This is a genomic window from Planktothricoides sp. SR001 (assembly GCF_001276715.1).
GTDB classification, from domain to species: domain Bacteria; phylum Cyanobacteriota; class Cyanobacteriia; order Cyanobacteriales; family Laspinemataceae; genus Planktothricoides; species Planktothricoides raciborskii.
The window spans coordinates 1-44,051 of record NZ_LIUQ01000053.1 but is presented as its reverse complement, the minus strand read 5'-3'; the positions used below and the strand labels follow the sequence as shown (position 1 = coordinate 44,051).

At 43.7% G+C, this 44,051-nt stretch carries 35 protein-coding genes and 2 pseudogenes; 19 read left to right on the top strand and 18 right to left on the bottom strand.

From position 1 onward, the window contains the following. A pseudogene (locus AM228_RS34495) lies at nucleotides 1-269 on the top strand (Uma2 family endonuclease); the annotation flags it as partial. A 115-nt stretch (nucleotides 270-384) separates the two neighbouring features. Then, nucleotides 385-1,185, top strand: a complete 801-nt coding sequence (locus AM228_RS23315; RefSeq protein ID WP_082349028.1) for a Uma2 family endonuclease — start codon at nucleotides 385-387, stop codon at nucleotides 1,183-1,185. 113 nt (nucleotides 1,186-1,298) lie between these two features. Here the strand turns inward: AM228_RS23315 and AM228_RS23310 are convergent, their stop codons facing one another. The 4 genes from AM228_RS23310 to gpmI form a co-directional block, all read right to left on the bottom strand. Further along, nucleotides 1,299-7,040 (bottom strand): hypothetical protein, encoded by a 5,742-nt coding sequence (locus AM228_RS23310; RefSeq protein ID WP_054469329.1) that lies wholly within the window; start codon nucleotides 7,038-7,040, stop codon nucleotides 1,299-1,301. Nucleotides 7,041-7,567: 527 nt separating this feature from the next. Continuing rightward, nucleotides 7,568-8,434 (bottom strand): matrixin family metalloprotease, encoded by an 867-nt coding sequence (locus AM228_RS23305; protein WP_054469328.1) that lies wholly within the window; start codon nucleotides 8,432-8,434, stop codon nucleotides 7,568-7,570. A 321-nt stretch (nucleotides 8,435-8,755) separates the two neighbouring features. Next, nucleotides 8,756-8,986: a preprotein translocase subunit SecG gene (gene secG / locus AM228_RS23300; protein ID WP_054469327.1), complete on the bottom strand. Its 231-nt coding sequence runs from the start codon at nucleotides 8,984-8,986 to the stop codon at nucleotides 8,756-8,758. 111 nt (nucleotides 8,987-9,097) lie between these two features. After that, nucleotides 9,098-10,696 carry a 2,3-bisphosphoglycerate-independent phosphoglycerate mutase gene (gene gpmI, locus AM228_RS23295; RefSeq protein ID WP_054469326.1) on the bottom strand — a complete coding sequence of 533 codons (1,599 nt, stop codon included), beginning with the start codon at nucleotides 10,694-10,696 and terminating at the stop codon, nucleotides 9,098-9,100. Between the two features lie 339 nt (nucleotides 10,697-11,035). Here gpmI and AM228_RS23290 point away from each other — a divergent pair, with 339 nt between their 5' ends. Further along, nucleotides 11,036-11,281 (top strand): hypothetical protein, encoded by a 246-nt coding sequence (locus AM228_RS23290; RefSeq protein WP_054469325.1) that lies wholly within the window; start codon nucleotides 11,036-11,038, stop codon nucleotides 11,279-11,281. A gap of 48 nt (nucleotides 11,282-11,329) precedes the next feature. On the opposite strand, the gene AM228_RS23285 is transcribed toward AM228_RS23290, so the two are convergent. After that, nucleotides 11,330-12,835: a DUF1802 family protein gene (locus AM228_RS23285; protein ID WP_054469334.1), complete on the bottom strand. Its 1,506-nt coding sequence runs from the start codon at nucleotides 12,833-12,835 to the stop codon at nucleotides 11,330-11,332. 506 nt (nucleotides 12,836-13,341) lie between these two features. Beyond that, nucleotides 13,342-13,806: a hypothetical protein gene (locus tag AM228_RS33380; RefSeq protein WP_054469324.1), complete on the bottom strand. Its 465-nt coding sequence runs from the start codon at nucleotides 13,804-13,806 to the stop codon at nucleotides 13,342-13,344. Between the two features lie 563 nt (nucleotides 13,807-14,369). Between AM228_RS33380 and AM228_RS23275 the strand changes: the two genes are divergently transcribed. Both AM228_RS23275 and AM228_RS33375 read left to right on the top strand, forming a co-directional pair. Then, nucleotides 14,370-14,690, top strand: a complete 321-nt coding sequence (locus tag AM228_RS23275) for a Mo-dependent nitrogenase C-terminal domain-containing protein (protein WP_054469323.1) — start codon at nucleotides 14,370-14,372, stop codon at nucleotides 14,688-14,690. A 293-nt stretch (nucleotides 14,691-14,983) separates the two neighbouring features. Beyond that, nucleotides 14,984-15,124: a hypothetical protein gene (locus AM228_RS33375; RefSeq protein ID WP_156331993.1), complete on the top strand. Its 141-nt coding sequence runs from the start codon at nucleotides 14,984-14,986 to the stop codon at nucleotides 15,122-15,124. 86 nt (nucleotides 15,125-15,210) lie between these two features. Here the strand turns inward: AM228_RS33375 and AM228_RS23270 are convergent, their stop codons facing one another. After that, complete coding sequence (locus AM228_RS23270) at nucleotides 15,211-16,572, bottom strand: ATP-binding protein (protein ID WP_054469322.1); 1,362 nt, start codon at nucleotides 16,570-16,572, stop codon at nucleotides 15,211-15,213. Between the two features lie 308 nt (nucleotides 16,573-16,880). Here AM228_RS23270 and AM228_RS23265 point away from each other — a divergent pair, with 308 nt between their 5' ends. Both AM228_RS23265 and AM228_RS23260 read left to right on the top strand, forming a co-directional pair. Continuing rightward, nucleotides 16,881-17,384, top strand: a complete 504-nt coding sequence (locus AM228_RS23265) for a hypothetical protein (protein WP_156331992.1) — start codon at nucleotides 16,881-16,883, stop codon at nucleotides 17,382-17,384. A 6-nt stretch (nucleotides 17,385-17,390) separates the two neighbouring features. Next, a complete protein-coding gene (locus AM228_RS23260; RefSeq protein ID WP_054469320.1) occupies nucleotides 17,391-18,167 on the top strand; it encodes a hypothetical protein in 777 nt (258 codons plus the stop codon). Nucleotides 18,168-18,400: 233 nt separating this feature from the next. Here the strand turns inward: AM228_RS23260 and AM228_RS33370 are convergent, their stop codons facing one another. Next, the gene (locus AM228_RS33370) at nucleotides 18,401-18,544 is read right to left on the bottom strand and encodes a hypothetical protein (protein WP_156331991.1); all 144 of its coding nucleotides are present in this window, start codon (nucleotides 18,542-18,544) and stop codon (nucleotides 18,401-18,403) included. Between the two features lie 396 nt (nucleotides 18,545-18,940). On the opposite strand from AM228_RS33370, the gene AM228_RS23255 reads away from it, so the two are divergent. Then, a complete protein-coding gene (locus AM228_RS23255; protein ID WP_054469319.1) occupies nucleotides 18,941-19,282 on the top strand; it encodes a XisI protein in 342 nt (113 codons plus the stop codon). 309 nt (nucleotides 19,283-19,591) lie between these two features. Here AM228_RS23255 and AM228_RS23250 read toward each other — a convergent pair whose 3' ends face one another. The 3 genes from AM228_RS23250 to AM228_RS23245 all read right to left on the bottom strand — a co-directional run bounded on the left by AM228_RS23250 (nucleotide 19,592) and on the right by AM228_RS23245 (nucleotide 22,160). Then, nucleotides 19,592-21,100: a tetratricopeptide repeat-containing serine protease family protein gene (locus tag AM228_RS23250; RefSeq protein ID WP_054469318.1), complete on the bottom strand. Its 1,509-nt coding sequence runs from the start codon at nucleotides 21,098-21,100 to the stop codon at nucleotides 19,592-19,594. Between the two features lie 243 nt (nucleotides 21,101-21,343). Beyond that, complete coding sequence (locus AM228_RS36405) at nucleotides 21,344-21,478, bottom strand: hypothetical protein (RefSeq protein WP_255353257.1); 135 nt, start codon at nucleotides 21,476-21,478, stop codon at nucleotides 21,344-21,346. A gap of 55 nt (nucleotides 21,479-21,533) precedes the next feature. Then, complete coding sequence (locus AM228_RS23245; protein ID WP_054469317.1) at nucleotides 21,534-22,160, bottom strand: class I SAM-dependent methyltransferase; 627 nt, start codon at nucleotides 22,158-22,160, stop codon at nucleotides 21,534-21,536. A 126-nt stretch (nucleotides 22,161-22,286) separates the two neighbouring features. On the opposite strand from AM228_RS23245, the gene hemH reads away from it, so the two are divergent. Then, complete coding sequence (gene hemH / locus AM228_RS23240; protein WP_054469316.1) at nucleotides 22,287-23,450, top strand: ferrochelatase; 1,164 nt, start codon at nucleotides 22,287-22,289, stop codon at nucleotides 23,448-23,450. 191 nt (nucleotides 23,451-23,641) lie between these two features. Here the strand turns inward: hemH and AM228_RS23235 are convergent, their stop codons facing one another. Next, nucleotides 23,642-24,247 (bottom strand): DUF4126 domain-containing protein, encoded by a 606-nt coding sequence (locus tag AM228_RS23235; RefSeq protein ID WP_054469315.1) that lies wholly within the window; start codon nucleotides 24,245-24,247, stop codon nucleotides 23,642-23,644. A 471-nt stretch (nucleotides 24,248-24,718) separates the two neighbouring features. Between AM228_RS23235 and AM228_RS23230 the strand changes: the two genes are divergently transcribed. Both AM228_RS23230 and AM228_RS23225 read left to right on the top strand, forming a co-directional pair. Beyond that, entirely contained in the window at nucleotides 24,719-25,975 is a 1,257-nt protein-coding gene (locus AM228_RS23230) for a family 10 glycosylhydrolase (protein ID WP_054469314.1), read from the top strand. Nucleotides 25,976-26,221: 246 nt separating this feature from the next. Further along, nucleotides 26,222-26,815 carry a TerD family protein gene (locus AM228_RS23225; protein WP_054469313.1) on the top strand — a complete coding sequence of 198 codons (594 nt, stop codon included), beginning with the start codon at nucleotides 26,222-26,224 and terminating at the stop codon, nucleotides 26,813-26,815. A 135-nt stretch (nucleotides 26,816-26,950) separates the two neighbouring features. On the opposite strand, the gene purB is transcribed toward AM228_RS23225, so the two are convergent. After that, entirely contained in the window at nucleotides 26,951-28,246 is a 1,296-nt protein-coding gene (gene purB / locus AM228_RS23220) for an adenylosuccinate lyase (protein WP_054469333.1), read from the bottom strand. Between the two features lie 410 nt (nucleotides 28,247-28,656). Here purB and AM228_RS23215 point away from each other — a divergent pair, with 410 nt between their 5' ends. From AM228_RS23215 to AM228_RS23200, 5 genes are all read left to right on the top strand, one after another. Further along, nucleotides 28,657-30,288 carry a serine/threonine-protein kinase gene (locus tag AM228_RS23215; protein WP_197285384.1) on the top strand — a complete coding sequence of 544 codons (1,632 nt, stop codon included), beginning with the start codon at nucleotides 28,657-28,659 and terminating at the stop codon, nucleotides 30,286-30,288. Nucleotides 30,289-30,747: 459 nt separating this feature from the next. Beyond that, the gene (locus AM228_RS36400; RefSeq protein ID WP_255353256.1) at nucleotides 30,748-30,876 is read left to right on the top strand and encodes a hypothetical protein; all 129 of its coding nucleotides are present in this window, start codon (nucleotides 30,748-30,750) and stop codon (nucleotides 30,874-30,876) included. A gap of 28 nt (nucleotides 30,877-30,904) precedes the next feature. After that, nucleotides 30,905-33,013 (top strand): serine/threonine-protein kinase, encoded by a 2,109-nt coding sequence (locus AM228_RS23210; RefSeq protein WP_054469332.1) that lies wholly within the window; start codon nucleotides 30,905-30,907, stop codon nucleotides 33,011-33,013. Nucleotides 33,014-33,338: 325 nt separating this feature from the next. Beyond that, nucleotides 33,339-34,628 (top strand): AAA family ATPase, encoded by a 1,290-nt coding sequence (locus AM228_RS23205; RefSeq protein ID WP_054469311.1) that lies wholly within the window; start codon nucleotides 33,339-33,341, stop codon nucleotides 34,626-34,628. Next, nucleotides 34,622-35,347 carry a DUF4276 family protein gene (locus AM228_RS23200; RefSeq protein ID WP_231636921.1) on the top strand — a complete coding sequence of 242 codons (726 nt, stop codon included), beginning with the start codon at nucleotides 34,622-34,624 and terminating at the stop codon, nucleotides 35,345-35,347. The genes AM228_RS23205 and AM228_RS23200 overlap by 7 nt, the downstream gene beginning before the upstream one ends. A 107-nt stretch (nucleotides 35,348-35,454) precedes the next feature. Here AM228_RS23200 and AM228_RS23195 read toward each other — a convergent pair whose 3' ends face one another. Beyond that, complete coding sequence (locus AM228_RS23195) at nucleotides 35,455-36,351, bottom strand: HNH endonuclease family protein (protein ID WP_369817799.1); 897 nt, start codon at nucleotides 36,349-36,351, stop codon at nucleotides 35,455-35,457. Between the two features lie 84 nt (nucleotides 36,352-36,435). Next, nucleotides 36,436-37,155, bottom strand: a pseudogene (locus AM228_RS34490) (DUF262 domain-containing protein); the annotation flags it as partial. Between the two features lie 140 nt (nucleotides 37,156-37,295). Between AM228_RS34490 and AM228_RS23190 the strand changes: the two are divergent. The 3 genes from AM228_RS23190 to AM228_RS23180 all read left to right on the top strand — a co-directional run bounded on the left by AM228_RS23190 (nucleotide 37,296) and on the right by AM228_RS23180 (nucleotide 41,837). Continuing rightward, on the top strand, nucleotides 37,296-38,204 hold the full coding sequence (locus AM228_RS23190) for a substrate-binding domain-containing protein (protein WP_072160899.1): 909 nt from the start codon (nucleotides 37,296-37,298) through the stop codon (nucleotides 38,202-38,204). A 3-nt stretch (nucleotides 38,205-38,207) separates the two neighbouring features. Continuing rightward, nucleotides 38,208-40,148, top strand: coding sequence for an ATP-binding protein (locus AM228_RS35655; protein WP_054469310.1), 1,941 nt, complete (start codon nucleotides 38,208-38,210; stop codon nucleotides 40,146-40,148). 468 nt (nucleotides 40,149-40,616) lie between these two features. Beyond that, a complete protein-coding gene (locus AM228_RS23180; RefSeq protein WP_054469309.1) occupies nucleotides 40,617-41,837 on the top strand; it encodes a glutathione S-transferase family protein in 1,221 nt (406 codons plus the stop codon). Nucleotides 41,838-42,128: 291 nt separating this feature from the next. Here the strand turns inward: AM228_RS23180 and AM228_RS23175 are convergent, their stop codons facing one another. The 3 genes from AM228_RS23175 to AM228_RS23165 all read right to left on the bottom strand — a co-directional run bounded on the left by AM228_RS23175 (nucleotide 42,129) and on the right by AM228_RS23165 (nucleotide 43,831). Then, on the bottom strand, nucleotides 42,129-42,578 hold the full coding sequence (locus tag AM228_RS23175; protein WP_054469308.1) for a DUF29 domain-containing protein: 450 nt from the start codon (nucleotides 42,576-42,578) through the stop codon (nucleotides 42,129-42,131). Between the two features lie 86 nt (nucleotides 42,579-42,664). After that, nucleotides 42,665-43,045 carry a nucleotidyltransferase family protein gene (locus AM228_RS23170; protein ID WP_054469307.1) on the bottom strand — a complete coding sequence of 127 codons (381 nt, stop codon included), beginning with the start codon at nucleotides 43,043-43,045 and terminating at the stop codon, nucleotides 42,665-42,667. A gap of 132 nt (nucleotides 43,046-43,177) precedes the next feature. Continuing rightward, nucleotides 43,178-43,831, bottom strand: coding sequence for a Uma2 family endonuclease (locus AM228_RS23165; RefSeq protein ID WP_054469306.1), 654 nt, complete (start codon nucleotides 43,829-43,831; stop codon nucleotides 43,178-43,180). Between the last annotated feature and the right edge of the window lie 220 nt (nucleotides 43,832-44,051).

The following is a 44,051-nucleotide window of genomic DNA, read 5'->3' as shown; positions in this document are numbered from 1 at the left end:
AAAAATTACAGGGCTATCGGCTCCGGGGAGAAACTTATGAACTCATTACCGATAATCTGAGTGAACCATTACAACTACGGTTAGCGGTAGAAGATAAATTGATTGGTTTCTATCGCCTTGATACCGGAGAAAAATTGTTAATTCCCTCGGAATTAGCCACTGCCCTTGAGCAAGCCCAAGCCCAAGCAGAACAAGAACGCCAACGTCGCGAAGAACTCGAAGCGCAATTAGCTCGTTATCGGCAACAATTTGGCGAATTACCTGAGTAAAAAAATCTGGTGGGCTTTTTTTGCCCACCCACCCTAGGGTTTCTAGCGCATTCACCCTCACCCCAACCCCAACTAATACCCCCAACTAACACCAATATAAGGATCGGCCAAAATTATGACAGCAATTTTAGCAACCCAACCCAGTACCAAACCCAGTACCCAACCAACCACCGAATCAACCAGCAAATCAACCCCGGAAATCCCGGAAATAATTTATCCTAGTTCAGATGGTAAACCCGTGGCAGAAACTTACGACCATTTATATGCAATTCTGATCACCTTAGAAGTATTAAGACAATACCTCACAGGTCAACAAGCCACCGTATTAGGCAACCAATTTCTTTACTACTCCCAAGGATTTCCCAAACTACGCATCGCCCCAGATGTGATGGTAATTTTTAACGTACAACCCGGAGGCAGAGATAACTATAAAATCTGGGAAGAAGGACAAGTTCCGGCGGTAATTTTTGAAATTACTTCTCCGGGGACAAAAGATCAGGATCTAATTTCCAAAAAAGACTTGTATGCCCAATTAGAGGTGAAAGAATATTGGTTATTTGACCCCAAAGGACAATGGATTACCGAAAAATTACAGGGCTATCGGCTTCGGGGAGAAACTTATGAACTCATTACCGATAATCTGAGTGAACCATTACAACTACGGTTAGCGGTAGAAGATAAATTGATTGGTTTCTATCGCCTTGATACCGGAGAAAAATTGTTAATTCCCTCGGAATTAGCCACTGCTTTGGAAGAGGAAACCCTTGCCCGTCAGTCTGCGGAAGCCCAAGCAGAACAAGAACGCAAACGAGCGGAAGCCGAACATCAACGAGCAGAAACTGAACGCCAACGGCGGGAAGAAATTGAAGCCGAATTAGCTCGCTATCGGCAACAATTTGGCGAGTTGCCGGAATGAAAATCCTGAATTAAAAATTGGCAGAGTGGGTTATTTCCACTCTGCCATTACATCTACAACTTAATCATGGATTTAGCCGATCGCCTCCAGCACCCTGCGCGATCGCGTAAATGCTAGATTGCCATTTCAAAACCAGATCCGAACATATAGTTGAAAGCATCAACCTTTGAGACCCGATCGATCGCCGCAACGCCGTAATGCTGAATCAGTTGATTGGAGTTAGTCGCGATATAGCCTTCCAGGTCAACCCGATCGGAAGGCAGATGGCCAGCTTCCAACCCGGCACTCAACATATACTCCAGGGTTTCGGTATAGCTGACTTCTTCCAAAGAGGTGGCTTCATAGAAAGTCAGCAGGTCTTGGGCAGAAGGGGAGCCTTCGGCACGAAAAGCCTCAAAATCAATCAGATCGGATGGGTTGAGACCTTTCTCTAAGCCGACGCCCGTCACATAATCGTAGAGTTCGCCATTATCCATCTCGCCGTTGCCATCAATGTCAATGATGGCCTTATCGGTTTCCAGTTCTGCCGCGTAGTTAGTGCTATACCACTCCAGGTCGATCGCGGGGGAGGCATCCAACCGGGCATCGATACCACCTGTAACCATATAGCTGAAAGTGCTTTCTGCGGTGAGGTTATACACCTGTTCTAAGCGGTAGTTGAAGGCGATATCTGCCGCGAGGTTTTGGCGGAAGGCATCCACGTCGGCGAAGGCTGCCAAGTCCAGACCGAGTTTCAAGCCTTTGCCCTTGGCGAATTCCAGAATCTTGGCAACGTCTAGTTCGGCCACTTTATCAACTTCGACGCCAAATTCGGCTGCCACTTGGTCGCCGTATTCACCGAGGTAGCCTTCCACATCCACCAAGTCGGCTTCAGAGAGGGGCACCCCTTCGGTCAAACCGTCGGTGTAGGCGAATTCGAGGACTTCCACCTCGGTAATTTGTTCGATCGCCTTGCCAAATTTAGCAGTCAGCTTGTCTTTGTGGGCTTTGCGGCAGAAGTCGATATCGATTTCATCGCCAAGACCGCCAAAGATACCGCCTACGATTAGCTCGTCGCTGAGTTCGGCGACAGCTTCACGCGAAATCTTGTAATGTTTGGCGATTTGACCGGCGAATTCGTCGCGCAGGTAATCCACAGAGACAAACTCCAAGGGGTTCAGCCCCATTTTCCATCCCTTGCCAAACATGAACTTGGTAAGGTCTTTGTCCTTGATTTTGGCTACGTCGAAGTCTTCAGCGCCTGGGGTAATATCTTCGCCGTCGATAATATCTTCCCCTGGGGTAATATCTTCCCCTGGGGTAAAACCTTCGCCGTCGGTAATATCTTCCCCTGGGGTAATATCTTCCCCTGGGGTAATTGCTTCATCTTTCTTGCCAAAGAAGTCGGTGAGTTCGGCGGCATATTTCTCGCGATAACCATCGAGGTCGATCGCCCCTAATTGGAGTTTTTCACCCCCCAGCAAATCCTTGAATTCAGCGCTGTAGGCAATAGAAATCACCTGCTTGGTGTCGAGCATTTCCACATCGGCGACTTCGATGTTCAGGTCGCCCAGCAAGCCAGTGAGTTGGTCTGGCTGTAGCTGTTTGATTTCATAGCGCAGGAACTCAACATCGATTTTATCCCCGCCCTTGGCCAACCAGTCGAATACTGCTTGGTCGCTGCCAACAATGGCAGAGAAATAGGTTGACTGTAGATACTCGAACTTAACGAACCCTTCCAGGCTAAACCCTTGCTCCATAGCGGCGCTAAACATGAATTCGCGCACTTGGGCTTGGGTCAGATCGGCTACATCTTCCACCTCAAAAAATGCCTTTAAAGCGGTGGCGTTTTCTTCTACTGCGGCAAAGCCAGCAGTGTCAACCGCTCCCGGCATCACCCCTTCGCCTTCTGGCAACCCACCGATGAATTCGCTGTTGAAGGCTAATTCAACGATTTGGGCATCGGTGAGGTCGGCGATGCTTTCAATTTGCACCCCGCCGAGGTAGGTTTTTACCTGGTCGAGAGTGACATACTGCTTATCGATCGCCTGCATCACTTGGTAGCGAATGAAGCCCACATCAGCGCCACTATCGTTGGCCCAGGCGAGGATTTCTTCGTCAGAGATGTTGGCAACCGCTTGCGCTTCAATGTTCAGAGTGTAGGCGATCGCGGCGGCGTAGGTCTCGCGCAGGTACTCGATATTCTCCGACAGAGACAACTTGATGGAAACACCATCACCCAATAGCGCTTGGAAATCAGTCTTTTGAGTCAAGCCACAGAGGTCAGCATCGTTCAGGTCGGCGATATCCGCCACTTCATCCCCTACCAGGGAGGCTGCCTTGAGACCGTCGATAGTTAGGGTGCCCTCTGCGATCGCTTGGTTAATTTGATAGCGGACGTAACCGATATCAACGGTGTTGGTGCTAGACCATTCGGCAACGGCTTCTGGGGTAGCGATCGCAGCCGCGAATGTTTCGCGGATATATTCCACATCCACAAAGCCTTCCACACTGAAGCCCTGTTCCACGCCCACCGTGAGCATAAACTCCTGAATAGCCTTCTGGTCTACAGACTTGAGGTCTTCCACTTGGAAGTAGTCTTTCAGAGCCTGCTCCAGTTCGGCACCGCCAGCTTCCAAGTAGCCTTGCACATCGACGGCGGACAGCATCCCGATACTGAACTCTTCGGAGACAAATAGCTGGCTGTAGGTGTACTCCAGGATTTGCAGATTCGTCAGGTCTGCCACATCAGTCAAACCGGCATCAGCATAGAAAGCCAGCAGTTCTTCTGACATCGAGAACCGCAGATAATCGTAATCAATATACTGAGATAGACCGCCAAACTGGTAATCCAGAACCACTTCAGCGCTCAAAGAAGCCACATCATCCACGCCGTAGAGTTCGGTCAGCGCTTGGGCATTCAGGTCGCGATAGAATTGCACATCCGCCTCAGCCACAAACCCCACCAGACTAATGCCCAGTTTCCAGCTTTCGCCCACCATGAACTTATACACCTGGTCTTTGCTCAACTTGGTCGGATCTTCTACTTGATAAAAAGCAACCAGTTCGGGGGTATGGGCGGTGATATAACCAGTGATATTTAGGGGTGACAGCTTCGCCGAACCATCAAAGCCTTCCGTGAGAGCGTAGGTGATAATCTCTTCATCGGTCAGGGCAGTGACTTCCTTACCCAAAGACGCCGCCAGAGTCGCCACCGCGTCGGCGTTGGCTTGAATGTAGTATTTCACATCGACAAAAGGCTTGGCATTGCCGAAGACGAAATCGACTACTTGCTCGTCGGTATAACCAGCGCCAAAAGTAGCCGTTAAAGCCGCTGCATAAGTGACGCTGTAGTATTCAATATTGAGGAAAGTCGCAACAGACAAGCCCTTTTTCAGACCTTCACCCAGCGCAAACTCATAAATCTGCCGTTCGCTTAGGTCGGCCACATCCTCAACGCCATATAACTCGATGAGTGCTTGGGTGTTTTCTTCTACTGCCAAATAAGCTTCGGCATCAAATGGGGCCAGACTCAACCCCATATCTTGACCTTCACCGCAAGCAAAGGAGATAATTTGCTCTTCGCTCAGGTCGGCCACTTCTGCCACGGTTGCCAGTCCGTAGAAGGTTTTCAACTCTTCCCCATACTGCCAGCGATAGAACTTCACATCGACCATTGGGGCATCGTCAACCACTAGAGATTCTAGTACCTGTGCATCGCTGAGTTTGGCCACACCAGCGTTGAGTTCTTCGTCGCTCAAGTCTTTGATTTCCTGGAGTGTGTTGCTGCCCTCTGCCTTGCCAAAGATATCTTTGGCAGCGCGAATATCTTCCCGGTAGCGTTTCTCGGAATAAGCCAAGTTGACGAACGGCGACGGATTTAAGCCCATCTCCAGACCTTCGGTGCTGATGAAGTTCAGGATTGCCTGGAAGCTGGGGTTTTCACCTAATGCGGCGGTTATTTCTTCGCCATACACAGCTTTAATGTAGTTGAAGCCGATCGCCGGTGAAGGATTCAGACCTTGCTCAATGCCAGTGGTAGCGATAAAACCAATCAGTTGAATGTTGCTGATTTCATCAAGAGATTCCACACCAAAGAACTCTTTAAGCTGTTCGGCATAAACGGCTTTGTAGAAGTTCAGGCGGACGAATTGGGAAGGATTAAGACCTTCTTCTAACCCTTCACCGTTGGCAAACTGGAAGATTTGCTGATTGGTGACTTCTTCAATAGAAGACACGCCGAAGAATTCGATGATTTCGGCTGAGAAGGTTTCGCGATAGGTTTTGAGGTTAAAAAAGGCTGAAGTGTTTAACCCCAGGTTGAGACCTTCACCGCCGATGAACTTGAATAACTCTTGGTTGCTGATTTGCTCGATCGACTCAACCTTGAAAAATTTCAACAGTTGAGCGGCGTAGCTGTTGCGGTAGAAACTGAGGTCAATGGTCGGGCAGGGGCTAATCCCTTCTTCGAGTCCTTTCTCGATAATCTCCTGTGTACTCAACCCAGTAATATTAATCCCCAGGCTTTGCAGGCGCACCGACACCACCGAACTGACGAACCGGGCATCCACAAACGGCGATGGGTTCAGTTGTTCGGCTTCCGCATACTGCTGAATTTGCAGTGCTTGGGCGACGGTGAGGTTCTCAAAGTCAAAACCGGGGAATTGTGCTTGTAGTTGTTCCCGGTAAGTTTCGACGATAAAACTGATATCGAGGGTAGCGGAAGGCGCCGGTATGGTCGGTTCCGGGCCGCCGTCAGGAGTGCCGCCGTTGCTGGATTCCCCGCCGCCGTCGGGGGTGCTGCCTCCTGATTCCGTGTCTGGAAAGTTCGGGATTTGAACGATGAGCGGATCTTCTGTGGTGGTATTAGCAGTATTAGCAGTATTAGCAGTATTAGTTTCACCGCTGGTTTCTGCTGTAGTAGTTTCACCGCTGGTTTCTGCTGTAGTAGTTTCACCGCTGGTTTCTGCTGTGGTTTCGCTGCCGGTCAGGTCGTCTTCCCCCCCACCGAGGAGCAACGTTTGACCCTCGCTGCTACTGAAGAATTCTGACAGGGACGAGAAGCTGATTTCTGAGAAGCTGGTGACGCTAAAAATGGAGGTGATTTGGGAAATGGTGAAAGAAAAGCTGATTTCCCGACCTTCAAAGCGTCCGAATTCCCAAAAGTGGTCAAAGGCTGTGGTTTCGTCGCGTTCTACTGCTGCCGCTACGTCGGAGTTTTTTTCCAGATATGCTTTGACGCTGAAGAATGAGCTAAATTCCCGCCCTTCAAAGCGCCCGAATTGCCGGAAGTGGTCAAAGGCTGTGGTTTCGCCGCGCTGCACGGCGGCAGCGACATCCGGGTTCATTTCCAGATATTTTTTGCCGCTGAACAGGTCAGAACACTCCCGCCCTTCAAAGCGTCCGAATTGCCGGAAGTGGTCGAAAGCAGTAGTTTCCCCGCGCTGTACGGCGGCAGCTACGTCCTGGTTTTTCTCCAGATATGCCTTGACGCTGAAGAATGAGCTAAATTCTCGCCCTTCAAAGCGCCCGAATTGCCAGAAGTGGTCAAAAACGTTGGTTTGCCCGGTTTGAACTTGAGCCGCAACATCCGGATTCTGCTGTAGGTAAATGCTGACGCTGAAAAAGGAGTTAAAGGTGCGCCCCTCAAAGCGTCCGTATTGCCGGAAGTGGTCAAAGGCTGTGGTTTCTCCTCGCTGTACTGCGGCGGCTACGTCGGGATTTTCCTCCAGATATACAAGGGAATCGAATATGGTTTCTGGCGCGATCGCTGATTGGTCGTCTTCGGTTTGAGGGTCTGGGATATTTGGAGTGACTTCTGTATCCTCAAACAGTTGAGGATTTAATAATACCTGAGCGAATTCTTTAGTCGCCATTAAAAACTCTCCTTCCTATTTTGAACTATTTATGAAATAACCAGTCTGGTAACTTTTTATAATAAATGCCAGGTTTTCCGGATTTATTTGCTTGTTTACGCTGATTTTTGACAAGCGGCACCCCTGGTAAAATATTATATCTTGTTTAGGCAAAATTATATTATATTTTTTATGTATAAAAGTATAGTTTTTTAAATGAGCGATCGCTGATGTAAATGTCCGGCAATCTTGGCTAATCGTTTTGCTATGCCAGGGTAATAAAATTGGGATCGCATATCTATCCCATAGAAGCCATAAACATAACGTTATAATAAGTAGGTGGGCAGAAATAAATGCAGACCATATCAGAGGAAAGAGGATGCATAGGAAAGAGGATGCTAATGAAAATTCTCTATTCTCTTTCCTCTCTCCTATGAACCTTCCTACAAGCGGGAATCCAAGGATTTACGGTGGGGAACGAAAAGTGCAATTAATTATGTTACCCTAATTATTTAGACAATTTATTTTGATTAGTTAAAAAAAATTGCCTAAAATAATTTAGGCCAGCCTAAATAAGTTGGTTGCTGATAAATGCGCTTCAATGTATTGATATCTCGCGGGGAAATTTGCGGCGAATTTCTCACTTGAGCCAAATACATGACATCGGTTTCTAGGGGACTATGCCCCCAAATGCCCAAGGCATGACCGAGTTCATGTTTTGCCGCTGATTGAATATAAGAACCTGTTTGCGTGGGACTCAGTAAAATTGTAAATTTATGAGCTAAACTTTCTGGTAAATTATCTGGTAAATTATCTGTTGAATTATCTGATTTTTGCTGAGATATATGATATAATTGATAATTAGCTTCCGCCGATCGCGCTGGCAGAATTTCCCCGGTTTCTGAAAGTCTTAGACCGGGGCGGCGCCGCCAAATAGCGATATCGGCGGTTTCTGGATCGTCAATGATTTTTAAGGGAAAATAAACGCTCCATTCGGCAACGGCTTGGGAGACAAAAGTCACCCAGGTTTGCAGACTTTTGCCTTCAAAAGTTTCTAACTCTTCCAGTGTTGGGGTTTGAATATAGACGGTGACGGGAAATTTCGACCAAATCAGATAGCCTACGGATGAAATCGGAGCAATTTCTGAGAAATAATCGCCGCTGGAGTCTTGCCACTGCTGCAATGTTTCTGGCAAAGGATGCGGTTTGGGCAGGATATTTTCTGCGTCTGATGCTGCATCTGATGCAGTTTTTGGTAAATTGTTTATTAGGTTGGTTTGAATGGGTGAATTGTTGAATGAATTTTTGGCGATGATGGGATGATTTGTCAATATTACAGACAAAAAAGTTACCCAAGTTAAAATGAGCAAAGTTAGGTGTTTGGGCAATTTTTGGGGTAATTTAGACTTTTTCACAATTAGACTGAAGGTTAAACGAGGTTTGAACGATGTTTGGCCGTTGAATTAGATTAGTCTTATTTTCACCCCTAGGGATACATTTCCCCGTGATATTTGTTGGCAACTGGAGTGAGTTTTATTCCCATCCAGGGATGATAGGGATCTAAGCGCAGAGGTGACAAGGCGAAAGCCCATGTCCTATTCTAATTAGGGCATCAATAAAAAAATACCCCCTCACCCAGATGGCAAAGGGGAAATCTTTTTTCTGGAACTGCCCAGTTTTGTCACCAAGGGGGTCGTTGACTAACTCCTTGGCCTTGGGCCAGTAAAGCGATCGCTTTAACCAAGCCAACCGGCACTGAGAATAATCGTCAAACCCATAAACAGGATGGCAAAGGTCCAAGTAACCCGGTTTAAGGTAGTTTCGGCGCTTTTGGTACTGGTAAAAAGTTGGGCTTGTCCGCCAATTCCACCAATGCCATCACCTTTGGGGCTATGTAGCAGAACCAAGACCACCAGCCCAAATGCCGAAATAGTCCAAATCACTTCTAGAAGAGAGTTAACCGTCATGGAGAAAACCTAACGAAATTTATGTTTATGAAAACCCGGGGCGATCGCATTATACGATTATGGGAAGATTATGGGGAAGCGATCGCATGATCCCCGGCTCGATCAATCAACCTAGACAGATAAGGGGACAGGTTGACGTGGGAGCAAAATTTGCACCTCAGCTGCGGCAATTAAAGAGCGACCTGTCATTTCTGGCGGTTGGGGGATTTGCAAAATATCCAGGATGGTCGGGGCAATATCTGCCAGACAGCCGTTTTCCCGGAGTTTGACTTGATTGCCATGTCCAGAGATTTTCACCCCTTCCCCTTCGATCAGGATTAAAGGCACGGGATTGGTGGTGTGCGCTGTCCAGGGTTGACCAGTTTCATCACACATTAACTCCGCATTGCCGTGGTCAGCAGTAATCAGTACCGTACCGCCCACTTTGCCGATCGCCTCTAGTAGCCTTCCCAGACAGCGGTCTACGGTTTCCACCGCTTTAATCGCCGCATCCATCATGCCCGTGTGACCCACCATATCTGGGTTGGCATAGTTCATCACCACTAAGGAATAGATGCCTTTTTGCAGGGCAGCGATCGCGGTATCGGTGACTTCTTCGGCGGACATTTCCGGCTGCTGGTCATAAGTGGCGACCATTGGCGACGGAATTAACTCGCGGTCTTCCCCCTCAAAGGGTTCTTCCAGACCGCCATTAAAGAAATAAGTCACATGAGCATATTTTTCCGTTTCCGCCGTGCGTAGCTGACGCAGACCGCGATCGGCAATCACTTGGCCTAAAATATTGTTCAAGTTCTGCGGTTCAAAGGCGACCATCACCGGCAAATCTTGATCGTATTGGGTGAAGGTGACAAATGATAGGGGTTGAATTTGCTCCCGTTCAAAGCCGTTAAAATTAGGGCTCATAAACGCCCAAGACAGTTGTCTGGAGCGATCGGGCCGGAAGTTATAGAAAATAATTCCGTCTCCCGGTTCTACTGCCCCATTGGTAATCCGGGTGGGGTTGATAAACTCATCGGTGATATCTTGGGCGTAAGATGCTTTGAGGACTTCAGCCGCTGACATTCCATTGCCAGACCCATCAATGGTTAACAGATCGTAAGCCCGTTTGACCCGATCCCAACGGCGATCGCGATCCATTGCATAATAACGACCCGTAATTGTGGCAATTTTACCGACACCAATCTCCGCGATCGCCCGATCGATTTGTTCTATATATGAAACCCCAGAATTAGGCAGGGTATCTCGACCATCGGTAATCGCATGAATGCAGACATCAGAAATGTTTTCCGCTTTGGCTAGTCGGAGCAATCCGAACAGGTGGCTCAAATGAGAATGCACACCGCCATCGGAACATAAGCCAATTAAATGCAGTTTGCCTTGGCGCGATCGCACTTCAGCGCATAATTTCACCAATGCGGGGTTTTCTAGCAGAGAACCATCCTCTACCGCATCGGTAATCCGCATTAACTCTTGCTTAACGACTCTTCCCGCACCGATATTGATATGACCCACTTCGGAATTTCCCATTTGACCAGCGGGCAAACCCACTGCTTTTCCCGAAGTATGAATTAAGGTTCGGGGATAGGTTTCCCAAAGGCTATCCATCACCGGAGTATGACCAGTGGCAATAGCGTTTCCATCATTTGATTCGCGGTAGCCCCAGCCATCTAAAATAATTAGCACTACCGGCGATCGAAATCCTTTTGGCATAATCAAGTCACCTTTCGGTTGAATTCTTGCTCATTAATGATAACAAAATCCGCGACCTTTCTCGGTTACAAACAGCAATCCGCCGCGAAATCTCTAATTCTGCCAGCGATCTAACACCGTCCAGGACAGAAAATCTCAAAATATTAATCAAAATATTAAATTGATTTATTGGAAACTATATAGTAATTTATAATACCATTATTAATTATACCATAATTATCCTCATATAGCAATGGTTTTTATCAAGAAACCATCACAGTTTGGTTAATAATCGATCGCCCGCGATTATTTTAGTATAATAATATCGTTAACAAATGAAAAAAATAGTCACAGAGCATTATGAAAGTATCTCGACCTAATAGCCAACCCCTATCTCCAGCGGAATTAACAGACCTAGATAAGCTGAAACGGCTGATTGAAAAAGCCACTGCTGATGGACTGGTTTCTGAAGATGAAATGAACTCAATTAAAACCTTTATGGCGTCTGATGGAAAAGTCACACCCGAAGAGTTAGATTTATGTCAACAATTAATTTGGCGTAAAATTCAATCGGGGGAATTAGAATATGAATGGGAATCAACTTAAATAGCCAGCCAATCGCCACGGATTTTCATCCGTGGTGACATTAATTAATTAAACATTGATCGCTACGTCTCGTAAAAAATAAAAGCGATCGCTCTTTTGGCCATGATTCCCAGGAATCCGGCCTAGATATCCGGCAAAATAAGAAGAAAGTTCTAGTAAAATTTGGTATAATTGTTGTTGGTCTAAATCTTCGGGAGGATTTGAGTAGGGATAAGCCCCATAAATCGTCTCTAGCCCAATAAATTTAGCATTGGTTTTGTTGAGATGATTTTTCACCAGTTGGACTATATGCGATCGCACCTTCAGTTGTTGTTTCACTTGATCGATATATTGGGCGATCGCCTGGTCACTTTGTCCGGGTTGGAGGTATTCTTTCAGTTTAAATAAGTCAATGCAACGGGGACATTGACTTTCCAAGGTGACTAATTTTTCCAGAATTTCGGGGCTAATAATAGACATTTTATGAACCTCTGCGGCTTGTAATAGTTGTTGGGTAGGTTTGCCAGGGCCGATAATCAGTTTGATAGCTTGGTCCCGTAACTTAGAGTCTTGGAGGCGAAGAGTGGCTAAGTTTAATAATTGGACGGCGGTATCGTTGGGGATACTTTTCCCAGCCTTACATTCCCCGACCAAGAGATAAGGGGCAGAACAGAGTAAATCTAATCCTCCTGCGCCACCTTTATGACTATAATCAATCGTAAAGCCTAAAAATTCTAGGCTTTGGCGGACAATATTTTCAAAGTCTGTCCCCGCTTGATAGTTACTTTTGCCGCTATCTTCTTGTTGGCTACGATTTCCTAACTCGGTGATAGTTTTAATCCAAGCTAAATCGGGATTTTCGGGAATAACTGGGGCAGGTTGATTAAAGCCTAAAAACTTTAAAAGTTGCTGATAAAATGAATTAGCCGCCGAGTTGGTGGTGACTAATTGAGTTAATGCAGGGTATAAGCGATCGAACGGTGGAGGTAATGGCGGAATTATCGGGGGCGGTGGGGTGAATGGTTCCCTTGGTTTTCGTTCTTGCAAGTTTTGGTAATATTGGCTAAACTGGTCATCAGTTAATATGGGGCGATCGCTGGATACATTTAACTGGACACTGATAAAATTTCCTTTAGAATTTGCCAGGGCTACGCTGGGATTTTCTAGATGATACACTCGTAAATAAGCTAAAAATATCGATCGCCCTTGATTCAGAATTGCTTGCAGTCCTGCCGGTGTCCAAATGGTTGCTTCTGATAATGACGCGATCGCATTTACATCATTCAGCATTTCACAAAATTCGCATCTTGCCCATGCTTTAATTAAAACCGTGTCATCATTTAAGCCATGTTCAATATTTTTTTGGGCAGTTTGGGCAGCCTCTAAAAAATCTGCATGATAATATTGTTCTGGGGGCAGTGGGTTCAGGGAACTATCCCCAGGGTAAAGAGAAAATTGCCGCCCTGGGTTGAGAAATATTTTGGTAATAATAGCGATGATTTTACCTTCAATTAAAGCGTCCACCTCTGGGGCGGGTATTGGTACGGCGATCGGGATAGAAAACAATTGGTTCATAATAATATGTAGGGTGGGCATTGCCCACCGATGTTTAGTTAATAAATTGATCTATTGTAGGTTGGGTTGAGGAACGAAACCCAACAAAAGCCAAAAATATTACGGCAACCGGGGCACTGTATAAGATTCGCGATCGCAATTGAACTACATTTTTTTGAGATATTCATGGTTATTTCATCCATCAATAATTACGGGGTAGGGGCAAAGCATATAGCCTAGCGGCATAGCTTCGCATATCCCGGCAAAGGATTGATCGGATAAAGCCAAAATTTTTTACCCGAATGCTTTGCCCTTACTTTTCCGTAAGCGATAAAATGGGAAAAATTGGATACATATTCTCATTATACATTAATTGGTTTTTGGCAATTTGATTGTTTGGGTTTTAATGTCATTATTTAGAGAAACTCTCACATTAAGTTAATGCTGTACAATAAAAATAATGGCCATATTTCTAAATATTTAACTTGTTATGATTGGATTAAGTTAAAATGCCTTCTGTCTAAGGTTTAAATTCTTTTAATTTGATACCGTTCCGCTAGAATCACTAAACTAGCATCCACAAATCCTAATGGTAAGTCTTTATAACGTTCCATCAGTTTCAGCAACGCATTCGCCACTTTTGTCCCAATAATACTGCCGGGAAACTCAAACGGGCCGTTTTCTCCCTCACCCAGAGACAACTCCGCACTGGTCAAACTTTCGTCTAGCATCCCCAAACCGCGATCGCTCAAAGATATCTGATTACCTGCCACGGCGATCGCGCCTTTCGCGACCAACTCCTCCAACACCGGATCGTAATCAGCCGATCGCTCATTAGAATTCTTCACCCACTTAATCACTTCGCCTTTCTTCACCGGGTTTTTCGTCGCGTCCAAATCCCACAGTCCTAACAAAACCCGAATTTTCGCCTTAGCAACGCTATCTCGTAAACCTGGCTTCGCACTTTGTTTGGCATTTTGTTTGTATGGCATATTTAAATGGCCTAATCTCTGGTATATGTCGATAAATTATACCAGCCATTATTATTAGTTAACAATTAAGTTTATTTATAGAAAACTTAAATCACACCACCGCATAACCTACATTTTTATCCGTATTTTTTCGGAGACTGCGATTCGCCTCCTTTGACCTCCGACTGTAGATAAATCAGTCCTAACTCTTTTCCGTTCATTATTCGGGATGGGTTGATTTTTTATTCAAATAAAAACCCGCTCAAACTTAAGCAGAAATAATACAATATAAAATTTATTTATATACATTTAGTCTTTACATTTACTAGATTTATGCTTAAATAGGAATATATCGCAATCCGTACAGGATTCATGGACTATATGAGTCCTCCTCTCCCGTTCTGGGAGAAATAACTTAAGACCGCTAAGTAGGTGGGCAGAAATAAATGCAGACCATATCAGAAAAAAAACTGTCATTCCCGCGAAGGCGGGAATCCAAGGATTTACGGTGGAGAACGAAAAGTGCAATTAATTATGTTCACCTACTTATAACAACCTTTAACTACACAAAATTACCCAAAACCATGTTAAACCTCATCAAAATTGGCCAAAAAATCATCGCCACTCAAACCATTTCTAACCATAAACCGTTTAAAGCCTTAAATCCCATGCGGCACTGGCTGAATCAACTGAAAATTGACAATGCAAAAATCGCCCATTTAATCTGTCAGGTCATTCCCACCCAATGTCCCTTTGAGAGAAAAATTAGCTTATTCGGTTACACCATCCATATTCCTCCCTTATGTAAACTCAATCCCTTGTATGAAGAACTCATTAGTCTACGGTTTCGTGCCCTCTGCTACTTAGCCGATGAATGTCAGGAAGATATCCGTCACTATTGTTAGAATGGCTAGAAAATCATGGGTAGAAAATCAGCAACCGGGTTTTTTCACAAAAAAATATTTGCCGAAGTCCAAAATTAACCTAAAAACCCGGTTTATTCCTAGCTTTTTTCTGGCCTAAAAAATTATATAACTTACCTTTTTTATTGAAACAATAGCGGTTTTTTTGATAAAAAAATTTAAAATTTACCCAAAAAATCGCTAAACAATCTGAAGAACAATTTTTAAATACAGCATTTACAAACCCCTACAAGATTAGCTTTTTAAGGGGGGTTGGGGGGATCGAGATATTTATTTTGCCAGAATTGTCTATTCAAGGTAAAAAAGAAATTGCTCTAAATCTTCTCAAGTCAGGGATGACTATAGAGCAAGTGGTGAAATTTACAGGTTTACCTGTGGAATTGGTGCAAAATCTCACTAAAGAGATTACTTCTTAATTGAGTTCAAAAACCGGGTTTCTTTAGACCATCTTTGCCGAAGACAAAAATTCACCTAGAAACCCGGTTTCTTTTTTAAGCCGCATTTACCCATCTTTTTTCCCATACGCCTTAAACACAGGATTCACTGTAAAAAAATTAATTTTATCTTGAGGAATATCCTCAACTAAAAACCGGCGTTTCAGGGAATGCATCACATTAAATAAGTCTGTTGAGGACATCTGGATTTCCTGAAAAATTTGCCCCAAACTCACGGGTTCTGCTGCCTGTGAAATGTGATATATCGTCGATTTTTCAGCCTCGGTCAAACGTTCCAAAGCATCGTCTAACAATTCTGCCAAAGAGTCACTAATAATCGGCATTTCAAACTGTAAAAAATCCGCCACTCTACCACCGCATAATTCGTGAATCAGGGTGGCGGTGAGTTTTAGCCAGTGGGGGTTGCCTTGGTAAATCTCAATTAAACTTTCCCAGATTGACTCATCGCTTAAATCTTGTTCTTTTAAAATTTCTTCAGCTTCTATCCCCAAACCGGATAAAACTAAGCTGCGACAATATTTATTTTCTTTTTCATAGTTAGCAATTTCTCGCGGTTTTTCCGAACCAATGAGAATTAAACAACTATTGTGAGAAACTTCGGCCATGAGTTTAAAGAAACGTTGATAATTTTCCCCGCCGATTTTATAGTGTCCTGCGAGTTTTTGAGCAGTGAAAAGCATTTGCACATCATCAAGCACAATCAAACAGCGATATTGCCGCAGATATTCGAGAAGTTGGCAAATTTGGGTTTCTATATTATTGGGAATGTCTGAAGTAGAGAAGATTTCTAGCAGGTTGGTCAGGGTTGTTTCTGGAGTCGGGGAAAAACGCAGACTACGATAAATAATATAGTCAAATTCCGGTTTGATTTGTTCGATAATTTTAAGCGCGAGGGTAGTTTTGCCGATGCCTCTGAGTCCTAATATGGCAATCAATCGGCTGTTTTTTTCTAATATCCAGTTTTGTAGGGTGGCAAGTTCTTCTTTGCGTCCGTAAAATGCGGTAATTTCTGGGGCATCACCGAGGTTTAGATGTTGTTTTGGTGTTTTTTTTTCCGGTTGTTGGTTGCCGGTGGTTGCTAGTTTACTTTCGCGGCAAAAGTTGATACTTTGAAATGTTACATCACCTTTGAAAGTGGCGGATGAAAAGTTATTTTCTACTTTTTCAATAACTGCTCGAAAATTTGATTTATTAATTTCTTCTTTTAATTCTGCTGATAACACTTTCCAGAGTTCCGATCCAGTATTCCTGACGTGCCCTTCGCTTTGATAAGTTTCTGCGGCGATTTCGGTATAAGTTTTCCCTTCAAATGTTCCCTGGAGGACAGCTTTTTGCAGATGGTCTAAGTGCTTGCCAGTTTTCATAAATATCAACGCTTCTGCGAGGTTAAGCACGTCTGTGATGTCCATCAGATTAAAATAAATGGTTGATTTTGGGAATTTTGTAGGGGTAGTGCGATGGCGGTGCCTACCCCGAAACGGTGTTGGTGCAACCACAAATATTGGGGCAACCACAAATATTGGTGCAACCACAAATATTGGGGCAACCACGGGGGGATTGCCCCTACCAGATTAATTTCTGGAAATTATAACCGACATTGCTGACATTGGTGACAATTTTTCTGACATTTCTGATGGGGTGTGGGCGTGAAATGGTGACAGCGCTGCCACGGTTCCTTACCTACAATAGTGGAAAGAATCATTCTGAGGCTATTTCCATGAAAAAATTTCCCTCAGTCAGGCGGTGGCTTTCGATGGGGATGCTGTCTGCCATGCTAGGAACCGCCATGCCACCAGCCGCCCAAGCCCAGCGCCCGATTTATTTACGCGACCTGGAATGTCTTATAGTTTGGCATTCCGGCTGGCCTTTCAGTTCGGGAGCTGATATTTCCATAGGCCGAGAACTATACACCAGTATTATGAGTACAAACCCTGTTGGCATCACCTGTAGACTGCCAGGAGGTCCTGGAACAGTGGAAATGCAGTATGGCATTCCAGATGGATCTAAGCAACCACCAGCTATTATCCAAGTTTATGTGGATGGCAGTGAAGTGGCTCGACACGAAGGTGAGTCGGGAAAGATCAATACATTCCTGGTGGATGTGAGTAACGGACGAAGCCTCGCCATTGATATTAATTGTTCCCGAAAAGAAAACTGTAGCAGTAATTACCACTTCTTAAGATTCCATCTGAACCCGGGCGCTAGTTCTCCAGGGAGTTAATCGATTATGAGTCTGAGTCGTCGTCAAGTGAATCGGATGATTATCTGGGGTGGCGCTTCTTTTGCGGCTTCCACAACTTCTGGGATTTTTTTCCCTAAACCTGCTGAAGCCTATTCTTTAGAATTTCCCCTCAGCGCCTTTTCCGCTAATGGTGTTTTTAGCGGATTGCAACAATATTGTGGGGTACAGCCGGTTTCCGGGGTTTTGTCTTCTATTTTGGAAGGAAATACCAATGTTGGCAATGACATTCCCCCTGATGCGGCGAACCGCATTCGCATGGCTGATACAGAATTTGTTAGGCGACGTTTTACCAGCAACCGCACAGAATTGGCCCAACATGGGACAGGCGGCGTGGACTCCAGTATTAGTCGCTTGTGGGGTCGGCAAAAACAAGAAGATGTGGGGGCAAATGTTGGCTTTGGTTTTGTGCAAAAATTTCAGGGTCAATATAGTGATGCCAAAATTTCTGGGCCAACGTTGTGCGGTATTCATAATGCCCAAAAAGTTTTAGCGGATCAACGATTAACCCCTCCAGATATTGCCAATCTTTTGTTACCAATTCGCTCGACTTTTGATGATTGGGGTTCTTGGGGTGGGGATACAGATACGGCGGTTGGCCGAAATCCCAATGTAGTTTTCAGTCAATATAATTCATTAGCCGGAACTGTGACATCTCGCTATGAGTTAGTGGAACCGGGGCCAAAGGGTTTTGGTAGAGTGGAGTTTACGGTTGAAGGCAGAAATCAGCCTAGACGGACAATATTGTTGACCGTAAATTTTTAGGATATTCGGTAGGGACACGGCATTGCCGTGTCCTTAATTTTTGTTTTGAAAAAGCCCAATTTTTTGCATGGGTGAAGCATTTTGGGAATAATACCATTTACAATTAAAAATGCAACAGTAGGGGCGCAATGCTTGCGCCAGAAAAAACCTCGCAACTGTAGCAATAATTTTTTAAAATTGGTAATCAATTTAAGCCTTTAACCATACAGCGGTTTTTAAATTAATAAACCACATTAACCGCCAAAACCGCCAATTAACCGCCAGGGAATTAATCGCCTGTCAATTAACCGCCAGGGAATAAATTCCCTGGCTAACAGCACAAGTCGGTTAAAACCGACTAAAATTCTGTACGGGTCAACAGCCGTTGTACGGGTCAACGGCCGTTGACCCCTACCAAGTATGATTAGTCGGTTTTAACCGCCTGTAGGGGTCAGCGGCCGTTGACCCCTACAGGCGGGGATTTTAATCCCCGACGGGTGTGGTTTACAAGGGCAGAAAACCGCTGTAAATCTCTGCTTGGGGCAACCACCGCCATCGGTTTGCCCCTACAGATTTTAATGTTTGGGTTAACCACGGAGGGCGAAGCATTCCGGTAATCAATTTAAGCTTTCAACCAGAAATCTCTGCGGTCATGCTTCGCCCCTACAGACCGCGACCCTACTCACTGTTTGACTTGCTATGATAAGTTTGGATAGCACCTCGCTTATCGGATTGTCTGTTGTGGCTAAAGACCGTTTTCACGATGTTGTTAAAATAGCACTCACAAAAGAATCATGGATAAAGTAGAACAATATCGAACAGCGATTCAAAGCCTGCTCACTCGTTATGCAAACTATGAGTATTACCCGTCAAATCCTGAAATTGAAACACAACTCATCTTTGATACCCAACGAGATCATTATCAATGGATGGATGTGGGTTGGCAAGAGCTAAATCGGATTTATCGCTCGATTATTCATTTTGATATTAAAGATGGTAAAATTTGGTTGCAACAAAACCTCACCGATTGGAATCCTGCGGAGGAATTAGTGGCAATGGGAATTCCTCGCGAGGATATTGTCCTGGGTTTGCATCCCCCCTACAAGCGCCCTTATACAGATTATGGTGTGGCTTAGACAGTCGTCCGCCTAATCGGTTAGGGTGGGCGAAGCATGACCGTAATAAATTTAAGTTTTTAACCAGAAATCTCTGCTTGGGGCAACCACGGAGGGCGGCGAAGCATGACCGTAATAAATTTAAGTTTTTAACCAGAAATCTCTGCTTGGGGCAACCACGGAGGGCGGCGTTGCATGACCGTAATAAGTTTAAGTCTTTAACCAGAAATCTCTGCGGTCATGCTTTGCCCCTACAGATTTTACAGATTTTTATTCACTGGGAAAACGCGATCGCATCATATTTTTATATTGATATATTGACGCTCGCCTTTACCGTTGCAGTTGACGAGCCATTAAAGATGCTTTTTCGGCATCGGCATTCATGCCTTGGGCTTGAAATAAACGAGCGGCTTGTTGTAAGTCGGAAATTGCCCCAAGCCGATCGCCCATTCTGGCTAATGTAATGCCTCGATTGGCATAAGCTTTGGCATAATAAGGGTTTAGTTGAATGGCTTGAGTGTAGTCAGTCAAAGCCGCCCGATCGCTGCCAATTCTAAACAGGGCTAATCCGCGATTAAAATAAGTATTCGATCGCCCCGGATTGATTTGTAAAGCCTGATTAAAATCATCGATCGCCTGTTGTTGGTCGCCTAAATCTGACAATGCTAACCCGCGATTATTATAAGCTGCGGCAAAGGTTTGATCCAGACGAATTACTTGGGTGTAATCATCAATTGAACCGAGGCGATCGCCCATTGCCGCACGAACTAACGCCCGATTATAATAAGCATCCACATAAGCGGAATTAATCTCAATGGCTCGATTATAATCCGCCATACTTTCGGCAAACTTATCTTGCTCAAAATAAGCCAGACCGCGATAAAAAAAAGCTTCTGAGTAATTTGCCTGACTTTGAATTGCCTGAGTAAAATCGGCGATCGCCCCAGAAAAATCTCCTTGGTCAAAGCGACTTAATCCCCGAACATAAAAAGTTTGAGTATTATTAGGATTATTTACGGCGACTGGGGCATTCGTAGTCGGCGAATCGTCGATCGCGATCGCGGCAGCACTTAACCCCGCTTCGGATAGTTTAGGGATAAAAATATTAATGGGAATTGCGGAATTAAAGCCAGTTTTTGTCGCCACTCTGCCGGTACGATTTCCTTGACCATCGGCTACAGTATCATAATCGCGATCACCTTCCCCGTGAATGCCAATTACTCGTCCTTCTGAATCAAATACCGGCCCGCCACTCATGCCACCTTTGGTGACAGCATTGTAGCGTAAAGTATAACCTCTAGGATGGTTGTTCAGACGGCTGGTGACAAACCCTGGAGAAAACTCAAAATTACGACTACTTCCATATTTATTATTCAACACATTCGCGGGATATCCAAACACAAAAATTTCTGAACCAACGGCAGCGCGATCGGAATTTCCCAAGGTGACAACTGGATAGGATTCTGCACTGTTAAAGGTGACAACCGCTAAATCTGGTTGATTGTCATTTTTTTGTAATAGGACAATATTGGTTACGGCATAGTCTTGTCCTGTATTCGTGCGAATCTTATAGGTAAATTGAGCATCTTTAACCACATGATTACAGGTGAGAACGGTATAAGTTGTTCCTTGTTTCGCAATAATAAACCCAGACCCACTACTGGTAGCTTTGGCAGATTCGCCATTAATTTGAACGGTGACAGGAATCGCTAATTGAGCAATTTCTTGGGCAGATTTTGCCAAAAGCGGTGACGGGGCAAAAGTAACAATTCCGGCAACGGTTAAGGTTCCTGCCAGAATAGCAGTGAGAGCATCAAACTGCGAATAACCTCTACTCATAGCTGATTATTGGTTTGGGGTGATAATGATCCACCTTAAATATTAAAGGCGAAATTAAAAGATAGATTTCCGATCGACCCCTTCCTCAGATTTTTCTGACAATTCTGACATTTCTGACATTCGGAGTTTAAGTAAATTGAAGCTAACGGAAAAAATTGTCATATTTTTCCGTTAGCAATGAGTATTCGTAGGTTGGGTTGAGGAACGAAACCCAACAGAGGGCAACAGAGAAACCGGGTTTCTTTAGACCATCTTTGTCACCCAATCAAGAAACCGGGTTTCTTTAAGAAACCCGGTTTCTAACCCGGTTTCTTTGCTTGGTTGCTTGAGTTTGTAGGGTGCGTTACGTCGGGAATAAAGATAATTAATTTGAGTCATAATTTTTGCCCCGACTAACGCACCCTACCACTACCGGAATGCTTCCTTTAAACAATTAATTTTTCTTGGCCTGAATTACTTGTAAACTACCCCCAGCATAAAGGGTGGATTTTTCCACAACAAATCCCACTTCTGTGAGTAATTCCGGTAAGTTAGTTTTTAACAAATGCCATGCGGTTTCGGTTTCAAATAACCAGAAAAATATGGCGACCCCAGGCCAAAAAATCGGATTTGTGGGGGGATGAAAATCCGCTAAGGTAAAAATGCCCCCTGGTTTCAAGACCCGATAGACTTCTTTGAGAATTTGTCGCAACTGTTGCGGCTGCATTTCGTGAAGGGCTGCACTGGTATGGACTAAATCAAATAGGCGATCGCCTATTGGCATCTCCTCCGCAAAGGCTTCTATATATGAAGCCTGGGGGACATTTTTTTGCGCCCGTTTGATCGATAATGGGGAGGCATCCAGTCCGGTGACATCGGCAAAATTTTCCACCAGGACCCCAGTAGCTTGACCACTGCCACAGCAGAGATCCAGGACTTTGCTGTCCCTGGGGAGGTTCAACCCTTGCAAGGGCAGTCGGCGAAACCGGGACTCACCCCCCACCGCGAGAGACGCTAAACCGGAGATGCTGTCATATAGCCATTGGTGCTGATAACTTAAGTCTCTGAGAATTGTAGCCACGGCTTTTTCCTTGTTGTGAGTGCGATCGGCAATGCGAAATACTTTCTCAATAAATCTGATAGCATCTCAGCTTTTATTGTTACAATAGATTACGAAAATTAAAGTGTTTGGGAAATTATAACTATTATGGGCCGTGTAGGGGTATTATTACTCAATCTAGGTGGGCCGGAACAGCTTGAGGATGTCCGCCCCTTCCTGTACAACCTCTTTTCTGATCCAGAAATTATTCGCCTACCTTTTCCCTGGCTGCAAAAACCCTTAGCGTGGCTAATTTCCAGTCGCAGGGCAAAAACATCACAAGAAAATTATAAAAAAATAGGCGGGGGTTCTCCCCTGCGTCGCATTACAGAAGAACAAGCGATCGCCCTACGGCAGCAGCTAGAAGCCAATGGACATAATGCCGAAGTTTATGTGGGGATGCGCTATTGGCATCCGTTCACCGAAGAGGCGATCGCTCAGATCAAGCGCGATAACATCTCCAACTTAGTAATTTTACCCCTGTATCCTCAATTTTCCATTAGCACCAGTGGCTCTAGCTTCCGGCAATTGGAAACCTTGTGGGAACAAGACCCAGAATTACAAAAGATTGACTATACGGTGATTCCCTCGTGGTACAGACATTCTGGCTATTTGCAAGCAATGGCTGACTTAATTAGTCGCGAACTGGATCAATGCCCAAATCCCGATCGAGTGCATATCTTCTTCAGTGCTCACGGGGTGCCGCAAAGTTATGTGGATGACCTGGGGGATCCTTACCAAAAGGAAATCGAGGACTGCACCAAGTTAATCATGCAAACCTTAAATCGGCCAAATGACTACACTTTGGCTTATCAAAGTCGCGTTGGTCCAATAGAATGGTTGAAACCCTATACCGATGAAGCCATTGAAGAATTAGCCCACAAAGGGGTTAAAGATTTAATGATAGTGCCGATTAGTTTTGTCTCGGAACATATCGAAACCCTGGAAGAAATTGATATTGAATATCGGGAAGTCGCCGAAGAAGCGGGAATTGAGAATTTTTATCGGGTTCCGGCTTTAAATACTCATCCCGTATTTATTAATGACTTGGCGGATTTAGTGGAAGAAGCCTTGCGGGCTCCTCGTGTCAATTTCTCCAAAGTTATGCGTCCGCAAAAGACTTTCAAACTTTATCCCCAAGAACGTTGGGAGTGGGGTTTAACCACCACAGCGGAAGTTTGGAATGGTCGCTTGGCGATGATTGGTTTTATTGCTTTGGTCGCTGAGTTAATTAGCGGTCATGGCCCGTTACATTTTGTCGGATTGTTGTAATCCCTTGGGCGATCGATAGGTTAAAGTAATCGCGCTACATATAACATATATATGCGCTACTATATGCGCTACATAGATAAAGTCCGCTTTTGGCGGACTTTATTTTTTTATGGACGATCCCGAATTTTTGCCCCATTGTTGCCCCATTTTTGCCTAATTTTTGCCTAATTTTTGCCCCATTTATGTCTTACTTAATCCGGTTTTTGCTTGTGGTGACGAGGATGTTGTTTAACTCCTTGATGCATATACCAGCGATACCACTGTTGGGAACTGCGAATCGCTAACCACAATAATAATAAGGCAATAATTGCTCCTTCCCTGGGGGCATCAAAAGCTAATAAGACGAGAGAAATACAGAGAATATCTTGGGCTAAAATTGCCCAAAAAGGTAGTCGTCCCAAACGATAAAACCAGCCGACTTGAACCAGTTGCAATACTAAGGCTAATAGTCCACCGACTACCCCAATAATTGCAATCACAAATCCTGGGGCATCCGCATCTTCTCCTACAAAGGTTAGTTGCGCGATCGCCATACCCATAATTGCCCCAACAAATGGACTACAAACCAACTGAACCGTTTGTAACACCCGTTGCCCCAATAGCTTTTTTGAGGCAAATAGTTCAAATAATGACCAGCTTACCAATACGGCAATTACCACTTGGGGATGAAGCTTTGACAATAAAGGGACTCGTGACCAAAGATCCTCATTTTGCAACAAACCAATTAAAAGTAAAGGTAGGGCAATTCTCATACCCCCCGCTGCTGCTGCCGAAAGTGCCGCTAAGAGTCCAATCATAGAATTTTTGCTGGTATTGTTGCTAAGAATATCAGGGAAGTTGCCAAAGATTCAATTGCCAATACAATCAAGCCTTTCAGATTTTGAAATGTTGACTTTTATTACAAGTTGCCAGTCCTTAGCATCGGCTGATTTATATTGATTCTGTATTTATGCTAACCGATCGCCTCTAACAACTGAAGCGATCGTTAAACTAAGGGGTGAGACTCCTGAATGCTGACAATGCTGGCGATCGCGCCCAACCCCAGAAAACGGGGTGGTTAATTTCGCTCATTTATCTCTCCCCCTGCCGACCCTGCAACATTCCGATGATGATGCGATCGCTTCATTTCTTGATTCTTTGTTTACATTAATCTAGCCACGCAATCAAACCACAAACTTATGTCAATTATTTTATATTAATGATATAATCATACCATAAACTCACAAAAAAACAACTTTTTATCCCCCAGCAACCAGAATCATCAAACCATGAAAAATCAAGAAAAAATCGTCAAAAAAAAGCCTAGTGGCTGTGGATGTAGTAATATTCCTATTTCCATCATCCTCATTTTCATTGGCGGCGGTTATTGGTTATTTACCCACCAAAAAGATTTTTTAACCAACCAACTTTTTGCTTTAGTGCAACAAATCCCGATTCCCGAAAAAGTTCAACCGTTTCTTGCCGATATTACGGCGAATATCCCTACTGCCAAACCATCAGAAAAAACCCCAGAAAGTCAAACAGCCACTCAAACCCAATCACCGCCACAAATATTAGCGAATGACCCCCAGCCTAACGCAGAAAAACAACCCAAAACGATCCATAAAAAAGCTGTAAATCCGCAGGCTGGAACTACCTGGGAAAGCAAAATTATTCGCGGGGTTTATATCAGTCGTTATGCCATCACCAATAATACCGACGAAAAAACGATTAGAGAACGAGTCCGTTATTATCACTCTCAAGGAATTAATACCATAATTCATGGGGTTTGGGGCAATGCTTGCACTATGTACAATAGCCAAGTAATGCAAAAAACTTTAGGTTATGAAAGCTGTCCCAATGAATTTCAAGATCGCTGGTTAGATTGGTTAATCGATGAAGCCCATAAACACGGGATGCAAGTTCATGCTTATTTTGAAAAAGGGATAAAAATTGATGAAAATAGTCCGGTTTTTGACTTGGCTGTTGCCCGGAAATGGATTGTCCCCGGGGTGGATAGGACTCATCCCGGAGTCGATCATTATGTCCTGGATGTGGAAATTCCCGAAGTAGGAGAATTTTTTAAAGATATCCTAGTGGAATTTGTGAAAAAATACCCCAAAATTGATGCGGTGCAGTGGGATGATTATCTGGGTTATTATGCGGAACTGCCGGGAAAAGTTGACCGCACTGCCAGTTTAACTAAGTTTGTGGAAGAGATGATTGCTGAGATGAAAAAAGCGAATCCTGCTGTTAGCTTTGACCTTTGTCATCATAATCCTTATTGGGCGAAACAATATTTTGCCGCTGATTGGGAAAACTGGAGTGTAGACCGTGTGTTTATCCAAGTTTATAGTGAGGAAAATTTTGCTCAAGAGTTAGGTTATGTTAAGCAATCAAATGGCATCGCGATTACAGAGCGACAATTTCAGCATTTAGAGAGTTTAGTCAAAGATCCAGAAGTCCAGAGTATTTTGATTTTCCCTCTTTCTGGGAAACCAGAAGAAGCGATCGCTCAGGTGAAAAAAATCACCGATAAGTTTTAAAGTTTACCCCAAGCTAGAGGAAATTCAGCTTAAAATAGGCATGAATAAATTATTATATATCAGAAACAATATAGCGGTAGCAATGCGGATCAAGTACAGAGGTTTCCTGGATTCCCGCATATAGCGCTGACGCACATGGTTCCCTAACGGGGGAATCACAGGTTTTTTTGTATTTGTACTTCAAAATAACTCCGAAAATTGCTATAAACTATTGAAAGCAGTAATAATCAGACCAAGATTCAAACAATGATGAATTCTGTTAGACCAATAAAACATGAATTGAGCCATTTTACCCGACTCAAATGTGGTTTAGGGTGGGATATGGCAGTGGAAGATGATATGGAAGATGATGCCAAAGATGATGTGGAAAATGATATCGATCTCGACTTGGTGGCACTCTGTTTAGATGACAGCGGTAAATTACCTCGCGGTAAAATGGATTTCATCTATGCTGCTCATCCCAAACATGACTCAGGGGCAATTATTCTTTCTAATGATAATTTAACCGGAGCGGGGGAAGGCGATGATGAGAATATGTCGATCAATTTGAACCAAGTGCCAAAGGCGATCGCGCAGATTATCTTTGGGGTAGCCATTGACTCTGGTGCCGATTTAAAACAAGATTTTAGTGAAGTGAAAAATGGGTTTTGGCGACTATGCGATCGCTTCTCCGGGCAGGTACTCATTCACCAATCTTTATCTAACCCGGAATGGGTAGGAAAAACCGCCTTACTGACAGCGACTTTAAAACGCCAAGAAAACGGTTGGTTATTAATCCCATTAGGGGAAACAATGACCATCGATCATCTGAATGAATTGTTATTTAAATATAGCAATTAAACCTCAAATAAGTCAATTACATAAATTAACCAAAAAGACACAAAGAACACAAAGATTGTATAACTTTAATTATCTTACTTTGTGTCCTCTGTGTCTCTGTGGTTTTGTTAGTTAAATCCCCAAATAAATCCGCAATTAAATCCCCAATCGCTGATAAATTTCCTTGAGATTTTTGAGTTGTTGCTGTGGATCAAAGCAAGCCTCGATCGCCTCTGGGGTGAGTTTTTCCTTCACTCTGGGATCTTGGCAAATCAGTGCATGAAAATCACCATCAAGTTTATTCCAGGCTTGATGAGCACAAGATTGCACGATCGCATAAGCTTCCTCGCGGCGCATTCCTTGACCAACCAGGGCTAACATCACCCGCTGACTGAACACTACACCGCCGTAAACATTCATATTGCGCTGCATATTGTCGGGGTAAATCAACAGATGTTTCACCAAATCAGTCATTTCCACCAACATAAAATGAGTCAGAATACAGGCATCCGGCAGCAGCACCCGTTCTGCGGAACTGTGGGAAATATCCCGCTCATGCCACAAGGCCACATTTTCCAAAGCGGTCATGGCATAGCCGCGAATTAATCGAGCCATCCCGGTCAGCCGTTCTGAACGCACGGGGTTGCGTTTATGGGGCATTGCCGAAGAACCTTTTTGTCCTTTAGAGAAAAATTCTTCAACTTCCAACACATCGGTGCGTTGCAAGTTGCGAATTTCCACGGCAAACCGTTCAATGGAGGCCGTCAACAAGGCCAAATGTTGCACAAAGTCCGCGTGAATTTCTCTGGAAATCACCTGAGTGGAGGCGATATCTGGTTCGAGTCCTAGTTTTTGGCAGGCGATCGCCTCAATTCTGGGGTCAATATTGGCATAAGTTCCCATTGCCCCGGAAATTTGACCCACAGAGATACGTTTCCGCAGTTGAATCAGGCGATCGCGGTGACGCAACACCTCCGCCAACCAACCGGCTAACTTAAACCCAAAAGTAATCGGTTCCCCATGAATTCCGTGCGATCGGCCAATCATCACCGTATCTCGGTGTTGTTGCGCCTGATAGCGAATCGCTTGAATCAAATCTTCCAGCACTTCCAGCAACAGATTCAGACTTGCCACCATTTGCAGGGTCAATGCTGTATCCAACATATCGGAACTGGTCATGCCCAAATGGATATAGCGTCCCGCATCCCCCACGTATTCATTCACATTAGTGAGAAATGCAATCACATCATGGCGGACTTCCGCCTCAATTTCCTGAATCCGCTTCGGGTCAAAATTTGCTTTTTGTTTAATTTCTTCAACCGCTGCCGCAGGAATATATCCGAGTTCAGCTTGCGCCTCACAGACGGCAATTTCCACTTGCAGCCAAGTTTTTAACTTATAGGTTTCTGTCCAAAGTTCGCCCATCTCGGGCAGGGTATAACGCTCGATCACGCGCTGGCAAAAGGATCTAGACAACCTTTCCATTGTAGTACGCCTTTAGCCCAGCGGCCATTCTAGTTGTTTAATCTTAATAAGATTTTATTTGTTGTTTGTTGTTTGTTGTTTGTTGTTTGTTATTTGTTGCTTGTTATTTGTTATTTGTTATTTGTTTGCCGAAATTCCCTATATCTATCGATTGGATCTTCCTCGTCTTTACCCTCCATCAAAGCCAAAAAATCAGCAATTCCTAGAAACTGGGTTTCTCAGAAAAATGCCTGAATTTTAGCCAAGATTTTATTCAGAAACCTGGTTTCTCGCACAATCCGACCACCAGCAAATCACACAAACTGACCACTGCTGACCGGAATATGCCTGTGATACAATCCCCTGTAGCCTCTTACCCCCCTTTTTTTCTTAAAATAATGATTGGCACCATCCTAGAAAATCGCTATCAAATCCTCTCAGAGTTGGGGAGAGGTGGATTCGGCATCACCTACCTTGCCGAAGACATAAAACTGCCCACTCCTCGTAAATGCGTCGTTAAACAACTCTCCACCTCTGACCTGCAACCGCAGGTTTTGCCAACAGCCAAAACCTTATTTCAAAAAGAAGCCGCCACATTACAACATCTGGGAGAACACGATCGCATTCCCAGATTGTTTGCGTATTTTGAAGCTGGGGGACAATTTTACCTCGTACAGGAATTTATCGAAGGCGATGATTTAGCCCAAGAAATCTATCCGGGAAAAATCCTGAGTGAAAAGCAGACTGTTGCACTGCTAATTGAAATTTTAGAAGTCTTAAAATACGTTCACCAACAAAACGTCATTCATCGCGATATCAAACCGCAAAACATTATGCGCCGCAAATCCGATGGCAAAATTGTCTTAATTGATTTCGGCGCTGTCAAAGAGATTCAAGGTCTAGCTGTCACCTCCACCGGACAAACCACCAGCACAATTGCGGTGGGAACTCCCGGATATATGCCCCACGAACAAGCCGCAGGGAAACCTAGATTTTCTAGTGATATTTATGCCTTGGGGATGATTGGAATTGAAGCCTTAAGTGGCATTCCTGCCAGTCAATTTCCTGAAGATCCATCTACCGGCGAAATTGTCTGGAAAAATCAAGTTAATGTCAGCCATCAATTAGCTCGAGTTCTCGATAAAATGGTCTCCTGTTATTTACCGAGAAGATATCAAAGCGTTGACGATGTACTCTTAGAACTTAAGGAAATTAATCAACCGGCGCAAACAGGAGTGACTCTCGCGATCGCCCCCCGCGCTCATTCTCCATCCTCTACATCAATATCTCCAAGCAAATCTCCAACTCATTATCCCTGGGGTCTAAGTTTGGGGTTATTCGCCGGGGTTTTTTTCGTGATTGGCTTTGTGTCTATCATTGCCAATGTGCCGAAATCTCCGAAAACCCCGGCCCCGGATGTGACGCCCGCAACCACACCGAGTCGGACAGCAGGACCTAGCTTGAAACCAAGACCGACCTTAACGGAACAACCTGCTCGAATTAAAGAACCAACTCCAACGGCAGAACCGGCACCAGCCCCAGAACCAATCCCAACGGTAGAACCAATCCCAACGGTAGAACCGGACTGGAGCGAAGAACCGATGCCAACGGTAGAACCGGGTGCGATCGAAGAACCGATGCCAACGACAGAACCGGGTGCGATCGAAGAACCGATGCCAACGGTAGAACCAGTCCCAACGGTAGAACCGATGCCAACGGTAGAACCGGGTGCGATCGAAGAACCGATGCCAACGGTAGAACCAGCCCCAACCCCGGAATCTACCGCACCAGTGGCGCCCCCAGTGACAGAACCGGCACCAGCCCCGGATGGGGTTGGGACAGAAGCGGCACCCGTCCCGGAATCTACCGCACCAGTGGCGCCCCCAGTGACAGAACCGGCACCAGCCCCGGATGGGGTTGGGACAGAAGCGGCACCAGCCCCGGAATCTACCGCACCAGTGGCGCCCCCAGTGACAGAACCGGCACCAGCCCCGGAATCTACCGCACCAGTGGCGCCCCCAACACAGTGAACCAGAAACTGGTTTTCTGCCATAATCTCTGCATTCCGACCCAAATCTATCAAACTGTTAAGAAACGTAAAAAATTATGAATTATTTTAGAGATGACTCGATCGGGAAGAAATATCGGCAATTCAACTGATTAAATCTGGTGCGATCGCATAAAGTATCAACAAAATAGACAATTCTCGCAAACAGGACGGATCGATCCCCCAACCCCCCGATCAAAGGGGGGCTTTTTAGCTTGGAAAAGCACTCTTGTCTAAGATAAACTCGCAGTAAGATCAAAAGTAAGATCGAAGAGAATCAGGGTCAAGGCGATCGCCCCTCAGAAAGTCCAGAAAGCCAAGATACAGAACTGCCAGCCTCGACAACGGGACAACAACGGGACAAAAGCGACAATCATGCGATCGCCTATCTAAAATTAGGAGCACAAATAAAATATCCACCAATAGCCGATGATGATTCGGTTTGCTGACCCCCAGGGTTGATGCCCAAAGGTTTATACTCAAAGAGGATGAATCTAGTTCCGTGAAGAAATTCAGTGGAGTGGGCGATCGCACCGGACACTGGGCAAATTTGGCAGAAGATTTATCATAGACAATATCTAAAGCAGGGAAAAGCTATTATGACATACTGTATTAATCCTGATTGCCAGAATCCTGCAAATTCTGACCACGCTGAATTATGTCAGAGTTGTGGCTCGAAATTGCTGTTAAAAAACCGCTACCGGGCGATCGCGCCTTTGGGGAAAAGTAAACTCGGCAACACCTTTTTAGCCATAGACCAAGATCAACCGTCCCATCCCCCTTGCGTCATCAAGCAATTCATTGACTCTGATGCCAAACCTAACAAGACTGGGGCATTTCAAATCTACGCCGAACAGCTTGCAGAAATCGGCAAACATCCGCAAATCCCCTCATTACTCGCCTCATTCGAGCAAGAAGGCAGTCAATATATCATCCAAGAATATATTGAAGGACAAAATCTGGAGCAAGAATTAACCGAAGCAGGCACATTTAACGAAAGCCAAATTCGCAAACTACTTTATGATTTGCTCCCAGCGATCGATTTTGTCCATAGTTTCAATCTGATTCACCGGGATATCAAACCAGAAAATATCATTCGCAGCCACCAAACCAATCAACTCATCTTAGTTGATTTTGGTACAGCGGAAACTTATAACCGTTTTCGCCAAATTAACCCGGGTACAGTCACCGGATCTGCCGAATATGCAGCCCCGGAACAAACCAAAGGCAAAGCGGTGATTGCCAGTGACTTTTATAGCCTAGGGCTAACTTGCTTGCATCTGCTCACGGGACTTTCAGCCTTTGACCTCTTCGATCCCAAATCAGAAACCTGGGTTTGGCGGGATTATTTGAAAACCCCCGTCAGTCTTCAACTTGGGCAAATCCTGGACAAAATGGTTCAACGGGATTGGAAGCTGCGCTACAATCGGGCCGAGACGATCCTCAAAGACCTGAGAAAAGTATCCCTGCCCTCGTTACCCGTCACTCAAAATACTCGCTTAGTCACTGCGATCGGTGGGGCAACCGTAGCCCTGTTATCTCTCCTGGTGACAACTCGTTTACCTTCACCAGTGCCACGAACCACCATCACAACTGAACCAGTCCCATATTCGGTTCTCGAATACCACAATCAGCCGCCAAAGGATCACAGCGTCAAGCCTTATTACTCTTCTGACAATCTGCCACCAATGCGGACTTTGGCCACTACCTCCGGTCCGGTCTGGTCTGTGGCGGTCAGTCCCAATGGCAAAACCATCGCCAGTGGCAGTTGGGACGGCACCATTCAACTGTGGCACGTCAGCATCGATAATGCCCGAATTCCCATCCAAACTTTAGCAGGGCATACGGGGGCCGTTTGGTCAGTGGCGATTAGTTCTGATGGCAAATTGTTGGCCAGTGGCAGTGCCGATCAGACCGTCAAAATTTGGGATTTGCGGACTGGGGAATTGTTGAAAACTCTCAAAGGCCATGATGCCGGAGTGTTTTCTGTAGCTTTTAGCCCGGATAACTCTTTAGTCGCCAGTGGCAGCTTTGATAAAACAATTAAGCTGTGGAATATCGATCAGAACAAATCTGAACATTATCCCGAATCTTTCAAAGGATATGCTCACGAATATGCCAAAGGATATGCTCACGGATCTTCTCAGCAATATTCTCAGCAATATTATGAGAAATATTCCTCAGAATATCCAGAATATTCTCAGGGATATCTCCAGCAAACTTTAGTCGGTCATACCCAAGAAGTGCAATCCGTTAAGTTTAGTCCCGATGGTCAAACCCTCGCCAGTGGCAGTACCGATGGCACGGTGAAACTCTGGAATGTCAACACGGGTAAGGCTTTTCGCACTTTGTCCGGTCATACGGATTCAGTTTGGTCAATTGCGATCGCCCCTGATGGCAAAACCCTCGCTAGTGGCAGTTGGGATCGCACGGTCAAACTCTGGAACTTGGAAACCGGAGAACTTCGGCGGACTCTACACGGTCACTCAAAACAAATTTATTCCGTTGCCTTTAGTCCCGATGGTCGCACCTTAGCCAGTGGGGACTTAAATGGCACTATTAAACTGTGGAGTACACGCAGTGGTTGTCAAAAAGGCACCCTTAAAGGTCATACAGATTCCGTAGAAATCGGGTTTTCTGCGGATGGAACAACCATGATTAGCGGCGGTTTTGATGACACTATCAAAATGTGGCGTTTAGCTCCTTAATTATGGGATTTTCTGTGTAACTTTTGTTCAACAAAATTAGGACAAATTTAAAAGCGATCGCTTTTGTTTTCTTCGGGATCAGAGGCGATCGTTTTTTCTATTCAGGCTCAGGAATCTAACAGGTTATTATTAAAAGATGTTACATTTCTGCCTGAGCGACGGGGGATGATGATATATTTCAATTGTCATATTTATGAACTACAAAAAAACCTGTCATTCCCGCGCAGGCGGGAATCCAGAAAACCTCTGTACTTCATTGGGACAATAAACGCTATACTTATCTAGGCAATTGGATATATCTTAGATTATAAAATTTAAATAAATTATGGCAATTCTGAATTCCATTAAAACTCAAAATTATAAAAATTTAGTCGGGGAAATTAAACTCAACAAGCTGAATATTTTTATTGGTTCTAATGGTTCGGGAAAAAGCAACTTAATTAATTATATACAATTCCTGAAAAATTGCATCACTCCAATTTGGGATCCAGTCAGGGGAGTGAGTAGCTTTGAAGATGCAATTTCTATCTTAGGTGGAAATCGAATTTTAGATAATACGGTGGCGAGTCCCGCGTATATATTATTTAACTATAGTTTTTCTAATCTAGATAGTTTTTCTAAACTAGATCGCCGTGACAATGACACGGTTAATCTTTCTTTGAAACTCTGGGTTGACCAATCATTAATCAAATCAAGAGCTAATCTAGCCGAAGAAAATTTATCCTGCGATCGGGGGCTAGAACAACCTTTTTTCTATTATAAATTTCACGGAGAAGAAATTGGCAAAGGTTTAATTAGTATTTATGACGAAGAGCAACGTAGAACGAGGTTTGAAAGATTAGAAAATATTCCGATTAATACTTTAGGAGTAAATATCATTCCCAGTTTATTAGAAAATACTTCATTTACTCCGAAAAATACAACAGTTTATGAGGTGAGACGAGAACTCTTAGAATCTGTGGCTGATTGGCAATTTTATAATGCCAATAATATGGATTTACATCAAATCAGAACTTCAGAACCGAAAATCGGCTCATCGGATATTCATTTATCTTCATCCGGTGAGAATTTACCGTTGGTTTTTGAGAATTTAATTCAACAAAATATTGACTTTGAGGATAGTATTAATGAAGCGATGAAAGCTATCCTGCCCAAAACTCGTCGGATTCGACCAATGCGATCGGGTCAATATGGGATAACGATTGAATGGTATTTTGAAGGAATTAAAGAACCATTTTATTTAAGAGAAATGTCCGATGGCACAGTCAGAATGTTATGTTGGGCAGTGATTTTACATTCTCCTAAATTACCCTCATTATTAGTCATTGATGAACCGGAATTAGGCTTGCACGTTGCTTGGATGCGAATTTTGGCAGAGTGGATTAAAAAAGCTTCGAGAAACACCCAAATCATCATTGCCACTCATAGTCCAGATTTATTGGATAACTTTACCGATTGTTTAGAAAATGTATTGTGTTTTTCTTCTTCAGATAAAATCCATTTTTCCACAGAAAATTTATCACGAGAACATCTTGAAGAAAAACTGGCAGAAGGATGGGAATTGGGGGATTTGTATCGAATTGGGGATCCGAGTATTGGAGGCTGGCCGTGGTAGTTTGGGTATTTGCAGGAGGAGGGGAAGCGGAAGTCGCCGGTTTAATCCCATTTTTAGAAAAATGTTTTCCTCAATGTGTATTTAAACGGAAAACTCCCGCTAGGCAAAAACCGGGGCCAAAAGCCAATCAACCAAATCGAGGTTCTACCAGTGGTTATGGCAGAACTGGGGATAGTTTAATTGCACAAATCAACCGAGAACTAGCGATCGCACTCAGGAATGAGCCAGAGAGTTGTCAGCTTATTCTCGTTATTGATGACTTAGATTGTCGGAATTATCAATCGCAAAAACAAAAGTTTTTAGCGGCGATTAATCTCATCCCAAATTGTGCAACAATTACTAAATTTGTAGCTTTTGCTGCTCCCGAATTAGAAGCTTGGATTATTGCCGATTGGGACAATTCAATTGCAAAATATACAGATTTTCGCCGCAGACATGAACAGATGCGTTGGTGGCTAAGTCAACAATGCCACGTTCCTTTTGACGCTCCTGAATCATTCAGCACTTATGACCCGTCACGAGATAGTTGCGAAGAAAAATTATCAGATTTGTTGATTTTATCAACCACGAGAATCGATGATAGTAACATCGAACAACCCCCTTTCTCCAAAAAAAATCATACTCCTGAACTGTTAAAGATGCTGAACCCAGAAGTGATTCAGAAAAAGTGTCTTATTTTTAGAGAATTTTATAACTATATGCGGTATTTTTTCCGTTAGCAATCTTGATATTCTAAGACTTACGCAAGTAATCTATATATGGCGTATTGGTGCGTTACGCTTCGCTAACACACCCTACGGATAGCGTTTATGAGTAAGTCCTAATCTTAAAAGTCCGATCGCCAAATATGCACTGCACGCTTTGCTAAATCATCTTGACGTTGAACTATAGTATCTATTGTCCATGCTTCTGCCAGAATATTCTTAGTTAAAGCATAAACACTTTGCGGATACTTGTTCTGCTTAAGTGCATAAACCTCGTTACCTATTTCCCGATTAAAATTTGGCTCCAATGGCGTTAAATTACCGAGGCGATAAACCATCTCTTCTATCTGATTATCGGAGAAATGTTTTCTCCAAGCATCGTTGGGTGATTCCGGTAAAATATGCTCGATGGAAAAACTATCTTCATTAATATCGGTTCGGTTTGCCGCATCCATCTCCAGTTTCCCCAGAATATATCGCACCAGTTTTTTCTTTTGTCCCTTGGTCGAAATTGACAGCAAAGCAAAATCTTGTTTAAACTTCTGATCGGAAACATAAATCGGACGTAGCCGTTCAAAGACTTGTTTAGGGGTGGATATCTCACCCTGGTTAATAGCGATCGCCACTTGGTTGTAATAGGATTCTAATTCATTAGGATTCAGACCACTGACCACCGTATAGCGAAAGGAAATCACCGCCACAAGTTTAAGCAGTCGGGTAAAGTTATCCGGCGAAAACTTAGAGTAAGCCGCGAATAAAGTTGGATAAGCTTGCTTGACTTTAAATAACGCTAATTCGCGGATATAATATTTATTTTCTGGGGTGTCTCGCCAGAATTCATCATTAGCATTTTCCAGGGCAATAAACAGACTACTATAATTTTCTAATTCATCAAGTAAGTCAAAGGCTTGTTGAGCATTTTTCACCGATGCCCGGACGAGTTTAAATAGCCTTTCCCGTCTCACCCTCGTCGCTTTTAAACTCAGATAATAACGCAGAAACTCTGGAAATTTTTCCATCTGCACTGTATTGATAATTCGTCTCCATTGTCTTTGGGCTTCTGCCAAGTCATCTGGCCCTTGGAACAGAGAAAATAAATAATTTTTTAGTAAATCCGTTGAACTGAGTTCAATGCCTCTAGCATTTAAGGTTTCAAACACTGTATAAGCGTTTAACTCATCTTCAACGTTAATTTGAATAAATAGCAGTTGTTTGGCGATGGTGTCGGTCAGAAAAGTGGCTAATGTTTCGCCGGTATTTATCACTTCTTAAACCGTCTCTAGCTGCCGATAAAAGTATTCAAATGCTTGCCAAATGAGTTGATTAGATTTAGCCAAAGCGCGAATATTTCTAGGTTTACGGAGATTAATTAAGTTACTTTGATAGAAGTCATTGTTATTTTGATTTAACCGTAATTTACTGGAGTAGCGGAGGGAACGCGGGTCGCGATCGCCCAGATAGGTGCGTTTGAGGATTTCTTGGCGATCGCGGTTAGCTTCTGGGTCTTGTTCGCGATCGATTAGGGCTTGAATTTTGTCAATTACCGCAATGGCAATCAGACTAAAAGTGGCTAATCGTTGTTGTCCATCAATAATCGTAAACTCTTGATCGGAAGTCGGGGAGCTTTGTAACACAATTGCTCCCATATAATGACTAGACTCCTGGTTAGTATAAAGTGCCATAATATCTTGCCAGAGGTATTCCCAATTTTCCTCTGTCCAAGAATAATCCCGCTGAAAAATGGGCACTTGATAAATTTTGCCATTACCGATGATTTCCCCAAAGTTCGTAGTCCGAGTATCGAGTAAATTAATCCGCGCCATATCTCTAATTAAAATATCTGCTTAAAATAAATAAAAGACTGCCAATATCCAAAATATCATAATTTAGCAAAATATAGCAAAATCTAGGTAATTTCGCCTGAAATGAGGTATAATAAAAAGTTAGTCAGCTAAGATTTTTTATGCGGAAATTTTACTCTGGTACGCTTTTCTTGGTCAGCGCGATTCGCTTCGCGATCCCTGTGGGAATCGCCCTCGTGCCCCTGACCAGTTGTACTCCCAGCCCTAATTCAGAAGCTACAGCCCCATCTAGCACCCCGAAAACTGAGCAACAGCAGCAAATAATTCGCGCCAGCGGTGGTAGTAGTACCATTGAGGTATTGCAGCTTTTAATGGATGCTTATACCAAAAAAGTAACGAATACCCAAGCCAATTTTTTGCCCGCAAGTCAATCAGAAAGTACCCTTGCCGGAATTCAAGCAGGATTACTGGATATTGGTAGTTTAAGTAAAACCCTCAAACCCACAGAAATAACTGATGATTTGGCCCAACGAGTCATTGCCCAAGACGGTCTAGTTGTGGCAACTAACCCCAGCGTTGAGGGGGTGACAAATTTAACTACAGATAATCTAAAAGCAATTTATAGTGGTCAAGCGAAAAACTGGCAAGAGTTTGGCGGGCCAGATGCCACCATTGTCGTCCTCGATCGCCCGGAAGATGAATCGGCAAAACGTCTTTTGAGAGAATATTATTTGGGCAAAGATTTAGTCACCTCACCGGATGCGGTGATTCTCCGCAAACAAGATGAACTGGTCAGCGCTTTGCAAAGCACTCCTTATAGTATTGGTACTTTCTCTTTAGCGACAGCAATTTATGAAAAAGTGCCTGTGAATCACTTAAGCTTAAACGGCATTGCCCCGACTTTGGATAATATTAAATCAGGCAAATATCTGATGGTTCGCCCCATTAATTTGGTGTTTAAAAAATCCCCTGCCCCACAGGTACAAAGTTTTATCGATTTTCTTTCCAGTCCAGAGGCGATCGCATTGCTCACTCAGGCTGGTTATGCTCCTGCTAACATGACCCCATGAACCATGAAACCACGCCGACCCATTGCAGGTCTGCTCAAAATTCCGGTTGCCGTTAAACTATTTCTCCCTTTATCTGTCCTATTTATAATATTTTTAGGACTATGGACAACCGGAACCTATCTGTTTTTTCGCAAGTTTTTTGAGCAAAATTTGCGGCGGGAAACTGAGGCATTTACCTCAGTGCTTCTCAGCAATATAGAACAAAGACAAAACCTATTGCAGTCAAAAGCAAAATGGCTGGCCGATGGCAACAATATTTCTCCAGCGATTGCCTCAAATAATAGTGGAATGTTATTCCAAGAATTGTTGCCGATTCAATATGGATTAAAGCTTGATTTAATTCAAGTGATAGCCAACGATTCACTGCTGGCAGATTTGCGCCAACCGATTTTGCAAAATATTCCCCTCCAAGACCAAAAAGTGACTCAAGCGGCTAAAGCGGGGTTACAATTATCCGATGTGATTGCCACCGAAGGTGATGCCCCTTCTGTTTTGATTAGTTTAATTTCTTTGAAAAATAGTGAAAAGGTAGTTGGTAGTATTATTGTTGGTTTTGCCTTTACGGAACAAATCCTGAATGAAATTCGCGGAGATACTCCAATACATTTGGTGGTTTTCCAAGGGTCACAAATTAAAACGGCCACTCTACCGATTTACGATCCAAATTGGCAGCCCCCCAGTCCCAATTCCCCGACAACTTACACCCAGATTGCCGGTCAGGGATATATCGTGAAAACTGTAACTCTGGGCAGTATTAGTGATGATCTAAAAGTGGTGATGCTGAATCCCACAGCCCCTTTAGAAGAAGCAGAAAATCGGTTGTTTTATACTATCAAGATTATGGCATTAATTGGCGGTGCGATCGCCCTTTGTCTCTGCTTTTATTTTTCTCGCTGGTTAAATCGACGCATTCGGATTTTAACCAATGCAATGCAACAATTTGCTGCCGGTAATTTAAGCATTCACATTAATATTGATAGCCCGGATGAAATTGGCATTTTAGCCGAAGGTTTTAATGCAATGGCAGAACAACTGACTCAGCGCGATCGGCAAATACAACATCAATTAGAAGAACTAAATCAAACTCTCAAAAAATTGCAAGAAACCCAAGCTTATCTGGTACAAAGTGAAAAAATGTCCAGTTTGGGACAAATGATTGCCGGAATTGCCCATGAAATTAATAACCCCGTTAATTTTATTCATGGCAATCTTACTTATGTTAAGCAATACACCGATGATTTACTGCAAGTGATTAATCTCTATGAAACCGAATGTCCTGATATTTCCCCCGAAATGCAAGAGGAAATCGCAGAAATAGAATTAGATTATTTAAAAGACGACTTGCCGAAAATCCTCCAATCCATGCGTGGAGGAACCGATCGCATTCGGGCAATTGTCCTGTCCCTGCGGAATTTTTCTCGACTGGATGAATCAGATTTAAAAGCGGTGAATATTCACGAAGGAATTGATAGTACCTTGCTGATTTTGCAATCCCGGTTGCATGAAAATTCCCAACGTCCAGAAATTGCTATTATTAAAGAATATGGTGAATTGCCCCTGGTGGAATGCTACGCGGGACAACTGAATCAAGTGTTTATGAATATTTTGGCGAATGGGATTGATGCCTTAGATAAATTAAGTTCTGAACGCAGTTTTGCGGAAAATCAAGGGGATCCTTTGTGGATCAAAATTTCTACAGAAGTGCTGCCAGAAAATTGGGTGAATATTAAAATTTTGGATAATGGTATAGGCATTCCCGAAGAACTGCGATCGCGCATTTTCGATCCCTTTTTCACCACCAAAGATGTGGGCAAAGGCACTGGCTTAGGGCTATCAATTAGCTATCAAATTGTGGTAGAAAAACATGGGGGAAAACTATTCTGTGAGTCATCATCAGACCGAGGGATTTCCTTTGTGATTTCCCTGCCCATCAAACATAATTAAATTGTGATTGTTTGTTGGTTATTTGTTGTTGGTTATTTGTTGAATAATTACCACCAGGACTTACCCTTGAATATCTTTAAATGTAGGGTGGGCATTGCCCACCAAATAATTAGGTGGGCAGAAATAAATGCAGACCATATCAGAAGAATGTCATTCCCGCGAAGGCGGGAATCCAAGGATTTACGGTGGGGAACGAAAAGTGCAATTAATTATGTTCACCTACTTATAATACTAATATAATACCATATATATCTGGTTTATAAGGACTTGTAGGGGCGAAGCATTCCCGCCGATAATTTATTGGTTATCACCCTGAATTGATGGCGGGAATGCTTCGCCCCTACAGAAATTTGTTGTTTACCCAGTAGAGAAGTAGGACTTACCCAGACCGGATTTTTTTGGTTAAATCATCTTGGCAAATTTCATTACACCAATTATAATTAATTATCTGATAATTTTAGGTGAACAATGACATCAAACCATAGCGCGATCGCTCCTTTAACTTGGGCAGAACTGCAAGCCCTGACAAACTTTGAAATCGATCTGGTCAACGGACCGACTAACCCTCAGTCTCTATTGCGTTTATTTGGCCATGCTGAATCCGATGTTCGGGTGACATTATATCGCGATCACCATGCTTGGTGCCCTTACTGTCAGAAAGTCTGGCTGTGGTTAGAGGAAAAGCAAATCCCTTATCGGATCAAAAAAGTCACGATGTTTTGTTATGGGGAAAAAGAGAGTTGGTATAAGCAAAAAGTGCCATCGGGAATGTTGCCCGCCCTGGAAATTGACGATCGCCTCATTACCGAAAGTGATGATATTTTAATTGCCTTAGAAGAGGTCTTTGGCCCCTTGGTTTTCGGAATGCAAGACTCCAGGGTTTTGGCGTTGCGACAACTAGAACGAATGCTATTTCGGGCTTGGTGTAGCTGGCTTTGCTATCGCCCCATTCCCTTCGATCGAGAACAAAAAAATCGCCGTCAGTTTATCGAAGTAGTGGCCAAAGTTGAGGCAGCCCTAGCCGCCACTCCTGGGCCTTATTTCCTGGAAGAATTTAGCACCGCTGACGTAATTTTTACCCCATACGTTGAGCGGATGAATGCCAGTCTTTATTATTATAAAGGCTATTCGCTGCGAGAAGAAAACCCCCGTTTATCCGCTTGGTTTGATGCGATGGAAACTCGCCCCACTTATCGCGGTACTCAAAGCGATTTTCACACCCATGCCCATGATTTACCGCCCCAAATGGGAGGATGTTGGGAAAATGGCGAACCGCAGACTTCAATTAATCAGCAACGGGTGGATCATGGCCCTTGGTTCGGATTGCCAGATGTGACTTATCCAGAACCGGAAAATTGTCGTCAGGAAGCTTTGCAACGAATTATTAAACACCGGGAAAATTTGACTAAAGTGAATCCCGCTGATTCGCAATTATTTGATGAAGCGTTGCGTTGTGCCCTGACTTTGATGATGACAGGAAAAGTCTGCCAACCCCCCGAAGGTGCGGATGAGGCTTTGCGCTATTTACGCGATCGCATTAGTGTCCCACGGGATATGTCTATTTATGCGGCAAAACATCTCCGGGAAGCTTTGGAAAAAACCGCAGCTAAGGCCGGCGATCGCCAGGGTCGTCCTCTTTCCACTCGCGATCGGCGCGATCAAAACCCCGCTAACTTTGGTAAAGGTTAAAAGCCTAATTGTATATCGACGAATACACCGAATATACCTGTAGGGGCGAAGCATTNNGCCATTCGCCCCTACAATATTCTAAGCAATAAATTATCTGCCGGAATGCTTCGCCCCTACAATATTTTCAGCAATAAATTATCTGCCGGAATGCTTCGCCTGTACAATATTCTAAGCTATCTGTAGGGTGGGCAAAATGCAAGCCCACCCTACGAAATCTAGCTATCTGTAAGGTGGGCAAAATGCAAGCCCACCCTACGAATAAATATATTTACATCATAAAAATAATTCCAGTTAATTAGGCAACCAATCGATATCAAGTAATTGGTCAAGAGAATAAGGGCTGTCTGGGGGAAAATTTACGGTTTTTTGCGTCTTAATCTGAACAAAACCCAGGGCATCTTGATAAATCGAATTGAGTTCCGACTCTAAATAATTGCGGAGATTAGTCGTCAACCTGCGTTTTAACTGGATTCTAAAATTATAAATTTCTTCTTGCCAATGTAATTGATTATATTCTCGTTCAGACGGCCAGTATTCCAGCAATAATAAATGACGAATCACTTGTTCTAAAAGGCTGACCACAGCATTTTTCTTTTCCTTGCCCAAATCTTCCAACTCCTCAATTAAATTTTCCCAGTCTATTTCTTTGAATTGCTGATTTTTCAATAATTTAACGGTTTCCTCTAGCCATTGAGAATCATCGATTTCATAGAGTTGTTTTAAATTAGTTAGAGTTATCATAACATTTATCCCTTTGCCTAAAAATCTGCTGAATGCTGACCTATTGTATTAGTAGGGTAGGCAAAATTTTGCCCACCCTACGAAATTTATAAACTAGAATATATGCTGCATCTCGATTCATAAATCACCCGACTTTCCTTTAAAATTGCCTCGCGGCGAATCCAATTTTCATCCGCTTCCACCACCGACTTTTCCACTAAATCAACCTGTCGCCGAAACAACTCTTCTAATTCTTGTTCTAAGCTGACAAAATCTAATAAGCTGAGGTGAACTTCTGAGGAAAAGGTAACGAGAACATCAATATCGCTATCTACACGAAAATCATCTCTTAATACCGATCCGAAAAGTCCTAACTCGACAATTCCTGCGCGATCGCAAAAACAGCCTAAAACTTCTGGAGTGATATTCAGTCTGGCGTATAGAACTCGATTGGGAATCTCTAAAGTTAATTTTTCGGCATTGCTCATAAAATTTACCCAAAAAATATTGCACTAATAATTAATATTTTACTCCTTTTTTCCCCAAGTTGCTATTGTATATTTATTTGACAATTTGTAATATTAATTAGTAGGGTGGGCAAAATTTTGCCCACCCTACCACTAAACTGCACTGGCTAAACCCTGTTGTAATACCGCCAAAACCTTGGCAATATCACCGGATAATAACGCGGCTGTATCTAACCATAAACCGGGGAAAACTTCAGAACAAATTATCCCCGATGAGTTGGCTGAAAGTGGCAAATATTCCCCATCTTTTAAATAAAACCAATCTAATTCCCCATCATCAACGCGCCAGATAATATATTCTTGCACGCCATTACGCCGATAAACGTGCAGTTTTTTATGGCGGTCAATAGATGCGGTAGACGCGGCAATTTCTACGATTAATTCCGGCGCACCGGCTACATAATCATCGGCAGTAATTCGTGATAAACCGCCCTGTTCTATTCTTAATAAAGCGTCTGGTTGGGCTTCATTATCCATATCAAAAATTACCGTAGCATTATCCAGGACTTCTACCCCTGGGGTCATCGCTTCATAAGTGCCTAGCCAGGTCATAATGCGAGCATGGGGTTTGCCGTGACTTTTGGCGCGTAAGGGAGATGCTATATATACAATTCCTTCAATTAATTCAGCTTTTTTAATATGAGGCATGGCGTGATAACGCCGTTCAAATTCATAACGAGTCAGCCGATCGCCGTTTTCTAAAGGAGGCATCTTTACCGGAGGGGCAATGGGTTTAAATGTGGTCATATTTTATTCTCCTAATTTGTTTGTAGTTGATTATCATCGATCATACATATAATAAGTAGCTGAACATAATTAATTGCACTTTTCGTTCCCCGCCGATAGGCTTTGGATTCCCGCATATAGGAAGGATGCATAGGAGAGAGTTTCTTAGGAGCGATAAGATAGAATATCTTTACTAGGCATCTCTGTAATCTTGCCTCTTTTCTTCTATACTGGTCTGTGG

What these genes read in the sequence shown, in the direction of transcription:
- AM228_RS23285 (WP_054469334.1), bottom strand. Translation starts at nt 12,835, where the DNA reads ATGAACCAATTGTTTTCTATCCCGATCGCCGTACCAATACCCGCCCCA.
- AM228_RS23195 (WP_369817799.1), bottom strand. Translation starts at nt 36,351, where the DNA reads ATGGAAAAATTTCCAGAGTTTCTGCGTTATTATCTGAGTTTAAAAGCG.
- AM228_RS23170 (WP_054469307.1), bottom strand. Translation starts at nt 43,045, where the DNA reads ATGAGCAATGCCGAAAAATTAACTTTAGAGATTCCCAATCGAGTTCTA.
- AM228_RS23255 (WP_054469319.1), top strand. Translation starts at nt 18,941, where the DNA reads ATGGATAAAGTAGAACAATATCGAACAGCGATTCAAAGCCTGCTCACT.
- AM228_RS23225 (WP_054469313.1), top strand. Translation starts at nt 26,222, where the DNA reads ATGATGAATTCTGTTAGACCAATAAAACATGAATTGAGCCATTTTACC.
- AM228_RS23230 (WP_054469314.1), top strand. Translation starts at nt 24,719, where the DNA reads ATGAAAAATCAAGAAAAAATCGTCAAAAAAAAGCCTAGTGGCTGTGGA.
- AM228_RS23260 (WP_054469320.1), top strand. Translation starts at nt 17,391, where the DNA reads ATGAGTCTGAGTCGTCGTCAAGTGAATCGGATGATTATCTGGGGTGGC.
- AM228_RS23210 (WP_054469332.1), top strand. Translation starts at nt 30,905, where the DNA reads ATGACATACTGTATTAATCCTGATTGCCAGAATCCTGCAAATTCTGAC.
- AM228_RS23290 (WP_054469325.1), top strand. Translation starts at nt 11,036, where the DNA reads ATGAAAGTATCTCGACCTAATAGCCAACCCCTATCTCCAGCGGAATTA.
- AM228_RS23250 (WP_054469318.1), bottom strand. Translation starts at nt 21,100, where the DNA reads ATGAGTAGAGGTTATTCGCAGTTTGATGCTCTCACTGCTATTCTGGCA.
- AM228_RS23205 (WP_054469311.1), top strand. Translation starts at nt 33,339, where the DNA reads ATGGCAATTCTGAATTCCATTAAAACTCAAAATTATAAAAATTTAGTC.
- AM228_RS35655 (WP_054469310.1), top strand. Translation starts at nt 38,208, where the DNA reads ATGAAACCACGCCGACCCATTGCAGGTCTGCTCAAAATTCCGGTTGCC.
- hemH (WP_054469316.1), top strand. Translation starts at nt 22,287, where the DNA reads ATGGGCCGTGTAGGGGTATTATTACTCAATCTAGGTGGGCCGGAACAG.
- AM228_RS23215 (WP_197285384.1), top strand. Translation starts at nt 28,657, where the DNA reads ATGATTGGCACCATCCTAGAAAATCGCTATCAAATCCTCTCAGAGTTG.
- AM228_RS23175 (WP_054469308.1), bottom strand. Translation starts at nt 42,578, where the DNA reads ATGATAACTCTAACTAATTTAAAACAACTCTATGAAATCGATGATTCT.
- AM228_RS33380 (WP_054469324.1), bottom strand. Translation starts at nt 13,806, where the DNA reads ATGCCATACAAACAAAATGCCAAACAAAGTGCGAAGCCAGGTTTACGA.
- secG (WP_054469327.1), bottom strand. Translation starts at nt 8,986, where the DNA reads ATGACGGTTAACTCTCTTCTAGAAGTGATTTGGACTATTTCGGCATTT.
- AM228_RS23270 (WP_054469322.1), bottom strand. Translation starts at nt 16,572, where the DNA reads ATGGACATCACAGACGTGCTTAACCTCGCAGAAGCGTTGATATTTATG.
- gpmI (WP_054469326.1), bottom strand. Translation starts at nt 10,696, where the DNA reads ATGCCAAAAGGATTTCGATCGCCGGTAGTGCTAATTATTTTAGATGGC.
- AM228_RS23165 (WP_054469306.1), bottom strand. Translation starts at nt 43,831, where the DNA reads ATGACCACATTTAAACCCATTGCCCCTCCGGTAAAGATGCCTCCTTTA.
- AM228_RS36405 (WP_255353257.1), bottom strand. Translation starts at nt 21,478, where the DNA reads ATGACTCAAATTAATTATCTTTATTCCCGACGTAACGCACCCTACAAA.
- AM228_RS23265 (WP_156331992.1), top strand. Translation starts at nt 16,881, where the DNA reads ATGAAAAAATTTCCCTCAGTCAGGCGGTGGCTTTCGATGGGGATGCTG.
- AM228_RS23190 (WP_072160899.1), top strand. Translation starts at nt 37,296, where the DNA reads ATGCGGAAATTTTACTCTGGTACGCTTTTCTTGGTCAGCGCGATTCGC.
- AM228_RS23180 (WP_054469309.1), top strand. Translation starts at nt 40,617, where the DNA reads ATGACATCAAACCATAGCGCGATCGCTCCTTTAACTTGGGCAGAACTG.
- AM228_RS23315 (WP_082349028.1), top strand. Translation starts at nt 385, where the DNA reads ATGACAGCAATTTTAGCAACCCAACCCAGTACCAAACCCAGTACCCAA.
- AM228_RS23235 (WP_054469315.1), bottom strand. Translation starts at nt 24,247, where the DNA reads ATGATTGGACTCTTAGCGGCACTTTCGGCAGCAGCAGCGGGGGGTATG.
- AM228_RS23275 (WP_054469323.1), top strand. Translation starts at nt 14,370, where the DNA reads ATGTTAAACCTCATCAAAATTGGCCAAAAAATCATCGCCACTCAAACC.
- AM228_RS23310 (WP_054469329.1), bottom strand. Translation starts at nt 7,040, where the DNA reads ATGGCGACTAAAGAATTCGCTCAGGTATTATTAAATCCTCAACTGTTT.